The organism is Aeromonas sp. 600527 (assembly GCF_049175415.1).
In the GTDB taxonomy this organism is placed as follows: domain Bacteria; phylum Pseudomonadota; class Gammaproteobacteria; order Enterobacterales; family Aeromonadaceae; genus Aeromonas; species Aeromonas veronii_A.
On the sequence record NZ_JAAKVA010000016.1, the window covers coordinates 57672 to 108723 of the forward strand.

The 51052-nt window shown below is 58.9% G+C and carries 48 protein-coding genes (1 of these 48 running past the window's edge); 14 read left to right on the plus strand and 34 right to left on the minus strand.

The features are described 5' to 3' along the window. The 12 genes from G5154_RS17225 to G5154_RS17280 form a co-directional block, all read right to left on the minus strand. Nucleotides 1–97 carry the 5' portion of a FlgK family flagellar hook-associated protein gene (locus tag G5154_RS17225; protein ID WP_421243989.1) on the minus strand. The gene continues 1907 nt to the left of window position 1, outside the view, so 97 of the gene's 2004 nt are visible here — the first part of the coding sequence; its start codon is at nucleotides 95–97; its stop codon lies beyond the left edge, outside the window. A gap of 2 nt (nucleotides 98–99) precedes the next feature. Continuing rightward, complete coding sequence (flgJ, locus tag G5154_RS17230; RefSeq protein WP_421251223.1) at nucleotides 100–1158, minus strand: flagellar assembly peptidoglycan hydrolase FlgJ; 1059 nt, start codon at nucleotides 1156–1158, stop codon at nucleotides 100–102. Nucleotides 1159–1201: 43 nt separating this feature from the next. Then, entirely contained in the window at nucleotides 1202–2299 is a 1098-nt protein-coding gene (locus G5154_RS17235) for a flagellar basal body P-ring protein FlgI (protein ID WP_005344534.1), read from the minus strand. 8 nt (nucleotides 2300–2307) lie between these two features. Beyond that, complete coding sequence (gene flgH / locus G5154_RS17240) at nucleotides 2308–2979, minus strand: flagellar basal body L-ring protein FlgH (protein WP_236346693.1); 672 nt, start codon at nucleotides 2977–2979, stop codon at nucleotides 2308–2310. A gap of 14 nt (nucleotides 2980–2993) precedes the next feature. Next, on the minus strand, nucleotides 2994–3782 hold the full coding sequence (gene flgG / locus G5154_RS17245; protein ID WP_005344532.1) for a flagellar basal-body rod protein FlgG: 789 nt from the start codon (nucleotides 3780–3782) through the stop codon (nucleotides 2994–2996). 14 nt (nucleotides 3783–3796) lie between these two features. Beyond that, on the minus strand, nucleotides 3797–4543 hold the full coding sequence (flgF, locus tag G5154_RS17250; protein ID WP_005344530.1) for a flagellar basal-body rod protein FlgF: 747 nt from the start codon (nucleotides 4541–4543) through the stop codon (nucleotides 3797–3799). Nucleotides 4544–4681: 138 nt separating this feature from the next. Next, entirely contained in the window at nucleotides 4682–6067 is a 1386-nt protein-coding gene (gene flgE / locus G5154_RS17255; RefSeq protein WP_216979074.1) for a flagellar hook protein FlgE, read from the minus strand. A gap of 10 nt (nucleotides 6068–6077) precedes the next feature. Next, the gene (locus G5154_RS17260) at nucleotides 6078–6818 is read right to left on the minus strand and encodes a flagellar hook assembly protein FlgD (protein WP_005344528.1); all 741 of its coding nucleotides are present in this window, start codon (nucleotides 6816–6818) and stop codon (nucleotides 6078–6080) included. Between the two features lie 15 nt (nucleotides 6819–6833). Continuing rightward, the gene (gene flgC / locus G5154_RS17265; RefSeq protein ID WP_005344527.1) at nucleotides 6834–7253 is read right to left on the minus strand and encodes a flagellar basal body rod protein FlgC; all 420 of its coding nucleotides are present in this window, start codon (nucleotides 7251–7253) and stop codon (nucleotides 6834–6836) included. Next, nucleotides 7253–7651: a flagellar basal body rod protein FlgB gene (gene flgB / locus G5154_RS17270; protein ID WP_005344526.1), complete on the minus strand. Its 399-nt coding sequence runs from the start codon at nucleotides 7649–7651 to the stop codon at nucleotides 7253–7255. The genes flgC and flgB overlap by 1 nt, the downstream gene beginning before the upstream one ends. A 250-nt stretch (nucleotides 7652–7901) precedes the next feature. After that, a complete protein-coding gene (locus G5154_RS17275; RefSeq protein WP_005344525.1) occupies nucleotides 7902–8726 on the minus strand; it encodes a CheR family methyltransferase in 825 nt (274 codons plus the stop codon). Between the two features lie 18 nt (nucleotides 8727–8744). Then, nucleotides 8745–9656, minus strand: coding sequence for a chemotaxis protein CheV (locus G5154_RS17280; RefSeq protein WP_005344523.1), 912 nt, complete (start codon nucleotides 9654–9656; stop codon nucleotides 8745–8747). A 144-nt stretch (nucleotides 9657–9800) separates the two neighbouring features. On the opposite strand from G5154_RS17280, the gene flgA reads away from it, so the two are divergent. From flgA to G5154_RS17295, 3 genes are all read left to right on the plus strand, one after another. Further along, complete coding sequence (flgA, locus tag G5154_RS17285) at nucleotides 9801–10484, plus strand: flagellar basal body P-ring formation chaperone FlgA (RefSeq protein ID WP_216980329.1); 684 nt, start codon at nucleotides 9801–9803, stop codon at nucleotides 10482–10484. A gap of 91 nt (nucleotides 10485–10575) precedes the next feature. Further along, nucleotides 10576–10896, plus strand: a complete 321-nt coding sequence (gene flgM / locus G5154_RS17290) for a flagellar biosynthesis anti-sigma factor FlgM (protein ID WP_005344518.1) — start codon at nucleotides 10576–10578, stop codon at nucleotides 10894–10896. Then, on the plus strand, nucleotides 10893–11309 hold the full coding sequence (locus G5154_RS17295; RefSeq protein WP_421243990.1) for a flagella synthesis protein FlgN: 417 nt from the start codon (nucleotides 10893–10895) through the stop codon (nucleotides 11307–11309). The genes flgM and G5154_RS17295 overlap by 4 nt, the downstream gene beginning before the upstream one ends. 36 nt (nucleotides 11310–11345) lie before the next feature. On the opposite strand, the gene yfcE is transcribed toward G5154_RS17295, so the two are convergent. Beyond that, complete coding sequence (gene yfcE / locus G5154_RS17300) at nucleotides 11346–11888, minus strand: phosphodiesterase (protein WP_421243991.1); 543 nt, start codon at nucleotides 11886–11888, stop codon at nucleotides 11346–11348. Nucleotides 11889–11898: 10 nt separating this feature from the next. After that, nucleotides 11899–13536 carry a peptide ABC transporter substrate-binding protein gene (locus G5154_RS17305; RefSeq protein ID WP_421251224.1) on the minus strand — a complete coding sequence of 546 codons (1638 nt, stop codon included), beginning with the start codon at nucleotides 13534–13536 and terminating at the stop codon, nucleotides 11899–11901. A gap of 156 nt (nucleotides 13537–13692) precedes the next feature. Between G5154_RS17305 and G5154_RS17310 the strand changes: the two genes are divergently transcribed. Then, nucleotides 13693–14592 carry a DMT family transporter gene (locus G5154_RS17310; protein ID WP_421251225.1) on the plus strand — a complete coding sequence of 300 codons (900 nt, stop codon included), beginning with the start codon at nucleotides 13693–13695 and terminating at the stop codon, nucleotides 14590–14592. 17 nt (nucleotides 14593–14609) lie between these two features. On the opposite strand, the gene rsuA is transcribed toward G5154_RS17310, so the two are convergent. Beyond that, on the minus strand, nucleotides 14610–15302 hold the full coding sequence (gene rsuA / locus G5154_RS17315; RefSeq protein WP_421251226.1) for a 16S rRNA pseudouridine(516) synthase RsuA: 693 nt from the start codon (nucleotides 15300–15302) through the stop codon (nucleotides 14610–14612). A 168-nt stretch (nucleotides 15303–15470) separates the two neighbouring features. Between rsuA and G5154_RS17320 the strand changes: the two genes are divergently transcribed. Further along, nucleotides 15471–16670 carry an HD-GYP domain-containing protein gene (locus G5154_RS17320; protein ID WP_005350638.1) on the plus strand — a complete coding sequence of 400 codons (1200 nt, stop codon included), beginning with the start codon at nucleotides 15471–15473 and terminating at the stop codon, nucleotides 16668–16670. 18 nt (nucleotides 16671–16688) lie between these two features. On the opposite strand, the gene G5154_RS17325 is transcribed toward G5154_RS17320, so the two are convergent. Both G5154_RS17325 and fsa read right to left on the minus strand, forming a co-directional pair. Continuing rightward, nucleotides 16689–16868 carry a hypothetical protein gene (locus G5154_RS17325; RefSeq protein ID WP_204379587.1) on the minus strand — a complete coding sequence of 60 codons (180 nt, stop codon included), beginning with the start codon at nucleotides 16866–16868 and terminating at the stop codon, nucleotides 16689–16691. 131 nt (nucleotides 16869–16999) lie between these two features. Further along, the gene (fsa, locus tag G5154_RS17330; protein WP_005334193.1) at nucleotides 17000–17653 is read right to left on the minus strand and encodes a fructose-6-phosphate aldolase; all 654 of its coding nucleotides are present in this window, start codon (nucleotides 17651–17653) and stop codon (nucleotides 17000–17002) included. 128 nt (nucleotides 17654–17781) lie between these two features. Here fsa and G5154_RS17335 point away from each other — a divergent pair, with 128 nt between their 5' ends. From G5154_RS17335 to G5154_RS17355, 5 genes are all read left to right on the plus strand, one after another. Next, nucleotides 17782–18678, plus strand: a complete 897-nt coding sequence (locus tag G5154_RS17335; RefSeq protein ID WP_421251227.1) for a glycyl-radical enzyme activating protein — start codon at nucleotides 17782–17784, stop codon at nucleotides 18676–18678. A gap of 4 nt (nucleotides 18679–18682) precedes the next feature. Further along, entirely contained in the window at nucleotides 18683–21115 is a 2433-nt protein-coding gene (locus G5154_RS17340) for a formate C-acetyltransferase/glycerol dehydratase family glycyl radical enzyme (protein ID WP_421251228.1), read from the plus strand. Between the two features lie 92 nt (nucleotides 21116–21207). Further along, nucleotides 21208–21954: a DNA-binding transcriptional regulator YciT gene (locus G5154_RS17345; protein ID WP_421251229.1), complete on the plus strand. Its 747-nt coding sequence runs from the start codon at nucleotides 21208–21210 to the stop codon at nucleotides 21952–21954. Nucleotides 21955–22080: 126 nt separating this feature from the next. Continuing rightward, the gene (locus G5154_RS17350) at nucleotides 22081–22974 is read left to right on the plus strand and encodes an EamA family transporter (protein ID WP_421251230.1); all 894 of its coding nucleotides are present in this window, start codon (nucleotides 22081–22083) and stop codon (nucleotides 22972–22974) included. A 130-nt stretch (nucleotides 22975–23104) separates the two neighbouring features. Next, nucleotides 23105–24955, plus strand: coding sequence for an extracellular solute-binding protein (locus G5154_RS17355; RefSeq protein ID WP_421251246.1), 1851 nt, complete (start codon nucleotides 23105–23107; stop codon nucleotides 24953–24955). 118 nt (nucleotides 24956–25073) lie between these two features. On the opposite strand, the gene G5154_RS17360 is transcribed toward G5154_RS17355, so the two are convergent. Both G5154_RS17360 and G5154_RS17365 read right to left on the minus strand, forming a co-directional pair. Next, complete coding sequence (locus G5154_RS17360; RefSeq protein ID WP_421251231.1) at nucleotides 25074–25466, minus strand: DUF2750 domain-containing protein; 393 nt, start codon at nucleotides 25464–25466, stop codon at nucleotides 25074–25076. Nucleotides 25467–25622: 156 nt separating this feature from the next. Beyond that, complete coding sequence (locus G5154_RS17365; protein WP_421251232.1) at nucleotides 25623–26177, minus strand: hypothetical protein; 555 nt, start codon at nucleotides 26175–26177, stop codon at nucleotides 25623–25625. 245 nt (nucleotides 26178–26422) lie between these two features. On the opposite strand from G5154_RS17365, the gene G5154_RS17370 reads away from it, so the two are divergent. Continuing rightward, nucleotides 26423–26671, plus strand: a complete 249-nt coding sequence (locus tag G5154_RS17370; protein ID WP_005334209.1) for a TIGR02647 family protein — start codon at nucleotides 26423–26425, stop codon at nucleotides 26669–26671. Here G5154_RS17370 and G5154_RS17375 read toward each other — a convergent pair. From G5154_RS17375 to G5154_RS17425, 11 genes are all read right to left on the minus strand, one after another. Beyond that, nucleotides 26658–26963, minus strand: coding sequence for a hypothetical protein (locus tag G5154_RS17375; RefSeq protein WP_368225628.1), 306 nt, complete (start codon nucleotides 26961–26963; stop codon nucleotides 26658–26660). The genes G5154_RS17370 and G5154_RS17375 overlap by 14 nt on opposite strands. 78 nt (nucleotides 26964–27041) lie before the next feature. Next, nucleotides 27042–27251, minus strand: a complete 210-nt coding sequence (locus G5154_RS17380) for a cold-shock protein (protein ID WP_005302803.1) — start codon at nucleotides 27249–27251, stop codon at nucleotides 27042–27044. Between the two features lie 207 nt (nucleotides 27252–27458). Next, complete coding sequence (locus tag G5154_RS17385; protein ID WP_421251233.1) at nucleotides 27459–28559, minus strand: dihydrolipoamide acetyltransferase family protein; 1101 nt, start codon at nucleotides 28557–28559, stop codon at nucleotides 27459–27461. Further along, complete coding sequence (locus G5154_RS17390) at nucleotides 28556–29542, minus strand: alpha-ketoacid dehydrogenase subunit beta (protein ID WP_021231077.1); 987 nt, start codon at nucleotides 29540–29542, stop codon at nucleotides 28556–28558. The genes G5154_RS17385 and G5154_RS17390 overlap by 4 nt, the downstream gene beginning before the upstream one ends. Beyond that, on the minus strand, nucleotides 29535–30623 hold the full coding sequence (pdhA, locus tag G5154_RS17395) for a pyruvate dehydrogenase (acetyl-transferring) E1 component subunit alpha (protein WP_064338306.1): 1089 nt from the start codon (nucleotides 30621–30623) through the stop codon (nucleotides 29535–29537). The genes G5154_RS17390 and pdhA overlap by 8 nt, the downstream gene beginning before the upstream one ends. Before the next feature lie 268 nt (nucleotides 30624–30891). Continuing rightward, on the minus strand, nucleotides 30892–31761 hold the full coding sequence (locus tag G5154_RS17400; protein WP_421251234.1) for a hypothetical protein: 870 nt from the start codon (nucleotides 31759–31761) through the stop codon (nucleotides 30892–30894). After that, nucleotides 31758–35747, minus strand: a complete 3990-nt coding sequence (locus G5154_RS17405) for an amino acid adenylation domain-containing protein (protein ID WP_421263953.1) — start codon at nucleotides 35745–35747, stop codon at nucleotides 31758–31760. The genes G5154_RS17400 and G5154_RS17405 overlap by 4 nt, the downstream gene beginning before the upstream one ends. A gap of 125 nt (nucleotides 35748–35872) precedes the next feature. Then, nucleotides 35873–36640, minus strand: a complete 768-nt coding sequence (gene dhbA / locus G5154_RS17410; RefSeq protein WP_421251236.1) for a 2,3-dihydro-2,3-dihydroxybenzoate dehydrogenase — start codon at nucleotides 36638–36640, stop codon at nucleotides 35873–35875. Continuing rightward, complete coding sequence (locus G5154_RS17415; protein WP_421251237.1) at nucleotides 36637–37569, minus strand: isochorismatase family protein; 933 nt, start codon at nucleotides 37567–37569, stop codon at nucleotides 36637–36639. The genes dhbA and G5154_RS17415 overlap by 4 nt, the downstream gene beginning before the upstream one ends. Next, entirely contained in the window at nucleotides 37566–39212 is a 1647-nt protein-coding gene (locus G5154_RS17420) for a (2,3-dihydroxybenzoyl)adenylate synthase (protein WP_421251238.1), read from the minus strand. The genes G5154_RS17415 and G5154_RS17420 overlap by 4 nt, the downstream gene beginning before the upstream one ends. After that, nucleotides 39209–40357 (minus strand): isochorismate synthase, encoded by a 1149-nt coding sequence (locus G5154_RS17425; protein ID WP_421251239.1) that lies wholly within the window; start codon nucleotides 40355–40357, stop codon nucleotides 39209–39211. Before G5154_RS17425 ends, G5154_RS17420 begins: the two co-directional genes overlap by 4 nt. 266 nt (nucleotides 40358–40623) lie before the next feature. Here G5154_RS17425 and G5154_RS17430 point away from each other — a divergent pair, with 266 nt between their 5' ends. Then, entirely contained in the window at nucleotides 40624–42576 is a 1953-nt protein-coding gene (locus tag G5154_RS17430) for a TonB-dependent receptor domain-containing protein (RefSeq protein WP_227340861.1), read from the plus strand. 126 nt (nucleotides 42577–42702) lie between these two features. After that, nucleotides 42703–43767, plus strand: coding sequence for a 3-deoxy-7-phosphoheptulonate synthase (locus G5154_RS17435; protein WP_216979093.1), 1065 nt, complete (start codon nucleotides 42703–42705; stop codon nucleotides 43765–43767). 77 nt (nucleotides 43768–43844) lie between these two features. Here the strand turns inward: G5154_RS17435 and G5154_RS17440 are convergent, their stop codons facing one another. From G5154_RS17440 to G5154_RS17450, 3 genes are all read right to left on the minus strand, one after another. Further along, nucleotides 43845–44843, minus strand: a complete 999-nt coding sequence (locus G5154_RS17440; RefSeq protein WP_216979094.1) for a LacI family DNA-binding transcriptional regulator — start codon at nucleotides 44841–44843, stop codon at nucleotides 43845–43847. 177 nt (nucleotides 44844–45020) lie between these two features. Further along, nucleotides 45021–46922: a transglycosylase SLT domain-containing protein gene (locus tag G5154_RS17445; RefSeq protein WP_421251241.1), complete on the minus strand. Its 1902-nt coding sequence runs from the start codon at nucleotides 46920–46922 to the stop codon at nucleotides 45021–45023. Between the two features lie 99 nt (nucleotides 46923–47021). Next, nucleotides 47022–49526 (minus strand): putative bifunctional diguanylate cyclase/phosphodiesterase, encoded by a 2505-nt coding sequence (locus G5154_RS17450; protein WP_421251242.1) that lies wholly within the window; start codon nucleotides 49524–49526, stop codon nucleotides 47022–47024. Nucleotides 49527–49894: 368 nt separating this feature from the next. Here G5154_RS17450 and hpf point away from each other — a divergent pair, with 368 nt between their 5' ends. Further along, nucleotides 49895–50233 carry a ribosome hibernation-promoting factor, HPF/YfiA family gene (gene hpf / locus G5154_RS17455; protein WP_005344457.1) on the plus strand — a complete coding sequence of 113 codons (339 nt, stop codon included), beginning with the start codon at nucleotides 49895–49897 and terminating at the stop codon, nucleotides 50231–50233. Nucleotides 50234–50344: 111 nt separating this feature from the next. Here the strand turns inward: hpf and G5154_RS17460 are convergent, their stop codons facing one another. Beyond that, nucleotides 50345–50854 (minus strand): VC2046/SO_2500 family protein, encoded by a 510-nt coding sequence (locus G5154_RS17460; protein ID WP_337072975.1) that lies wholly within the window; start codon nucleotides 50852–50854, stop codon nucleotides 50345–50347. Nucleotides 50855–51052: the final 198 nt, after the last annotated feature.

Consider the following 51052-nt stretch of genomic DNA (forward strand, 5'->3'; position numbering starts at 1 on the left):
GGCTATTGACGTTCACGATGTTGTTACTGGTGCTCTGCAACAGACGCTGCTGGGCCAGCACGCCCGATGATCCAATTCCAAGCAGATCGCTTGCCATATTTACAGCTCCATCTCGTTGTATCGGGCAATGGCATCACTGCGCAATACCTGTTTCAGTTTTCTGGCGTAGTGCGGATCGGTGGCATAACCTGCCTGTTGCAATGCCTCGAAGTAGCGATCCGGACTGTCCACCTTGGCCAGGGCCCCCTTGTAGCGCGAACCCGAGGTGAGAAAGTCCACATAGTCATTGAAGCTCTCTTCAAACGAGCCATACGAACGAAATGCCGCTTTCTGGCGGGATGCGACGCCCTCTTCATATTCCAGGGTGCTGACGACCGCCCTGGGGCCCTCCCAGCGAGGGTCGGCCTTGATGCCAAACAGGTTATGAGTCATCTGCCCCTCACCATCCTTGATCACCCGCTTGCCCCAACCACTTTCCAATGCCGCCTGAGCCACCAGCACCGCCGGACTCAATCCCAACTTGTCCGCAGCCTTCTTGGCTAACGGCATCAGGTGCTGCACAAACGCTTCCGGACTATCAAACTGTGCACTCCCCTCCCCATGACTACGATGGTGAGCCACAGGCCCCATTGGCGGTACACTACGGTGGGGGCGCGTGGGCATGACTAGCGGGGTTTTCCCCTTTTCCATCTCTTTTTCAGCAAAATCTTTGCCAACTTTTGATGCTGAGATCAAATCTGTGGCTGCCGTCGTGGGTGGTACGTAGGGTTTATAGACTCGTTCCGTCCGCTGCGGCATCTTGAGCACCCGACCATCCTGATGGACAAATGTTTCCGGTGAGAGCTGCCTGGCCACCATGTCAGCCAATCCAAGCCCCCCCTTGCTGGACATGTCTGCCACTCTCTGTTCATCCAGCATCCCTTCATAGAACTGGGTATAGCTACTGTTCATCGGGTTATCCTGAGTCAATACCCCGTTGGCCTGACGCATGCTCTGAAACAACATCTGGGTAAAGATTGACTCGAACTGGCGCGCAGCTCCCTGCAGTGCCTCGGCCTGCCCCTCTTTGCTGTGGCTCATCTGGCGCAGACGGTCCAGGTTCTTGATATCCTGTACCACCCCGAGATTAATGCCGCTTTTGGTGTCAAACTCCGCCATTTTGTTTACCTCATTGCCACCCGTGGCAATCACTTGCCGCCAGTTACAATATGACCAGTTGCCCCTCGATAGCGCCGGCCTGCTGCAGCGCCTCAAGAATAGCCATCAAATCACCGGGGGCGACCCCGACCTGATTGACCGCCCGGACCAGATCGTCCAGGGTCGCACCGGTATCAAACTTGAACATCCGCCCAGGCTCCTGCTGGACATTGATGGTCGAGTTGTTGGTGACCGTGGTCTCGCCCCCCGCCAGCGGGTTGGGTTGAGAGACCTGCTGGTTTTCGGCGATGGTCACCGTCAAACCACCGTGACTGATAGCAGCCGGTTTGAGCTTCACCTGACTGCCGATAACGATGGTGCCTGTACGAGAGTTGACGATGATCTTGGCCGCCTCGTTGGCCGGGTCCACCTCCAGGTTCTCGATAGTCGCCAGATAGGAGACACGCTGGCCCGGATCCCGCGGGGCATAGACCTTGACCGAGGTGGCATCCAGAGCCTGAGCGGTATTGGGCCCCACCAGATCGTTGACTACGTCAGCCAGCCGACGCGCAGTAGTAAAGTCGGGGCGGTTGAGGTTGAAGGTGATCGTATCTCCCTGACTAAATGAGTTGGGCACCTCTCGCTCTACGGTTGCACCATTGGCAATCCGGCCGACGGTCGGAGTATTGACCACTACCTTGGAGCCATCAGCCCCCTCGGCACCCAGCCCGCCTACCACCAGGCTGCCCTGTGCGACTGCATAGACCCGCCCATCCAGCCCTTTCAGGAAACTCTGCAGCAGCGTACCACCGCGCAGGCTCTTGGCCTCACCGATGGCAGAGACAGTGACGTCGATAGTCTGGCCCGGCTTGGCAAACGGCGGCAAATCCGCATGGATCGCCACCGGCGCCACATCCTTGATCTTGGGTTTGATGTTGTCCGGGACCTTGATGCCGAAGTTGTTGAGCATGGTGCGGAAGGTCTGCTCGGTAAAGGCGTTGTTCTTCTCGCCGGTACCTGGCAGGCCCACGACCAGACCGTAACCGATCAACTGGTTGCTACGCACCCCCTCCACCGAGCTGATGTCCTTGATCCGGGCGGCATTCGCCAGCCCCAAGGGCAGCAGACAGCAGAGCAGAGTCACGAGACGGAGTGACTTCATAACATCTCCTAGAGCGGCCACCAGGGACCATTGAAAAAGCTGGTAAGCCATCCCTGTTCCTGGGTATTGGCCAGATCGCCGGTACCACCGTAATAAATGCGGGCATTGGCGACTTTCTGGGATGACACACTGTTATCCGAGGTGACATCCTCCGGTCTAATCAGGCCGGTGATACGGATATACTCATTGCCATTGTTGAGCATGATCCACTTCTCACCTCGTACCAGCAGATTGCCATTGGGTAATACCTTGGCAACACTGACCGAAATATTGCCCTGCAAACTGTTGCTTTGATCTGCTTTTGCCTGCCCCTTGAACGCACTGTTTTGACCGATGGATGCGGAGAGATCATAGGGGCTGGCCGTAACCGGTACGCCCCCCAGCGTCACTGGTTCCAGATTAAACTTGTTGTCCTTGCCACTCTGGGTATTGGCCTTCTTCGATGCAGATGTTGATTCCGACAACTCGATGGTGATGATGTCACCCACCTTGTGCGCCTTGATGTCCGAGTAGATGCCATTAACCTGATCCGGTTGAAAAATAGCACCCGTCGGTCTCACCGAGACCGGTTCCGACTCCCCGTATACGGGGGAAAACTCGGGGTCATCAGGCCTGGGTGTATTGGGAGTACTGCTACACCCCCCCAACACCAGCAACCCCAGCATCCATACGCTTTTCATCATGGCTCTCCCCATTAGGTCCGCTGGATCAGGAAGGACATCATGCCATCCACCGCTGAGAGGACTTTGGAGTTCATCTCGTAGACTCGCTGAGCCTGGATAAGATTCACCAGCTCTTCGGTGACGTTAACGTTGGAGCTCTCCAGCATCCCTTGCTTAATGACTCCCATACCATCCGCCCCCGCAGTCCCCTGAATGGCGGCACCGCTGGACTGGGTTTCCAGAAACATGTTCTCACCCATCGGCTGCAGGCCACTGGCATTAACAAAGTCTGACAGGGTGATCTGTCCGACCACCTGAGAGGCACCATCCCCCTTGAGCTGTACCGAGACCTGACCATCAGTGCCGACAGTGACACTCTGGGCATTTTCCGGAATCTGGATTTCTGGCTGCAGAGGATAGCCGTTACCCGGTGTCACTATGGTGCCTTCACTGTTAAGGGTGAATTGCCCATTACGGGTATAGGCAAGGCTGCCGTCGGGCAATTGGATTTCAAAGTAGCCACGGCCACTGATCATCAGATCCAGCGAATTGTCAGTCGTCTGTACGTTGCCCTGGCTGTGGTTTTTCTGGGTGGCCACGACCTTGGCTCCAGCACCGAGCATCAAGCCGGAGGGGAGCTCGGTATCGGCCGACGAACGGCCACCGGGCTGATTAATGTTCTGATAAAGCAAATCTTCAAAAATGGCCCGCGATTTCTTGAAACCAACGGTGCTGGCGTTCGCCAGGTTGTTCGATGTGACCGAAATATTGGTCTGCTGAGCATCCAACCCGGTCTTGCTGATCCAGAGTGCAGGATTCATAGGTAACTCCTCGATTAGCTGATACGCAGCAACTGGGTTTGGGCCTCGTCATTCTCTTCGGCCGTTTTCATCATCTTGACCTGGGTTTCAAACTGTCGTTGTAACCTGATCAGGTTGGTCATCTCATCCACCACATTGACGTTGCTCCCCTCCAGGGAGCCGGCAATCAGGCCAACATTGGCCGAGGCGGGTTCATTCTGGCCATCCTTGCGCCGGAACAGACCATCTTGCCCCTTCTCTACCGCATCTGCAGCCGGGTTAACCAGCTTGATCCGCTGAAAATCTTCCGACAAGTTCGCAGCTGCCCCTTCAGGACGACCACTGATAGTGCCATCCCGATTGATTTCGAGTTTCTCCATCGGCATTGGCAGCACGATGGGTTGACCACCGTCATCCACGACGTTCAGACCGGTCGAGGTTTGCAGGTTACCAGTCGCATTGACCTGCAGATTTCCCATACGGGTATAGGCCTCCCCCCCCTTGGGATCTTGCACTGCAATCCAGCCGGGACCATCCACCGCCACGTCAAGATCCCGCCCCGTGGTCATCAACATGCCATGCTGCAAGTTCTGGCCGGGACGTTCCGTCATGGCAAATACCCGACTGGGCAGCCCCTCACCAAAAGCCTGCATGCTGCGGGCCTGCTCGAAATCTGATTTAAAGCCGGTGGTATTGGCATTGGCGAGGTTATTACCGCGAACAGCCAGGCTGTTCATGTTCTCTTTGGCCCCGGACATGGCGATATAAAGCAGGTGATCCATGGGATTCTCCGTCAAACAGATGACTCTGACAGCAGAGCTGCAATTTGGATGCCAACAGAAGGGGGAATGCCGCACCATTCGGCAGCAGAGATCTATAAAAAAACGGGGCACCCAAGGTGCCCCGTTGCCGGAGAGGAATTAACGGATCTGCAAGATGGTCTGCTGCAGCGAACTATTTACCTCCAGAGAGCGGGAGTTGGCCTGGAAGTTACGCTGGGCAGTGATCAGGTCAACCAGTTCGGAGGTCAAATCCACGTTGGATTGCTCCAGCGCCGACGATTTGATGGTACCGAAGGTGCCGGAGTTGGGCGTTCCCGGCAATGCATCGCCAGAGAGCAGGGATTGCCGCCAGGAGGTATCTCCTATCTGGGTCAACCCTTGTGAGTTGGCAAACTTTGCCATGGCCACCATGGCCACCTTGATGGTTGTCGCGTTACTGTAAGTCGCGGACACAATGCCATCCGGCGTGATCTCGACTTTGGTCAAACGGCCGACTGTGGAACCATCCTGTGACAACTTGTTGACTTCGAACGGTGAGGCATATTGGGTTATTGTGCCCAACGAAATCTCAAAGGTCTGAGTGGGATCAGCACCATTAGTGATGATGCCTGCGCCGCCTGCCCCCAACGCCACTGTTTGAATTGTTGCAGGGGTAGTTGGGGTGATCATTTTACCATCGGCACCAAAGGTAAAACGAGCAGCTAACGGTACAGGATTCACACCTGTTGCCATCTGGGTTTGAACCCCGCTATCAATATCAATAGGCTTGTCGCCCTCATATAAATACATACGCCATGCTGTAGGATCTGCCGGTTTGGTAGGATCCGCATCGCTTGCTTCTTTGACGAAATACTGGGTGATGGTATGGGGTTCACCTAAAGAGTCGTACACCACAACAGACGTGGAAGACGAGTAAGTTTTCGAGTCTTTTGGATCAAAACTCGACAGACTGCCAACCACAGGAGGCACCGCAAGAGGATCCGGCATTGTTCCCGCCGACAAGGGGGTCGCCTTGGAAGGCAAATTGAAGCTCGCTTCAACCTTGCTGGTCTTTATAGGCTCACCCGCTCGATCCGGTATCTGGATCGGCTTGGTCGCATTGATACTCACAGCTTTCGGCGTACCGTCAGCATTAATTTCATAACCTTGCAGATAATGGCCCTGATTGTTAACCATATAACTGTTTTCATTGAGCTTGAACGCGCCAGCCCGAGTATAGGTGCGATCCAGGTTAGTCAAGCTGTCAGAGGTCACAAAGAAGCCATTCCCCTGAATAGCCAAATCCAGCGCGTTATTGGTAAATTGCAGAGCCCCCTGATGAAACTGCTGAGCCACCGCACCGGTCGCCACACCGTTACCAACCTGGGTCTTGGCATTGACAAAAATGGAGTTGGCGTAGACATCCGCAAACTCGGCACGGGACTCTTTAAAGCCCGTAGTATTAACGTTCGCAATGTTGTTAGCGGTGACGTTCAAGTCTTTTTGTGCCGCGTTAACACCGCTCAAGGCATTGTTAAATGACATATCCAGCTCCTTAGATCGATGCTGTCGACGTGGTTTTTGACGGAGTAACCGTCTGGTTTGCATTGGTTCCTGATATTTGAAGGACGGAACTCAGCAGGGTACTGCCCAATCCCTTCAAGTTGAGCAGTGTGGGGTTTGTTGCATTCCCCAAGGCAACGCTATCGACCTTGCCATAAGCGTATGTAGGGATAGTTTCCGCCTTGCCATCCACACTGCCACTGGCCTTGAGCACATATTTTCCAGGTTTGACCCGGTTACCTGCCTTGTCAGTGCCATCCCAGGCGATTTCCACATTGCCCTTCTGCTCTCCTTCCAGGCTAAATTCCTTGATAACCTGGCCAGCTTCATCTTCCACGGTAATCTTTATTCCCGCATATTTATTGGCAGTGCCAACCTGCACTACGCCTGAGATAGGGCCCTCCTTGTCTAGATAGCCAACATTGCTGGGCAAGAGCACATTCTGGCCAACCAGAGAAGAGGCTTGCAGAGCCTGGCTGGAGATCATTTGCTCATTGAGCTTGCCCATCTGGGTAGACAGACTGTTGATCCCCTCCGAGGTCGACATGGAAGCCATCTGGGAGAGCATCTGGGCATTGTCCACCGGCTTGAAGGGATCCTGATATGACAGTTGCATGGTCAGCAGTTTCATAAACGAAGCCTGATCCAGCTCTTTCTTCGGCGTAGTGGTGGTGCCAGTAGTCTGGGCCGTGGTACGGCCAATGCCGTTCACACTGTTGGTGGTATCGACCATGTTGCATCCCTCCTATCAGGATTTGCCAAGCTGAAGCGTCTGCTGCAGCATCTTCTTGGCCGAATCTGCAACCTGTACGTTGGTCTGGTAGCTGCGCGAGGCATTGATCATGTCAGCCATCTCTTCAACCATGTTGACATTTGGTTTGAAGATAAAGCCATCCTTGTCCGCCATCGGGTGGTTAGGGTTGTACTCCTTGAGCAGTGGAGCCTTGCTTTCGACAATGCCCTTCACCTCAACGCCGACCGACCCCTGTTTATCTGACATGGCTTGATCGAGCTGAGCGGCAAAAATTGGCCGCCTGGCGTGGTAAGTGTTTTCCACGCTGGAGCTGACGCTGTCCGCGTTGGCCATATTGCTGGCAACCGTGTTGAGACGCACAGACTGCGCACTCATGGCCGAGCCGGCAATATCAAAGACCTTGAACAAACTCATCACTGCTCTCCTTTCAGGGCTTTAAGCAAGCCACTGATCTTGCGGTTCATAAATTCCAGGGAGGTTTGGTACTCCAGACTGTTGCGCAAGAACTCGCTCCGCTCCTGCTGCACATCCACCGTGTTGCCATCACCCGTATCGGGCTGCAACGGATTGCGGTATTGGACAGTACCGGGGGCATCCATATTCAAGGCAAAGTGCTTTTCACTGGTTGTTACCAGGCCAAAACCCTGTTTATGCTGGGCATCCTGCAACGCCTGTGCAAAGTTGATATCTCTTGCTTTAAAACCTGGCGTGTCCGCATTGGCGATATTACTGGACAACACCTCGGCACGCTTGGCGCGAACACCCAGCGTGTATTGATGGATACCAAATGCCTTGTCAAATGAAAAAGCCATAGCACACCTCCTGCTTGGTATATTTTTCCTGCAAGAGATGTGCCAGACGATTTACAAGACACTGCTGGCTGTCGAGTCCAGGTATGCTCAACCTTGTGGATGGAATGAAAAGCTCTGCAGTGCGGGTATATGGGAACATGGCACAATGCCATCATGAATGGAGCCGAAAAAAGAGAAGGAGGCGCAGTGCCTCCCCTCTTATAAACAGTGTCAACAATCCCGACACCCTCGAATACCAAGGGCTGCAACGCTATTTGACCTTGTAAACAATTCCGGGATTGCAGCGTATCATCTCGAATCTGTCGGTCAGTCCCGCAAGTGATTCTGAAGCTCCCAGCATCAAGTACCCACCAGGATTGAGGCTGGAGGCAAACTGGTTGAGGATTTTTGACTTCACTTCCGGTGCAAAATAGATAAGCACATTACGGCAAAAAATGATGTCAAATTTACCGAGCAGACTATAGCTTTCCAGCAGATTAAGCGGCCGGAAGGTGGTCAATTTTCTGACTCGCTCTACCACCCGCATTTTGTTATCACCATAGGGCTCAAAAAACATCTTCTTGCGCTCTGGCGACAATCCGCGGGCCAATGCCAGACTGTCATATACCCCTTCCTTACACTGATTCAGCATAGTAGTCGATATGTCTGTCCCGACAATCTGCACCCCACCAGGCAAGGTGCCAGGTTTCTTCATCTGCTGCTCCAGCGCAGTCATGGCGATAGAATAGGGCTCCTGCCCCGAAGACGAAGCGGCAGACCAAATCTTGACAGGACGACCACTTTTACCCAGCTCAGGAAAAATCTTGTCGGTCAACAGCTGGAACGGATAGGTATCGCGAAACCAGAGTGTTTCATTAGTGGTCATCGCATCAACAACCGCCATTTTCAGGTCACGCTCACGCACACTCATTGCACGGGTGACCAGTTCAGACAGACTCTCGATGCCAAACTGCGCCATCAACGGTGAGAGACGGCTCTTCACCAGATACTGTTTGTTATCACCCAGCACGATTCCGCTCTGTACCGCAAGAAAGTTGCTGAACTGTTTGTATAAGTCGTCCGAAAGTGTCTTCATGCAGCTGTTCTTCTTTAATTAGAGTGCGTTTTGTACGGCTTTGGCCAATTCATCAGGCTGGAACTTGGCAATAAAGTTGTTTGCACCAACTTTTTGTACCATTGCCTGGTTAAATACACCACTGAGCGAGGTATGCAGAATAACATGCAAATCTTTGAGATTGGGATTATTCCGGATCTCGGCAGTGAAGGTATAGCCATCCATCTCAGGCATTTCGATATCAGAAATCACCAGCGCAATCTGATCCTTGATAGGGCCATTTTTGGTCATCTCCAGCAACATATTCAATGCCTCGCGGCCATCTTTTGCCAGCACACATTCGACACCGATTGCCTCAAGCGCACGCTGTACCTGTTTGCGTGCAACAGACGAGTCATCAGCAACCAGCACAGGACGCCCCAAGGTCGGATGCTCGACACTGGCTTCCACCAGCTCTTGGCTGACCTCGGTAGAAACAGGAGAGATTTCGTTGAGAATGCGCTCAACGTCGAGGATCTCGACCAACTCACCATCAACCTCGGTAACCGCCGTCATATAGTTGATACGGCCGGCCCCCTTGGGGGGAGGCAGAATAGACTCCCAATTCATATTGATAATGCGTTCCACAGAGTGAACCAAAAAACCCTGAATAGAACGGTTGTACTCGGAGATGATAATGAAGCACTTGCTCAAATCTTCAATTGGACGCTTGCCCATCGCCATGCTGAGGTCGATGACCGAGATAGTCTGGCCTCGAATATGAGCAACCCCGCGAATACAGGAGTTCAACTTGGGCATCACGGTCAACGGGGGACACTGCAACACTTCACGCACTTTGAATACGTTGATGCCAAATCTTTGACGTCCATTAAGACGAAACAACAACAATTCCAGCCGGTTTTGCCCCACTAGCTGGGTACGTTGGTTGACCGAGTCCAGGATACTGGCCATAAACACTCCCTAAAAACGCTTGGCATTAATCATGCATGCGTGATGGATTGCGTCAGACTATCGATGTGACAACAAACAGATTCTGAAGCAATCATAGTTAAATATGGTGATATGCGTGAACAACTTATCGACCGACGAGCGAAAATGATTAACCGACTTTTACTCATCAGCCTCTTTTTTGGCTGCATATCTTCCAGCGATGCCTCGGAGGTCACAACCTATCTGAGGGAGCGGGCAGAAGAGTTCGTTTATAGCCAACTCGATCTGCAGCTGGATGCCAGAGCAGAGGTCACAGCTGCGACCCTTGATGAGAGACTCCCACTGACCCGTTGCGAAGATCTGTTGACCATCAGCTTACCAGCAAAAATGGAAATTCGCCGTAATACAACAGTTTACATTAAGTGTGAAGAAGACAAACCCTGGGATGTCTACTTACCTGTAAGGGTCAGTATTCAAAAACCCTTTGTTACCGTCACGGCTCCGATAGCCAAAGGGGATCTGCTGAGTGAAAGCCAGCTGGTAGTAGCGTTTCAGGATCAAACCCTGATCCGCGGCGACTACCTGACTGACACAGCCCCTCTTATCGGAGTCCGCAGCAAGCGGGAGATCAAACCGGGACAGCCCATCCGTTTGAGCCAAGTTTGCGTGGTATGTAAAGGGGATCAGGTCACCCTGACTGCCGAAAACAGCAATTTCCAGATCAAAACCATGGCCCGAGCCTTGCAAGATGGCAGTTTCGGAGAGATCATCAAACTCGTCAATATTCGCTCCGGCAAAACGGTGGAAGGTAAAGTCACAGCTGTCGGTGCCGCATCGGTCACTTTTTGATATCCGGAGCCTGAACAATTTTTTCTAAAGTTTTGACCTGCCGCACCGATAAACAGGTAAGCAAACCTTAAAGCAGACGAAGGTAACTAAAATGGCCATCAACAATATCAACAACTTGGCGAATAATCGGTTGCAAAATACCGCTAATAGCCAGGGGACAGGCAGCAAGTCAGTCACCTCATCGCCCGAAAACAAAGCGACCACTGTCAAGCTGGACTCAGTCTCCTTGACCAGTGAGGCGCAACAATTGCAAAAAATGCAACAGAACCTCAATACCGCCTCAACCGGCAACGAGAGCAAGGTTGAACGACTGAAGAAAGCCGTCGCGAGTGGCGAATATCAGGTTAACAGCGACGCTGTGGCCAAGAAGATGTTCAGTTTCGAGGCCAATCTGGACAAAGTTCTGGGATGATAGATTTACCTTCGTTACTGCACACCCAAGATAATTACCTCAGCCAGATGCAATGCATTCTGGAAGAGGAATTCAGCTTGCTCGAACAGCATCAGGCACTGGCCCTGCCTGCACTGACCGAGCGCAAACAGCAGCTGCTTGCTGCGATAGAAACGCTGGACAAGACCCTCGCAGAGATGCCGGAACTGGCACTACAGCTGGCAGCCTATCCAGACGAGATGGCGCAGCTTCGTGCAAAACTGGATGCCTGCCAGGCACAAAATGATATCAACGGTCGATTGCTTGAATTGAGCATCGTCTCAAACCGTCGTCTGGCAACCTTTCTGAGTCAACTGCGCGATCGCAACAGCCTGACCTATGACGCCAAGGGTAATACTCGCTCTGGCACCCGCTCCTACGGTATCAAGGCCTGACATCTCCTATCAGGCCTTGCATTTTTGCTCGCAGTTTTAAAGCACCAGTCGCAACAACTCTCGCCCATCCTCACACGCATTGACGCGCAGTACCCCGTCCTCATAGCACCCGTAACTGGCAGGCAACTCGCCGCGCGGGAAACAGATCGACCCCGGGTTCATCAATACCCGCTCCCCCTGCAACTCCAGCACCGGCACATGGGTGTGACCGCTCAGGAACAGACTGCCCTCCGGCAGTTGTACCTCATCCGGGCGATAAAGATGACCGTGGCTGACAAACCAGCGCCGCTCATCGATCAGCAACTGGTTGTAGGGGGCTGTGATGGGAAAGCGCAACAGCATCTGATCCACTTCGGAATCGCAATTTCCCCGCACCGCGATGATTTGCGGTGCCAACTCGTTGAGTCGATCGGCCACGGCAGCCGGGTTATACCCTTCCGGCAGAGGATTGCGCGGGCCATGGTTGAGTAGATCGCCGAGCAGCAGATAGTGATCCGGCTGCCAAGATTCAAGCTGGGTCAGCACCCGCTCCAGCGCAGTAATGCTGCCGTGAATGTCGGAAATAATCGCAAGTTTCATAAGATGCTCCTCACTGCGGGCTGAAATAGAGATCCTTGGTGGCAATCGTTCCTTTCAAATTCTGGCTGGGCAGTCCCCGCAGGGTGGGATCCACCAGTCTCATCTGATTGTAATGATACACGGGGAGGATCGGCGCCTCTTCAAGCAGCAACTGTTCGGCATGCCGGTACAATTCAACCCGACTCGCACTGTCCAGCGTATTGGCAGCCTGCTCCAGCAGCAGATCAAAATCGGGATTGCAGTAGCCGCTCTCGTTGCGCAGATCCTGACAACGGAAGCTGCCCAATATGGCTGACGGCTCCACGTAATCGCCAAACAGGAAACTTCTGGCCACCTGGAAATCACCGCTATCCTTGGCCACCTGATAGGCGCCCCACTCCAGACTGTTGAGGGTGACCTGTACCCCCAGCTTCTGCCACATGGCAGCAATGGCCATTGCCATCTGCTTGTGGGTTTCTGCGCTGTTGTAGGTAATGCTCAGCTTGAGTGGATTGGCACTGTTATACCCGGCAACTGACAACAACGCTGCCGCTTTGGCCTGGCGGGTTGGCATATCTTCAAGCGCCACAGGCAATATCACCCGGGGGTAACCCGGCATCTCCGGCAACAGCGACCATGCTGCCTGTTCATCCTGCCCGCTCACCGATCCAATGAGCAACTGTCGATCAACCGCCATGGAGAGCGCCTGACGCACCCGCACATCCTGCAGTTCGGGGCGCTTCAAATTGAACGCATAGAGATAGGTACCAAACAGCGGCAAGCCCCAGAGCCGCTCCGGAGATTCGCGCTTCATCTTCTGGTAATAGCCGAGGGAGACCTTGTTGGTGAGCTGGATTTCACCAGCCTCATAGCGCAGCCGTTCGGCATGTTGCGAAGTGATCGGCAGATAGGTGACCCGTCCGATACGGGTGTGAAGGTCATCCCAGTAGTGGATATTGCGCTCGGCTTCTATCCGCTCGTTTGGCGTCCAACTTGTCAGCCGGTAAGCACCATTGCTCACCAGCTTGCCGGGCTCGGTCCACTGTTTGCCAAATTTAGCTATCGCCTTTTGATTGACCGGCACAAAGGGGCGCTGACTGATGAGCTGCAGGAAATAGGGAGCCGGCCGCTCCAGGGTGATTTTCAAAATCTGATCACTTTGCGCTTCAATGCCCAGATTGCCGAGCTCCAGCGCACCGGCATAGATGGATTGCGCATTGTTGATCCCCGTCGCCAGCAGCAATCCGGCAGAAGGGGAGTTGATGGCCGGATCGAGCAGACGGCGCCAGGCATAGACGAAATCAGCGGCCACCAGCGGCTCGCCATTGGACCATTTCAGTTGAGGGCGCAGGAAGAATCGCCACTCCAGCCCATCGTCACTCACCTCCCAGCGCTGGGCCTGAGCAGGAACGATATTCCCCTGCCCATCATCACTGACCAGCCCTTCAAACAGATCGACCAGCACGGCCTCCCCCGGGAAACCGGAGCGCACCAGCGCCGGATCCAGCGACTCCGGCTCGGCACCGTTGCCCTTTACCAGGGTTTGCCGATCGGCAAGCAGAGGCTGCTGCTCAACGGTGGTGGCATGGGCCAGGGGCCCAGCCAGCAAGGCAAGCAATAGCGGGGAGAGCCAGCGTTGCGCCAGCTTGGGGAAGAAACCATACCTCATGACAAAACCTCGAATAAAACCACTGCAGGAGGGGAAGGCCGACGGCGCGCCTGATGAATGCCTGATACCGCTCTTGTTATCCCCGAAAACGCCCCGTATTGTATCGGGCTTGCCCGGGAGATGGAGTCTTTCGGGTTAATTTTTTCAGGAGTTTTTATGGGTTATGAGTGGCTGGCCCTCGCGTCGGCCAGTTTATGGGCAGTTGCAGCGCTAATTTCGGTCAAACCGGCCCGTCATCTCGGCGCATTTGCCTACAGCCGCTGGCGCATGTTTCTGGTCAGCCTGATGCTCGGCACCATGAGTCTGCTCACCGGTGGCTGGCAAACCCTCACCGCAAGCGCCTTGCCACTGCTCGCCATCTCGGGGCTGGTCGGCATCTTCGTGGGCGATACAGCGCTGTTTGCCTGCATGAACCGGCTGGGGCCAAGGCGCAGCGCCCTGCTCTTCTCCTGCCATGCGCTGTTTTCCGCCCTGCTTGGGCTCTGGCTCTTTAATGAACAGCTGACAGGCTGGCGACTGCTGGGGGCCATGCTGGTCTTTGCCGGCGTGATGCTGGCGATCCTGTTTGGCAGACGCAGTAGCAGCAACGAGTGGGAGCAGATCCGTGGCAATCTGGCGCTGGGAATTGGCCTTGGCCTGACGGCGGCATTGTGTCAAAGCGTGGGAGCCATCATCGCCAAGCCGGTGATGATGAGTGGTGAGGTGGATGCGGTGAGTGCATCGGGTATCCGGATGGGCAGTGCCCTGCTGGCCCACTGCGTCCTTCGGCTGGGGCGTTTGCCACTGGCCATGCCGCTCAAACCGGTCAATCGCCATATCCTCGCCATGATTGCCACCAACGGTTTTCTGGCGATGGGGCTGGGCATGACGCTGATCCTGATGGCGCTGCAGCAGGGCGAGGTGGGCATGGTGGCCATTCTCTCCTCCACCACGCCGGTACTGCTGCTGCCGCTGTTGTGGTGGCACTCGGGGGAGCGGCCATCCATTGCCGCCTGGGCGGGTGCACTGATTGCCACCCTGGGCACAGCACTGGTGCTGGGTTTCAGCACTCACTGACACCCGGCCCCCCCTGATCAGAACAGGGCAATCTCCTCAGCGGTCAGCTCGCGGTATTCACCGGGTGCCAGATCTTCATCCAGCGTCAAACCGCCCACCCGCTCGCGATGCAAGCCAACGACCTTGTTGCCGATGGAGGCAAACATCCGCTTGACCTGATGGTACTTGCCTTCGTGGATGGTCAGACGGGCCTCGCACTTGCCGAGAATTTCCAGCTGGGCAGGACGGGTTTTATCGGTCTCGTTACGCAGGTAGACCCCTTCGGCGAACAGCTCGATGGCATCCGGGCTCACCGGATCGGCCAGCCAGACGTGATAGGTCTTGGCACACTCGTGGCGCGGCGAGGTGATGCGGTGGGACCACTGACCGTCGTCGGTCACCAGCACCAGACCCGTGGTATCGAGGTCGAGGCGACCCACTACGTGCAGCTTGCCCATCGCCGGTTCATCCATCAGGAAGAAGACGGTCGGGTGATCCGGATCCTCGTTGGAACAGACATACCCTTCCGGCTTGTGCAGCATGAAATAGCGGTTGCGCTGCTCCAGTGTCAGCAGCACGCCGTCAAACTCGATCTGGCTCTGCTCATTGATATGAAAGGCGGGCTGCTTGACCACAATGCCATCCACCATGACCTCGCCCTGACGGATCAGTTTGCCTGCCAGCGAGCGGGTCAAATCGGAACAATCGCACAGAAATTTATCAAGCCGCATTCACAACCTCGGAGTCCAACAAGTAAAGGGGCGTCATTATATCGGGCGGGGGCGACAACGCCACTGTTAAGGGGTTGCCAATTATGACGAACTGTTCATCCGATGTTACACTTCTCCGGTGTGACCCATCCGAACGATACTCATAATAATAAGAGTCAGGAAGCCCTCATGAAGTCTCAAGCATCCTATCCCGTCATTCCCGTCAACCAGCTGAAACCCGGCATGTACGTCATTGCTATCGCCAGCCAGACAGGTGGGATGGAGATCGCCCAGATGGGCTTGGTGACCAGCGTTGCGCAAATTGCCAATCTGGTACGTCAGGGGGTGCTCACGGTACGCATCGATCTGGCCCGCAGCAAGCTGGGCAGTGCCGAGAGTGACGCCGTTACCTCCCCCGATCTCAATGCCAACAGCGCCCAGGTAGGGCGCCGTGCCAGTGCCAACGGCGAAGGACGGGAGCTTAAAATCCGCCGCCTCTATCAGGAAGCGCGCGAGCTGCAAGGCAAGTTCATTCGCCACCTCAAAGCGGGTGAACCCATCGACATCACCCCGCTGGCCGAAGTCGCCGAAGAGATGGTGGACACCATGTTCACCCACGGCGATGCCATGCTCTGTCTGGCCCGTATTCGCGCCAAGGATGCCTACCTGATGGAGCACTCCATGAACGTGGCCATTCTGCTGGCCAACTTCGGCCGCTATCTGGGGCTGGAACGCAGCGTGCTCAAGGAGCTGACCCTGGGTGGTCTGCTGCACGACGTGGGCAAGATCATGACCCCGGACGAGGTGCTCCACAAACCGGGCAAGCTGACCGACGAGGAGTTCGCCATCATGCGTCAGCATGTGGTGCACAGTTACGAGATCCTCAGCAATACCCCAGGCATTACCCCCACCATGCTGGAGGTGGCCGCCAACCACCACGAGCGGCTCGATGGCTCCGGCTACCCGCAGCGACTCAAGGGGGAGCAGCTCTCTCTCTATACCCGGATGAGCGGCATCGTCGATGTCTATGATGCCATCACTGCAGATCGGGTCTACAAAGCAGGTATGCAGCCGACCCAGGCCTTCCGCATTCTGCTCAAGGGGATCAATCAGCACTTTGATGCCGAACTGGTTACCAAGTTCATCAAGTGCATGGGGGTCTATCCGGTGGGAACCTTGGTACAGCTCTCAAACCAGCGCCTTGCTATCGTGATGCAGCGCAACGAGCAGCAGCCGCTCAAGCCGGTGGTCAAGGTGATCTATCACGCCACCCAGCGTCACTACCTCGACGTACAGTGGCTGGATCTGGCCAAGTCAGGGGTGCAGGAGAGCATCGAGAATACAGTCGACCCCAAAGAGTTTGGCATCAACCTCGCCAACTTCTTCTAAATCTATCACCTCAGATATTCATGATTGGCGCTGGCTGTCGAGCCAGTGCCGGATCAGAAACTCCTCATCCAGCGGCGAGAGATCAAAACGCAGGCTGACCTCTTCAATGGCAGAGATATCGTGCTGGTGGTGCTCGCTGAGCCAACGCACCGCACGACGCAAATCTTCACCATGGGGGAGCAGCAGATGGTCGCTCATGGGATACCTCCGGTAGACTGCAGGGCGGCCCGCGAATGTAGCCACCTCTTTCCAGTCTAGTCGGTCAATCCCCATCACCCGCGCTTCTTCACCCTCCCCCCTCAATCACGGCAATCAGCTTGCCACCGGGATCAGCGACCGAAAGCGCGCTGCCAATCCTGATCGAACTTCACCAGCGCCGCATCCACCGCAGGCACATTCAGCAACTGCTCGGCCACATCAAGCGGCAAGGTGATCGATTGGCAACCGGCCAGCAGGCAGTCGAGCGCCTGACGGGGAGTGCGGAATGACGCTGCCAGCACCTTGCTGTTCGGCGCGTGCAGCGCAAGCAGCTGTTGCAACTCCTGCACGGTAGCAATGCCATCGCCACCCTGGGCATCCAGCCGGTTAACGTAGGGCGCGACATATTCCGCCCCCGCCACCGCCGCCAGCCAACCCTGCAGCGGGGTATAGACAGCGGTGCCCAGAGTCGGCACACCGTTAGCGGTCAGGCTCTTGATGGCCGCCAGCCCCTCTGCGCATACCGGGATTTTGATCACCAGATCCGGGTCCAGCTCACGCAGGGCAAATGCCTCGCGCACCATCTCGGTTTCGGTTTTGGCCATCACCTGGGCAAACAGGCGCGCCTTGGGCCCCAGCACGTCGCGCAGGGCGGGCAGCAGCTCACAGAGCGGCAATCCCCCGGCGGCGGTAATGGAAGGATTGGTGGTGACACCGGCCAACGGCAGGATCCGTGACCAGCGACGCACTGCCGCCACATCGGCGGTATCGAGATACAGCTCCATCTCTAACTCCTTAACGGGATGTTCAATATGTCGCCATTCTAGCGATAAAACATCTGCAAATAGCTTGATCGAAATCAAATCAACTTTCGAATGAAAGCAAATAGAATGCAAATACAAAAGGAGGCGGTATGATTTTCGACCTGCAACGATATTCAACTCACGATGGCCCCGGCATTCGCACCCTGGTGTTTCTCAAGGGGTGCTCGCTGGCCTGTCGCTGGTGTCAAAACCCGGAAAGCCGCTCTCCCAAGCCGGACATACTACTCGACCGGCGCCAGTGCATCGAGGGATGCCAGCTCTGCAGCGATGCCTGTCCGGCAATCTTGCGTGACAGCAAGGGCATCCAGCTCAGCCGTTCTGCACTCAAGGCCGATGATATGGAACGGCTGCGTGGCCTCTGTCCGAGCGAAGCGCTGCAGGTGTGCGGCCGCGATGAAACGCTGGACACCCTGATGGACACCATCTTGCGGGATCGCCCCTTCTTCGAGCGCAGCGGCGGTGGCATCACCCTCTCCGGTGGCGAGCCGTTTATGCAGCCCGACTTTGCCGCGTCCCTGCTCGCCCGCTGCAAGGCCGAAGGGCTGCACACGGCGGTCGAGAGCTGCCTGCATGTGCCCTGGCACCAGATTGAGCCAAGCCTCCCCTCACTGGACCTGGTGCTGGCGGATCTCAAACACGTGGATAAAGAACGTTTCTTCCACTGGACCCGCGGCAAGGTGGAGCTGCCCATCGCGAACCTCAAACGCCTCGCCGAGCACGGCGTGCCGATGCAGATCCGGGTGCCGCTCATTCCCGGCTTCAATGCCGACCGCGCATCGATCGAAGCCATCACCGACACCGCAGCCAGCCTCGGCACCGTGCAGGAGATCCACTTCCTCCCCTACCACACCCTGGGGATGGGCAAATATGCCCTGCTGGATCTGCCCTATCAGGCGCCGGAGACACCGCTCGATGACCCCGATTTACTTAGCTTTGCCCATGCATACGCCCAACGTCAGGGGCTGACCCCTGTGACCAGAGGATAAGATCATGACCCAGCTCGACCTCAATACCCTCAGCCCGCGGATCCGCGCCCACAAAGAGAGCCTGATCCACATCGTTCAGCCGCCGGTCTGCACCGAGCGTGCCCGCCACTACACCGAGGCCTATCAGGCTCACCTCGCCCGGCCGCTGCCGGTGCGCCGCGCTCTTGCGCTGGCCCATCACCTCAAGGAGCGCACCATCTGGATCAGGCACGACGAGCTGATCGTCGGCAATCAGGCCAGTCAGGTGCGGGCGGCGCCACTGTTTCCCGAATATACGGTGAGCTGGATTGAGAAGGAGATCGACGAGCTGGCAGACCGTCCCGGCGCCGGTTTTGCAGTCAGCGAAACCGACAAAGAGATCATCCACGCCCTCACTCCCTTCTGGCGAGGCCAGACGGTGCAGGATCGCTGCTTCGGCCTCTTTACCGACGAGCAGAAAGCGCTGCTGGAGAGCGGCATCATCAAGGCCGAGGGCAACATGACCTCGGGGGATGCCCACCTCGCGGTCAACTATGAGGAGCTGCTCACGCTGGGGCTCGATGGCTTCAAGGCCAAGGTGGCCGAGCGCCGCAGTCGGCTGGATTTGGCGGATTGGGCCGATCTGCAACGCGAGCAGTTCCTGCACGCCGTCGCCATCACTCTGGATGCGGTCAGCGCTCACATCATGCGCTACGCCGCACTTGCCCATGATATGGCAGCACAAGAATCTCGCCCCGAGCGCCGAAACGAGCTTGAGACCATAGCGCTCAACTGCGCCCACATCGCCCACCAGCCCCCCGAGACCTTTTGGCAGGCACTGCAGCTCTGCTACTTTATCCAGCTCATCCTGCAGATCGAATCCAATGGCCACTCGGTGTCGTTCGGCCGGATGGATCAATATCTCTACCCCTGGTATCGCCGCGAGGTGGAATTGTCGGAATCCCTGCCTCGGACACGCGCCATCGAGCTGCTGCAAGGGTGTTGGCTGAAATTGCTGGAAGTGAACAAGATCCGCTCCGGCACCCACTCCAAGGCCTCCGCCGGCAGCCCGCTCTATCAGAACGTCACCATCGGCGGCCAGAACTGGCAGGATGGCAGTGCCCATGACGCGGTCAACGGCCTCTCCTACGCGATTCTGGAGTCCTGCGGCCAGCTGAGATCCACCCAGCCCAACCTCTCGGTGCGCTACCATGCCGGGATGAGCGAGGATTTCCTCGACGCCTGCATTCAGGTGATCCGCTGCGGCTTTGGCATGCCCGCCTTCAACAACGACGAGGTGGTGATCCCCGAGTTCATCAAGCTCGGGGTGAGCGTGGAGGATGCCCACCACTACGCCGCCATCGGTTGCATCGAGACCGCCGTGCCCGGCAAGTGGGGCTACCGCTGCACCGGCATGAGCTTTATCAACTTCGCCCGCATCCTGCTGGCGGCACTGGATGGCGGCCGCGATGCCACCACCGGCAAGGTATTCCTGCCCCAGCCCCAGTCGCTACGAGACGGGAGCTTTGGCAACTTTGACGAGGTGATGGCCCGCTGGGATGAGCAGGTGCGCTACTTCACCCGCAAATCCATCGAGATCGACTGCGTGGTCGACAGCGTGCTGGAGGCTCAAGCCCATGACATCCTCTGCAGCACCCTGGTGGATGACTGCATCGAGCGCGGCAAAACCATCAAGGAGGGAGGCGCCGTCTATGACTGGGTCTCCGGTCTGCAGGTGGGAATTGCCAACCTCGGCAACAGTCTGGCGGCCCTAAAGAAACTGGTGTTCGAGCAGGGGGTCGTAGACCAGAGTGAGCTGGCCGAAGCACTCGAGCAAGATTTTTCAGGACTGGCGGGGGAGCAGCTGCGCCAGCGCCTCACCAATGCCGCCCCCAAATATGGCAACGATCTGGACGAGGTTGACCTGCTGCTGGTGCAGGCCTACCAGAGCTACATCGACGAGCTCAAGGGACTGCACAACACCCGCTTCGGCCGCGGCCCCATCGGCGGTACCTACTATGCCGGCACCTCCTCCATCTCCGCCAACGTGCCCTTCGGTGCCGCCACCATGGCCACCCCGGATGGCCGCCACGCCCGCACGCCGCTGGCGGAAGGGGCCAGCCCCTCCTCGGGTTCGGATCGTCTCGGCCCCACGGCGGTGTTCAACTCCATCGGCAAGCTGCCCACGGCGGCCATCCTCGGCGGGGTGCTGCTCAACCAGAAGCTGAGTCCGGCGAGCCTTGAGAACGAGCGGGACAAGGCCAAACTGATGAGCCTGCTGCGCACCTTCTTCGAGGTGCACAAGGGGTGGCACGTGCAGTACAACATCGTCTCACGGGAGACCCTGCTGGCGGCCAAAGCCAATCCGGATCAATACCGGGATCTGGTGGTACGGGTGGCGGGCTATTCGGCCTTCTTCACCGCCTTATCCCCCGATGCGCAAGATGATATCATCGCCCGAACCGAGCACAGTCTCTGACGGGCCCATCAGGGGCAGCTGTGCCCCTTATATGACCGGCAAGCCACCCGTGCGGTGGCTTGCCGCTATCCACTGTCAACCAGCGAGGTCCCATGAACCCACGCCACCAATTGATCCTCACTCTGGTCCATCAGGCCCGCAAGATGAGCGTGAGCGAGCTATCCCAACGTACCGGGGTCTCGGAGGTGACGGTGCGCAACGACCTGACCGCTCTCGAAAAGCAGGGGCTGCTCAAGCGGGTGCACGGCTCGGCCATGGCGCTGGAGAGCGACGACCCCGATGCCCGGATGAACATCAATTACCTGCTCAAGGAGCGCCTCGCCGAGCGGGCCGCCCAGCTGGTGGAGGATGGCGAAACGGTCTTTATCGAGGGGGGCAGCGCCAACGCCCTGCTGGCCCGCCATCTGGCCCTGCACAAGCGGGTCACCATCATCACAATCAGCAGTTATATCGCCCACCTGCTGCGCGACACCCAGGCTCAGGTAGTGCTGCTCGGCGGCCTGTTCCAGCATCAGAGCGAGAGCGTGGTGGGGCCGCTCACGCGCCTCTGCATCGAGCAGGTGCACTTCTCCAAGGCCTTCATCGGGGTAGACGGCTTTCATCCCGAGATGGGCTTCACCGGCCGCGACATGATGCGCGCCGACGTGGTCAACAGCGTGCTGGCCAAGGGGGTGACCAATGTGGTCATCACCGACAGCAGCAAGTTTGGCGCCATCCACCCGAGCCCGCTCGGTACGCCGGGCCAGATCAAGGTGCTGGTCACCGACGATGCCCTGCCCGCCCCCATGCGGGCCACCCTGGCCACACGCGGCATCACAGTGCACTGCGTCTCTGCCTGAATCGCACCTTGCCCCCGTTGCCGGGTTGCTCCCCCGCCGGTCGGCTTGACGGCGCCCACCCTGGCGGGGGTATGCTCGTCCTCTTTTGGCCTCTCATGCCAGAGGCCACAGACCGAAGGACACCGCATGCACACCAAAGACAAGTTTCTGGCCGCTCTGGTCATCCTCTGCTGGGGACTCAACTTCGTGGCCATCAAGTGGGGGCTGGAGGGGATCCCCCCCCTGCTGCTGGGTGCGCTGCGCTTTATCGGTGTGGTCTTTCCCGCCATCTTGCTGGTGCCCAAGCCCGCCATGCCCTGGCGCTGGCTGCTGGCCTATGGCGGCGCCATCAGCCTCGGTCAATTCGCATTTTTGTTCAGTGCCATGAAGTTCGGTATGCCGGCAGGCATGGCCTCACTGGTGCTGCAATCCCAGGTGGTGTTCACCCTGCTGTTCGCCATGATCTGGCTGGGGGAGCGCTGGCAACCCCACCACTGGGTGGCGCTTCCCTTGGCGGGATTCGGCCTCTATCTCATCGCCACTCACGGTGAAGGCAACCTGACCTTGCTCGGGTTTATCCTGACGCTGTGCGCCGCCGCCTGTTGGGGCCTTGGCAACGTCATCAATCGCCAGATCGGGCTGCGCTACCAGACCACGCTGCCGAGCCTGATCGCCTGGGGCGGTCTGGTGCCCATACTGCCGTTTTTTGCCCTCTCCTGGCTGTTCGAGGGGCCGGAGCTGATGGCCAGCAGCCTGCTCAACTTCAGCTGGCAGGGATTATTGTGCGTGCTCTATCTCTCGTATGTCGCGACCTGGCTGGGTTACGGCCTGTGGGGACGACTGCTGATGCGCTATCCGGTGGCGCAGGTGGCGCCGCTCTCCCTGCTGATCCCCTGTGTCGGCATGGTGGCGGCCGCCCTGCTGCTCGATGAACATCCGACCGCCTTGCAGTGGCTAGGCTCAGCTCTGGTGCTGCTCGGCTTTGTGGTCCATCTGCTGGGTAGCCGACTGCGCTGGTTCAAACCACAGAGAGCGACATGATGAGCTGTTGCCAATTTGCGCTATTTCATTGACCTGACAGGATAAAATTTCCATGATGAGCCAGTCCCCATCGGGACTGACATCACCGAAGCGTGAGCTGCAGGAAGCAGACTTTCAGGAGAGCAAGGACATGCCATCGACCATCACCGCCGGGGAACGCCGACTCTCCCCTATCATTCGCGCCACCGCCATCACCCTGGCCCTGTGCTGGAGCCCGTTTGGCTGGAGTGCCACGCTGCCCACCGACTTGAAGTGGGAGAGCAACAACCAGGATCCTCTCTATGCCGATCCGGCCGCTAAGCGCGGCGGCACCTTTCGCACCTTTATGACCAGCTTCCCCCTTACCTTGCGCAAATATGGCCCCGACTCCAACGGCGGCTTTGCCGGTTACGTGCGGGAAACCAACCTGCCACTGCTGAGCACTCATCCCGTCACCGGCAACCCCATGCCGATGCTGGCAAACGAGTGGGCCTTCGGCGCCGACAACAAGACCCTCTATTTTCGCATCAATCCCAAAGCGCGCTGGTCAGACGGCCAACCGGTCACCGCCGATGACTGGCTCTTTACCCTCAAGATGATGCGCAGCAAAGAGATCAACGACCCCTGGTACAACAACTACTACAGCACCCAGATAGCAGACATAACCAAGTTTGATGATCACACTCTGGCCATCACCAGCGGCACCGAAAAGAGCCGCCAAGATCTGCTCGAGTCACTGCCCATCAGCCCGGAGCCGAGCCACGCCATCAAGCTCACTGCCAACTGGGTCAAGGAGTACAACTGGAAGGTGTTGCCGGTCACCGGCCCCTATCAGATCGATCATGTGAAAAAGGGCAAATCGGTCACCTTCAAACGGATTGAAAACTGGTGGGGGGATAACGAGCGCTACTTCCAGCATCGCTTCAATCCTGCACGGATCGAGATCAAGGTGCTCAGAGATCTGAACATCGCCTGGCAGCACTTCCTGCGCGGCGATCTCGACACCTTCCCGCTGGTGATGCCCAACTGGTGGCACGACAAGACCAAAACCGCGGAGTTCGAGAAGGGATATATCGGGCGTATCTGGTTCTACAACCAGACCCCGCAATCGCCGATGGGGCTCTATCTCAACACCGCCGATCCGCTGCTGAGCAATCTCGATGTGCGGCTCGGCATCCAGCATGCCCTCAATCTCGACAAGATGCTCACCACCCTGCTGCGGGGGGATTACCAGCGACTCAACAGTTATGGTGCCGGTCAGGGGGAGTTTACCAACAGCGAGATCAAGGCCCGTCCGTTCGATCCCAAACTGGCACGGGAATACTTTGCCAAAGCAGGTTTCAACAAGGTTGGGCCACAGGGGATTTTGCAAAACGACAAGGCACAGTCACTGACCCTGGCCATCACCTACACCACGGCGGAGCACGCCCAGCGGCTCACGCTGCTGCGGGAAGAGGCCAAGAAGGCGGGACTTAATCTGGAGCTCAACCTGATGGATGCCTCGGCCGGGTTCAAATCGATGCTGGAGAAAAAGCACCAGAGTGCCTGGATGGCCTGGGCGGGCAGCCGCTATCCCGCCTATTGGGAGTTCTTCCACAAGGTCAACGCCAACAAGCCCCAGACCAACAACATTATGAACATCGATGACGATGCCATCACGGCGCTGGTGGAGCAGTATGACAAGGAGTTCGACTTTGCCAAAAAGGCTGCTCTGTCACGGCAGATCCAGCAGCGGCTCTATGAGCTGGCGAGCTTCGTCCCCGCCTATCAGGTGCCCTACACCCGGGAAAGCGCCTGGCGCTGGATAAAACTGCCAAAAGTACCTGCAACACCCAAGAGCGAGCAGCTCTACTGGCCTCTCGGGGGCGACAACAGCGGTTACAGCTATGGCGGCCTGCTGTGGATTGATGAAGAGCTAAAATCCGAGACCAGGGCAGCCATCAAGAGCGGCAAGATCTTCCCGGCCATACTCCTGACTGACACCACTTACCGGCAACAGTAGTTCTGGCCAACCTCCTCTGTTCCTGCAAACGCAGGATGTCCATCCCCAAAAACGACAGACCCCGCACAGTGGCGGGGTCTTGTTTTGCAACCGGGTTGCTTGCAAGCAAAAGAGGCAATTAGCCGCGCTTGACCTGCTTCTGGGCGATGGCGTCGGCCACATCTGCCGGCTCCAGCACAATGCCTTCCTGATCCGGGGTCGGGAACACGGCCACACACAGTTCATCCTGCTCCATGCCGTCAATCCACCGCTCCAGCCACACCTTGAGGGTTATGGACTGTGGTTTGCAATCTGCCCACTCACCTTCGGCCCACGCCTTGGCGTACTCCGGGTGCGGCCATACCGGGATGCAATCTTCATCGTCGGTGGTCAGCATCATGACGCCATGCTCGTCGGTCAGAACGAAAAGCTCTTCATGCTCGACCAGCTTGCTGATGAAGTGATCGTAACGGTAGTCAGCGTTGAGTTGCAGCGCGGCATTGCGCTCGGTGTCGCTCAGTTCATAGCTCATTGGCCAAGTCTCTCTCTCAATAAAGGGCGCCATGTTCACATCTTGTGGTCAGCTTGTCCAGCTTGCCGCCTCCTGACTCCCGTCGGGGAAACAGCAACGCTCATAAGGATAGAGCAGGGCGCCGAATAAAACGTCTCACCAACCTTCCAGACCTGATTAAAAGGTCGGGGTGATCAGCTCTACATCAGGTTGTTCGCTCAACTTCTGTCGCAGCCAGTAGGCAGACTCTACTTCGACGAAGCAGAGTTGATCCCGACCGTCAGCCGCACTTTTCATCAACTGCTCAAATCGCTGCTGTTGTTGTTGCTCCCAGAGAGCGGCAAGCTTTTCGCCATGGGCCTCATCCACCACTTCGCGACGAAGTTCGAACAAATTATCTGTGATCGGGCTGTTGATCTTGGCTGCGCTGTGCCAGTACATCTGCAAGTTGTCCATCATTTCGGTGTCGTAGTTGGCCAGCGCATCCAGCTCCGCAGTCGCCCCTTCCTGACCAGATATAAAATCGCACCAACCGGCATCGAGATTTGCTAGCTCGCGGGCGTGAGCCCCTTTAGCATGTTTGCGAAGCTGGGTAATGTCGCCCCCCTTGCGGGCAGGTAGCCACACCTCTCCCTCATGGCCCTCTAACAAGGAGGTCAGCAAGGAGACTGGGTAAACAGGGAAAGTGGTGGTGTGTGAATGCAGCAGAGATACCAGCGTGATCTTGACCATGAGCAATACCTTGGACTGGGCGAACAGCCGCCAATGGACCGTCCGATATATAGAATGCCCCTATCCTACCACGTTTGGCCCGGTTCGACCCTTGACGAAGCTGTCAGCCAACCATCTGATTACGCCGAAAAAAACAGCATTTGAAACGCAGCATCCAGCCAAAGATCAATAATTTGAGCCAGCGCCCACTAAAGTGGATCCGGGGATGCTAGTTTGCATACATCTTTAGCGTAAGGAGTAAATCCATGATTGGGATCGACCAGGTTTCTAACGAATTCGTGAACGATTTGAAAATACTGGCATGCTTTGATCCGGCCAACATGAGCCTGGGGATTAAATTACGCAGCGATATGTCTGAAGAGTTGTGCCAAGCGGCAGCCCGCCTGCACCAACAGGGGCTCATCAGCGCAGAAGATGGCGGCTATCTCACCCCGTTTGGCATGACCATGGTTGAACACCTGCAACATCTACTGGTCGCACTCAAACCGCTTTGACAGGCTGTGGTGCCCAGAGGGAAAAGTTGAGTAGCTCCCAGCGCTTTCCTTGGTGAAGATGGCAGGCAAACAGCAAAGGACCTTCGGGTCCTTTTACTTTGCCATCCACCAGCCACTCCCCCTCCCTTTCAGGCACCAGTCGCGCATTCACCTCATCGGGTTGCTGTGCAGTGCCCATCCGGACCTGGACAAATTGCTGGCAGATCACCTGCGCCTCCATCGCGGATTGAACCGGTACCGGCACATCAGAAGTCGCAGTCAGGGTGGCAGCAAGCATGAGCGATAGCAGCATGATTTAGCACATCATAAGCCAGACAAACAAAAAGCCGTGGCACCAGAGGTACCACGGCTTTCTTAAATTCTGTAAGGATTACAGAGCAGTTACGTTCTCAGCCTGCGGGCCTTTCTGACCTTGGGTCACAGAGAACTGTACGCGCTGACCTTCAGCCAGGGTACGGAAACCGTTACCTTGAATGGCGCTGAAGTGAACGAAAACGTCCGGGCCGTTTTCTTGCTGGATGAAGCCAAAACCTTTGGTTTCGTTGAAAAACTTAACGGTACCGGTGATCATGTTAGACATATCTTTAAACCTGTATTCAAAATAATTACTTATGCTTTTCAGCGGATAAAGCTCAAAAAACGGGATTAACTTATGAACAACAGGACAAGATGTAAAACATCGTATTCATTGACATAACTATCGCCCTTTCAAGCTGATTTGGATTATACGTGGCTTTATAGATTACGCAAACAAATTTATGCCCCGCCAATGACAGGGCACAAACCGCTATAAGGTGGCAGCTTCCAACGCTTCCACCAGCGCTCTGAGAAAACGAGCCGCCTCCCCGCCAGTACAGGCTCTGTGGTCAAATGTCATCGACAGCGGCAATGCCCTGACGGGACGCGCTTCACCATGGATGAACACCACTTTCTCGAACAACTTGCCCGCCCCTATGATGGCCACCTGCGGCGGCGTCACGATAGGGCTGGCATAACGGCCTGCGATGGCGCCGAAGTTGGTGAGCGTAATAGTCGCCCCCTGCAACATCTCGCGGGGCACAGCACGCGCCTTCACATCGGCGATCATCCGATCCAGCCCCTGCCGGATATCTGCCCCCTCCCGCTCGGCTACGTTCTCCATCACCGGCACATAGAGGCCATGCTTTGAATCCACCGCGATGGCTACATTGACCTCTTTGAACAGCCGCCGTGACAGGGTATCGCCATCGAACCAGGCATTCATCGAGGGCTCGGCGCGGCAAGCCACGCCAATGGCCTTGATAAGGCGCACTGTCACATCCTCATCAGGGCGCCAGTAACGCAAATCCACCTCGTCGGTGATGCTGACCGGCACTACTGTCCGATGAGAGAGCTCCATCGCCTTGGCCATGGCCCGCCGTGACCCTTTGAGGAATTCGTTGCCACTGCTCTGCTGGGCATCGAATGCCTTCTGCACATCCAGTTCGGTCACCATGCCGCCGCTGCCACTTCCCTTGATCCGGTCGATATCCAGACCCAGTTTTTGTGCCAGCTGGCGCACGGCTGGCATGGCTTGCACCAACGCACCACCCGGGGCAATGGCTCCTACCACGAAGTGATCCTCGATATGTTGCTGATGGGCGCTCACCTTGCCCACCACTGTGCCATCATCTTCGCCCCCCTCGAACTCCACCAGCGGCGCACCGATATGGAGGATATCCCCCTCGGCGCCGCAGAGACGGGCAATCACCCCGGCTACCGGAGAGGGTACATCCACCAGCGCCTTGGCCGTTTCCACCGACAACAGCACCTGATCGACCGCGACGGTATCACCGGCACTCACCTTCCATTCGACGATCTCGGCTTCGGCCAACCCTTCACCCAGATCCGGTAATTTGAAAAATTTCATAGCCACTGGTTCTCCATCAGCTGGTGAGCGGCATCGGCGATATCCTGCTCGGTGATGAGGTAATACGCCTCGTTACGATAGTAGGGGACGGCGGCATCCACCCCGGTCAACCGTTTTGGTGGCGCCTTGAGGCTGGGAAGTGCCTGCTCGGTCACCCGCGCCACAATTTCGGCCCCGACCCCGAAGCTGCCACACGCCTCGTGTACCACCAGTAAACGGCCGGTCTTGCGTACCGAGGTGAGGATGGTCTCCATATCCAGCGGCTTGATGGTGGCCAGATCCAGCACCTCGCACTGGATATCCTGCTCGGCCAACAGGTTCGCCGCCCGCATCACCTCCTGAATGCAGGCCCCCCAGGCCACTACCGTGATATCCCGGCCCGGTCGCAGGGTGAAACAGACATCCAGCGGCAAGCCGACACCGTCATCCACCACCTCGGATTTCATCGAGCGATAGATGCGGTCAGGTTCGAAAAACATCACGGGATCCGGATCACGGATGGCCGAGAGCAGCAAACCATAAGCGCGCCTCGGGCTGGAGGGGATCACCACCCGCAACCCCGGAATATGGGCAAACAGCGCCTCGACACTCTCGCTGTGGTGTTCGGGCGAGTGAATGCCAGCACCATACGGGGAGCGATAGACAAGGGGACAGGAGAGGCGGCCACGGGTGCGGTTTCGCATCCGCGCCGCCTGACAGATGATCTGCTCCATCCCGGGGAAGATGAAACCCTGAAACTGGAACTCAGCCACCGGCTTGAGCCCCTGGGTCGCCATGCCGACCGCCACCCCGGCGATCAATCCCTCGGCCAGCGGCGTGTCGATCACCCGCTTGAAACCGAACTTGTCACGCAGGCCAACCGTGGCGCGAAACACCCCGCCGTTGACCCCCACATCCTCGCCGAGTACCACCACATCAGGGTCGTGCTCCATCTCGTAGTGAAGGGCCATGTTGACCGCTTCCAGCAAACTGATCTCACTCATGGCCAACCTCCTGCTTCATCCCCTTGGCAATTACTCGCTCGCGCTGGGGCAAGAGTTCGGCGGGCAGGCTGGCGTAGTGATAATCGAGCATCGCCTCCGGTGGCTGGGGTGCCATCGCCTCATAGCGGGCGACCGCTTGCTCCACCTCTCGGGTGGCTTCCGCCAGCAGGCTCTGCTCCTGCTCTTCATCCCACCACCCTTTGCTATGCATAAACTGGCGCAGCCGCTTGACCGGCTCTTTCGCCCAGGCGGCCTCGACCTCGGCTCCATCGCGATAGCGAGTGGCATCGTCGGCCGTGGTGTGATCGCCGAGGCGATAACTGACCGCCTCGATCAGGGTCGGCCCCTTGCCGCTGCGGGCCCGTTCGACGGCACTGCGGGCGGCATCGTAGACCGCCACCACATCGTTGCCATCCACCTGCAGGCTGCGCACCCCGGCGCCAATCCCCTTCTGGGCCAGCGTAGGAGCGCTCGATTGCAGTTTGCGTGGCACCGAGATGGCCCACTGGTTGTTGTTGACGATGATGACCATCGGCAGGTGCCAGACACCGGCGCAGTTGAGCCCCTCCAGAAAATCCCCCTTGGAGGTGCCGCCATCGCCGATGGTGACCACGGCGACACGCGGTTGATTACGCAGTTTGAAGGCCGAGGCAATACCGCATGCGTGGGTGATCTGGGTAGCGATGGGGACGCAGATGGGGAGATCTTCAGAGGGGGTTCCATCGGGTTTGAGAAAATAACTGCCCCGCTCGTCACCGCCCCAATATTGAAGGTTTTTCTCCATCGGTACGCCCCGCACATAGAGGGTGGGCATGTCCCGATAGTAGGGAACGTAGACATCCTGCGGCTGCATGGCGAGACCAATGCCAATCCCCACGGCTTCTGCGCCGAGATGGGAGGGAAAAGTACCGAGTTTGCCGGTTCGCTGCAGCGCGATCGCTTTTTTGTCATAACTGCGCACCATCACCATATTGCGGTAAAAGGTGTGCAGTATCGCCTTGTCCAGCCAGGTCGGTAAGGTGGCGACCGGGCACCCTTCCGCATCGAGGTAACGAAGGAAAGGGATGTCGACATGGGTCATAACTGGCTCCTTGCCGTTGTGAGCGTCACCGATGCTGGTGACACCTAGATGTAAATACCTTGTTAAACAAAAAGCAAAGGGATTTACTCAGGTAAGACCAGTAGAAACTTCTTTAAAGTAGCGAAGGAGCTGAATTTTCGGCGATGAGTGGCAAGGTATGCCGTAAATGGTGCAACTTTGCAGCGCTGAATGCAGGATGCAAAATGTGAAAAAGGGGAGCCTTGCCCCCCCTTCTGTTACTCAAGTCAGCGGTTACACCAACCAGCAGTTACGCCAGCCAGTGTTGCAGCTGGCGGGCCATGCCAACTGGCAGCAGGTGAGCGCGACTCAGCAAGCGGCTGCGCCAGGGCTCGGCCAGCAAGGTGGGGCAAATTCGCATCTCCCGTCCCCGGTCAGCCACGCGCACCAACCGATCGATGAGGGTCTCCAGCGGCGGATGCACCGGCCAGTGAGGATAGAGGTCGGCAGTCGCGATCCCGGCCAGCTCGCACACCCGCACCTCCTCCTCATCTCCCTTCCCAGCAACCATTGGCCAGGGGTGAAGCACCTGTAGCCAGCCCGGCCGTGCTGCCTCCAGCAACTGGCCCAGCGTCGGCTGAGCAAAGTGGGGATCCCCTGCGGCTTTGAGCAGATGGCGCGCCCCCGCCAGCACCACCACGCCACGCGGGGGAAGTGCAAGAAGATAGTCGGCCAGCGCCAGATCCCGCCCCCTGTTGTGCTGCTGCCACTGTTCCGGGCTCATCTCCTGCCACTCGAATAAGGGCTCGCAGAGATGCACCCGCAGCCGCATATGTTCAGGGCGCGCCAGATTGCTCTGGCGCAGGGCGGCGAAGAGGGCCGGAAACTCGGGGGCCATCCAGGCGGGGAAGGCGCAGGAGTCGAGCCAGACCGGATAGAGCCGTGCCAGCGTGAGCGGCTCCCCCTGCCAGCTCTCCTGCCCCGTCAGCCAGGCATCGAGCAAGCCCTGATGACGGTGGTTGCCGCACTCCAGCACCAGATCAGTCATGACTCCCCAGAGCGCCGGATCGCAGAGCCAGGCGTGCTGGCACCGGATAAAATCCGGGTGCCAGTGCGGCTCCCCCAGCCCCACCAACTTGCCCGCCAGCAAGGCTTCCCGGATGGCGGCAACCGGGGTCATGCGTCCCCCTTCTGCCGGATGTGCGGTTGCTGCCCGACCCCATCGACCCGCTCACAAATAAGGGCGCCGATCTTTGCCAGCCAGTCGGGATGCACCATCTCCTGATGCAGACAGGGGAAGCGCTCATAGCGGATCTCCCCTTTTGTCAGCGACTCCCAGCCGCGCCCATCCAGCCAGGGCTGGCGAGAGGCTGACGCCTCGATAAAGATCACCTCCCCGTGGTAGCAGTAGTCGACCGGCTCACGGATGAGCCGGTTGTTGTGGCCCACCAGCTCAATCATGGCGCTCACCACCTGCTCGTCGAGCATGGCCAGCGCACTCCCCTCTGCCCCCAGCCGGGCCACCACCTCGTCGCGAGTGAGAGAGTCGAGCGCCTCATCCGCAACCGCAATCCCCCCCATTCGCAGCAGCGCATCAAGCATCCGCTGCTCGTCGGGCAGCGGCTGGGTCTGCCACTGCAGGCAGGGGTAGGCGTCGAGCAGCAGCACCATGGCCACCTCTTGTCCCTGTTCTTGCAGCATGGCGGCCATCCGGTGCACCAGCATGCCCCCGAGCGACCAGCCGAGCAGCCAGTAGGGCCCCTCGCTCTGTTGACGACGCAGCTCGGTCACATAATCGAGCGCCAACTCGTCGAAGCTGGCGGGCAGCGGCGCATCCGGCTGACAGAGCGCCCGCGCCTGCAGGGCATAGACCGCCATGTCGGTCGGCAGATGGGGCACCAGCGGCGCATAACACCAGCCGAGCCCGCCGGCGGGATGGACGCAAAAGAGGGTGGGGCCTGATACGCCGGACTGCGCACCGGGCGCCCGCAGGGGCAACAGCATGGGCATTGCCTCCCGTTCGCCGCCAAGACGGCGCGCCAGCTGGGCAGGGCTCGGCGCTTCGAACAGGCTGGCCAGAGTGAGCGCCTGTCCGGTCGACTCTTCAATGCGCACCACCAGCTGCGCCGCCAGCAGGGAGTGACCACCGAGGGCAAAGAAGTTATCGTCGGCGCCGACCCGCGCCAGCCCCAGTATCTCGGCGAAGAGGCGACAGAGCCGCTCCTCCAGCAGGGTTTTCGGCAGCGCCTGACCCACCGCCAACGCCATATCGGGCAGCGGCAACCCCTTGCGATCCAGCTTGCCATTGGGGGTAAGCGGCAGCTCGGCCAGGTTTACCAGGAGCCCCGGCACCATGTAGTCAGGCAAGGAAGCGCCAAGGGCGGGTGCCAGCTCGGCCAGCGTCAGATCTCTGCTATCTGCGGCTACCACATAGGCCACCAGACGGCGATCGCCGGGGGCAAATTCGGGGGCCAGCACCACCGCCTGCACCACCCGGGGGTGGCGCAGCAGCACCTGCTCGATCTCCTCCAGCTCGATGCGCTGGCCACGGATCTTCACCTGAAAATCGAGGCGCCCCAGATACTCGATGGCGCCATCCTCGCGCCAGGCAGCCAGATCGCCGCTGCGATAGAGCCGTCCCGTCCCGAAGGGATTGGCAATAAAGCGCTCGGCAGTGAGCTCGGGCTGACCAAAGTAGCCATCCGCCACCTGTACGCCGCCAATCCAGAGCTCCCCCGCTACACCGGGCGGCACCGGCTGCAACCAGGGGTCGAGAATGTGGATGCAGGTATTCCAGACCGGATAGCCGATGGGCACGCTGGTCACCGCCTCGTCTGCCCGGCAGGGATACCAGGTGACATCCACCGCCGCCTCGGTCGGGCCATAGAGGTTGTGCAGGGGGGCTGAGAATGTCCCATACCAGCGCGGCACCAGATCCGCGGGCAGCGCCTCGCCGGAGCAGAATACCTGGCGCAGGGCGCGGCAACGCGCAGGCTCGGCCTGAGTGACAAAGATCTGCAGCATGGAGGGGACAAAGTGCAAGGTGGTGATCCCAGCCTGCTCAATCAGCTCGGCAAGGTAGGCGGGATCCTTGTGGCCACCCGGTTTGGCGAGCACAAGCCGCGCACCTGTCATAAAGGGCCAGAAGAACTCCCAGATGGAGACATCGAAACCGGCCGGGGTCTTTTGCAGCACCCGATCCGCCGGGCCGATGGGATACATGTGCTGCATCCAGAGCAGCCGGTTGACGATGGCACCATGGCTCACCACTACCCCTTTGGGCCGACCGGTCGAACCGGAGGTGTAGATGATATAGGCCGCATCTTCCGGTTTGGGGGCTGGCAGCTCACAAGGTGCTGTCATTGCCAACTCTCCCGCCGCCAGCTGCTCTGCCACACCGGGGGCATCGAGGCAGACAAGTGGCGCCGCCACATCGAGCAGCATCTGAAGCGTACGACTGGTCAGCACCAGCGCAGGCTCGCTGCTGGCGAGAATGTAGCCGATCCGCTCCGCCGGATAGTCCGGATCAACGGGCACATAGACGGCACCCACCGCCATGATGGCCTGCTGGGCGAGGATAAGCTCGGGAGAGCGCGGGATCACTACCGCCACCCGACAACCGGGGCCCACGCCCCTCCCCGCCAGATAGCATGCCAGCTGGCGGGTACGCTGGCGCAGCTCGGCCACACGCCAGCGCTCGGCGCCACACTCCAGCGCGATGGCGCTCTGATCCGCCGCCGCCAGCCCCTCGGCCAGCAGTGCGCTCAGGGTAGTGGTCGGCAACGGATAGTCGGTTTGGTTCCAGCGCGCCAGCTCAGCCTGCTCGCAGGGCAGCAACAGCGGCAAACGCACCGCCAGGGCCTCGTCACCCGCCTCACTCCAGGCCGCCAGATAGGCGACCAGCCGGGCCAGATGACGTTCACTCTCCTGTTGGCTGAAGCACCCCTGATGTGCTTCGAGGGTCAGGGTCATCGCGCCTGCCTCCTCGGCAAAGTAGAAGGCGCACTCCTCCACCGGCCCTGCCGCCAGCACCTGCACCTCGCCACGAATCTGGTTGTGCCCTTCACCAAAGCTGAGTGTACGGGCAAAGGGCATCATATTGACCTGAGGGCCAAACAGCTGCTGGCCCGGCTGACGCTGTTGCAACCACTCCTGACGGCAGCCCTGATGGCGGCGCAGGGCGGCAAATTGCCGCTCGACCTGTGCCAGCAACTCTCCTACCCGGCTGGTGCCGCTCAGCTCTATGCGCAGAGGCACCACATTGACCTTCATGCAGGGAGTATCGGCCGCCGCTGAGCCCAGCCGCCCCATCAGCGGAATACCGAGCACCACCTCGCCAGCGCCGCTCATCCGCTGCACATAGCTGGCCACCGCCGCCAGCAGCAGGCTGTAGGGGTGACAGGCCGAACGACTCGCCCGCGCCACCAATGCCTGCCACTGGCGGCCAGCAAGCCGTTGTTCAAGACGATATGTGGGGCCCGGCCCTTGCGCCGGACGGCGGGAGAGCGACGCCGGGTTCTCCACCCCGGCCAGCTGCTGCACGAAGAAATCGCGATCCCGCGCGGCACGCGGCGAATCCAGATAGGCCGCCTCCTCGGCCAACAACTCCTGCTGGGTCGCATAACGACAGGGAGCAAGCTGCTCGCCGATGCAGAGCGCCTCATACCAGCTCGCCACCCGCTGGCAGAGCAAACTCAGGCCAAAGCCGTCGATGGCGATATGGTGCACGGCAATAAACCAGGCCCACCGCCCCTCGCCAAGGCGATAGAGGGTGGTGGCAAACAGCGGCCCCCCGGCCAGATTGAAGGGGACTGCCAGCAGTGCACGCATCTCGGCCTGCGCGGCTGCAAGCGGGTTAGCTTCGCTGCGCAGATCCCGCTCGGTCAGCTGCCAGCAGGCGGGGTTGGCCACCATCTGCGGGCCATCGGCAGTAGCCACAAAGGCGCAGTGCAGACCGGGGATCTCGTCGATGGTCTGGCGCACCGCGCGGGTGAAGTGATGGGGAGCCAGCGCCCCCTCCAGCAGCCAGTATTCGCCGGTATTGCAGGCGGGACTCTGCGGGTATTTTTGCTGGGCAAACCAGATACCCGCCTGAGCGGTGGTTAGCGGCCAGCGCGGCTGCTCACCACGCTGGTGAGTGGCGCGCATCGCCATTGTCTGTTCCATGGGAATGTCCTTGCGCAAACATCGAGCGGGCAGCGGCTTGCCCCTGCCCGCATGGCTGAAAAGCGAGGAGGCAAGGCCTCCTCCATAAAGAGAGTGTCACGCCTGCCAGATCGGCAGTGCGCTGGCTAAACCCCCAGGGTGGCACCGCCATCGACCACCAGATCCTGCAGTGTGATATGGCTAGCGGCATCGGAGGCGAGAAACAGCACGCAGGCAGCCACCTCGTCGGGGGTCCCGAGCTTGCCAAGGGGGATACCCAGCTTGAACTGCCCGGGCAGGCCCGCGATGGTACGCAGCTCTCCTTCCTGCTGCGCCGCCTCCCCCTCCTGCCACATGCCGTACAGCATCGGGGTTCGGGTCGAGCCCGGCGACACCAGATTGCAGCGCACGCCGTAGGGGGCAAATTCCAGCCCTGCCGTTTGAGTGAGGCTGGTCAGCGCCGCCTTGGAGGCGCCATAGATGCCCATCCCCACTCGCGGCACCCGACCGGCATTGGAGGAGACATTGACGATGGCGCCCCTGCGCCGCCCCTGAAACCAGGGGGTCAGGGCCCGCATCAGGTAGAAAGGGGCGAAGGTGTTGATGGCGAAGGTGCGCTGCAAGAGGGCGTCATCCACCTCATCGATCCTGCCGGTCGCCAGTACGCCAGCGACATTGACCAGCACATCGGGCCCCAGCCCCTCGTCGAGCAGCTGTTCGCAGCAGCGGGTCACGGCCTCGCTGTCGCTGACATCGATCACCACCCTCTTCACGTTGCCGGGCAGCGCCTCGGCCAGTTGCAGATCGAACGCCACCACGCTGGCCCCCGCCTCGGCAAAGGTGCGCGCCACTGCATGGCCAATTCCCTGCGCCGCGCCGGTCACCCAGATGGTTCTGCCTTGCCACTCGCTCATGGGGTGCACTCCGGTTCGCTGACGTGCTCTTCGTTGACCTGATAAGCCGTGGCCTGACTGACATGAAGCTGACGGGAGAGGAGCCCCCACCAGTGAGCCAGGGTCGGCGTGCGGGCCAGCTCGGCCAGCTCCACCACCAGCCCCTGCTGACGCCACTCTTCCACCAGCCCCATCACAGCCAGCGAGTCGAGACCGTAGTCGAGCAGGTTGTCATTCTCGGCAGGCTGCTCCTGCTGCATCTCGGCGGGCAGCCGTGCCAACACCTGAGCACGTAGTGACTCGCGAGTCAGAGGGCGTTTGCTGGCCGCCATCACCTCGGCCACGGTAATCACCCGACCTGCATTGCGGCTGACGTAGGAGAGCGCCAGCAGGTGATCCTCGCGGGAGAAGTCGGCGATGGCATCTGCCACCAGGAAGGGACGGATATCGCGCATAAAGGCATCGACCGCCGTCTGCATCACCCCGATATGGCCGTAGATGCCGCAGATCACCAGCTGATCCCGCCCCCATTCGGCCATCAGCTCGGCTAGCGGTGAGCGGCAAAAAGCACTGTAGCGCCACTTGGTCAGCACCGTATCCTGCGGCTCGGGGGCCAGCGCCGAAACAATCGGCTGACGCTCCGGCGCTCGGGTCAGCCCCGGCCCCCACATGTCGTTGAGCAGCGCCCGATCGGCCTGGCTCTGCTCGGCGGGCTGGGCGGTATAGACCACCGGCATGCCGAGAGCACGCGCCTGACGGATCAGGGTGGCGATATGGTCGATGACCTGATTGATCAGCGGATTGTCCGGCCCGTAGAAGTCGACGAAATAGTGCTGCATATCGTGGACCAGCAAGGCGGCGCGGCCCGGTTCGAAAGGCCAGTTCACCCGCCCGCTGGGCAGCTCCTCAGCGGTGGGCAGCGGATAGGCGGCGAGGGATTGAATGGTCATGCACACTCCTTGGCGAGCTGCTCGCGCAGCGTCTGTTTGTCTATCTTGCCGACCGGGGTGTGGGGCAGTTGCTCCACCAGCACCAGGCGATCGGGCAGTTTGTAATCGGCCACCCCCTGCTCGCGCAGGAAACGGCGCAAGCGGGGCAGATTGAGGGGCTCGCGGCACATCAGAAAGGCGCAACTGCGCTCCCCGAGCATGGGATCGGGCATGGCGACCAGCGCCGCCTGCCGCACATCTGGATGGGTAATCAGCAACTCTTCAATCTCGAGGGCGTCGATCTTCTCCCCGCCCCGGTTGATCTGATCCTTGTTGCGCCCCACCACCATCAGGTGGCCGCTGGGCAAGCGGCAGACCAGATCGCCGGTGCAGTAGAAACCGTCCCGATCAAAAGCCCGCTGATTGTGGGCATCAGCCTTGAAATAGCCGCGAAAGGTGTAGGGGCCACGCGTCCAGAGTTCGCCACACTTACCATCAGGCAAGGGGTGCCCGTCGCTGTCTCGCACCTCCACCTCGTCGCCCGAGCTCATCGGGCGGCCCTGGGTATTGACGATGTGCCACTGGTCATCCTCGGTGCGGGTGTAGTTAACCAGCCCCTCGGCCATGCCGAACACCTGCTGCAAGCGGCAACCAAGGCGGCTCGCTACCGCCTCGGCGTGAACCGGGCTGAGGCGCGCGCCGCCCACCTGCACACACTCCAGAGAGGTCTGCGGATAGTGGCTGGCCGTCTCCAGCCAGAGCGCCAGAGCCGGTGGCACCAGTGCCGCCCAGTTGATCTGATGGCGCTGCACCAGCGGCAGACAGGTTGCAGCGGAAGGATCCTTTGCCAGCACCACACAGCCACCGGCATAAAACACTCCGAGTGCCCCGGGGGAGCTCAGGGGAAAGTTGTGGGGCGCCGGCAGGGCACAGAGATAGATCACCCGCTCATCCCAGCCGCACACTGCTACGCTCTGGCGCACGCTGTAGCCATAGTCATCGTGGGTACGGGGGATCAGTTTGGGGGTGCCGGTGCTGCCGCCGGAGAGCTGGAAAAAAGCGACTTGATCGGCCGGGGTAGGGGTTTGCGCGATAGCCGTCAGCGGCGAACCATCAGCACGGGCTATCAGGTCAGGCTGACGCCATGCAAATCCTGACTGAAGATCGGAGCCTTCAGCCGGCTCGAACAGCAATGTCTGACAGGAGGGATATACCAGCTCATCAAGGGCCACAAGGCTTCCCGCTTCACCGGCAAAGCCGGGGTGAGAGGGGCTGAGAACCAGCAAGGCGGGCTCAATCTGGCGGGCAAAGGCCACCAGCTCGCGCCGCTGATGGCTGTAGAGGGCATGCACCGCCACTACGCCGCAGCGGATCAGGGCAAACCAGCAGATATAGAACTCGGCGCAGTTGGGCAACTGAACCAGCGCGGTATCGCCATGACCCAACCCGCGCACAGTCAGCCGCGCCGCCAGCGCATCGACCTCACGCTTTAACTGGCCATAACTGAGGGTTCGCTCGCCGCAGATCAGGGCCGTGCGCTCGGGATAACGTGCGGCGGAGTCATCGAGCAGGGCGGTGAGCGGTTGTCCGCGCCACCAACCTTGTGCCCGGTAGTGGGCAGCCAGCTCGGCGGGCCAGGGGGTAAAGGGTACCAGCGGCTTCATGCAGTTACCTCCGGCTCCCGGCTTTCGAGGCCGAAGGCACGCAACATGGTGCCGAGCTTGGCGGCGGTCTCCTGCCACTCCGCTTCCGGCGAAGAGCCCACCACTACCCCGGCGCCGGCATAGAGCCGCAGCTGCTTGCCGGCCAGCACGCCACAGCGAATGGTGACCACCCACTCGCCATTGCCATCGGCATCCATCCAGCCGACAGCGCCACAGTAGAAACGGCGATCGTACCCCTCAAGCCGGGCGATGGCCTGACGCGCTGCCGAGAGCGGCGTGCCGCATACCGCCGGTGTCGGGTGCAGCGCCAGCGCCAGAGCCAGCACGGGAGAGGGTTCATGGAGCCGCCCAGCAATGCGGGTCGAGAGGTGCCACATGGTAGGAGTGGCGATCACCTGCGGCTCAATGGGGACGTCCAGCTCGCGGCAGAAGGGAGCGAGGGCCTCAGCGACCGCATCGGCCACCAGCGCATGTTCATAGCGATCCTTCTGGGCACCCAGCAGTTCGGCACTGGCCGCCGGTTGATCAGGAAAAGCGTGGCGCGGACGGGAACCCGCCAGCGGATTGCTCACCACCGCCATCTCGCTGCGCGATATCAGCAGCTCGGGGCTGGCGCCAAGCAGGGTCTCCCCCTCCGGCAGCGGGATCTGGAACACATAGGCGCCCGGATTCTGGGCCAACAGAGAGCCATAGGCGTGTGCGGGGGAGGTCTGCTCTGCGCTCTTCACATCAATGGCGCGCGACAGTACCACCTTCTCGAGTTGCCCCTCGCTGAACTGCTGCAACGCTGCCCGTACCGCCCCCTGATAGTGGGCAGAGCCGGTCACTTCGCTCACCTCGCCATGGAGCTGGCAACAGCGGGCGGGTAACAACGCATCCCGTTTGACCCACTGTGATTGCGCCGGGATCACCAGATGCCAGGGGGATTGGGTATCAAACGGGATGGCGCCGATGGCGATGGGATTGGCCATCCCCTGCTGGCGCAACTGACGCAGATGGGCGAGCAGCTTCTCCGGTGGGATGCCGGTAAAACTATCGTGGATACCGGAAGCGACCAGCACCCTGTCACCGCTGGCAAAACAGCACACTTTATCCAGCCCGGCAGTTGCTGCGGGCCACTCTCCTTCCAGTGCATGGTCACACATGACGGTGCTACTCCTTGGAATGAATCACTGCCTGACACGACTTAAGGTGAGTCATTTGAATCACCAAATGTCAGGGTGAACGGCATCCTAACAAGGAGCGAAAAAACGATCAATACAAATGAGAATCAATTACATTAACTTCTTTTTAGTCAAAAGCGGGTGACGAACGAAACTGAACTTCGCCGATAAAAAAGAGTTGCGATCGGAGCAAATTCAATTTGATAATGATAACGCTTATCATTTGTGTATTATGGAAGATGTAAATAATGAAATCCTCAACCTCCCGTTTTATTGCTCCCAGCCTGCTGGCCACCACCATTGTCACCCTGCTGACCCAGCAAGCGATCGCCGCCAGCAACGCCCCTCAAGCCGATGAAGTGATCACCGTCACCACCACGGCGCACAATACCCGCTCGGCACCGGCCTCTATCTCTGTCATCACCGCCGAACAGATCGCCGCCGCGCCAGTTAATGACCTTGCCGACCTGCTGCGCCACGAAGTAGGCATTCAGGCCGAGACCGACACCAATGGCCGCAGCGATATCGGTATTCGCGGCATGTCCGGCAAGTACACGCTAGTGCTGGTGGATGGCAAACGCCTCTCCTCCTCCAATGCCCTGTGGCGCGGCGGCAACTTCGACAACACCCCGGTCCCCCTTGGCATGATCCAGCGGGTCGAGGTGATCCGTGGCCCCATGTCGGCACTTTACGGCTCCGATGCCATCGGTGGTGTCATCAACATCATCACCAAGCAGCCGGGCAAAACCTGGCAAGGGGCGGCCGATGCCGACTTCAAGGCCATCGAGGGCAAGGATGGCGGCGATCAGCACAGAACCAACCTGGGCTTTACCGGCCCGCTGAGCGATAACCTGCTGATCCGGATGAATGGCGAAGTGTACGACCGTCAGGCCTGGACTCCGCCCGAAGCAGCCGATGGCATCCCCCTTATCGAAGCCAAACAGACCCGTAACTTCGCCTCCACCCTCAGCTGGCTGGTGGATGAGCAGCAGCGCTTCGAGCTGGATTACCTCTACAACCAGGATGAGCGGCCTCTCGATATCTTCCGCAAAACCGGCAACAAGGTGCACAGCCGCCAGCAGCAGAACGATCGCAACCTGTTTGGTCTGACCCACAAGGGGAACTGGAGCTGGGGTGACACCACCGTCATGGCCAACTACGAGACCTCCCAGATCGACGACTTCAACACCAGCTACTCTGCCCCGCAGCAACGGGAGCTGGAAGAGAACACCTTGACCCTCAAGGGCTATACCAACCTGGCGCTGGCCAACCACTACCTGACCCTGGGTGGTGAATATCTGGATCGGGAGCTGGTGGATGCGGTGAGCTACAAGGATATCGGCGGCAAAGAAAGTCACTCCCAGGAGGCGCTGTTCGCTCAGGACGAAATTGGCCTGACCGACAGCCTGACCTTCACACTGGGCGGCCGTTACGATCACCACGAGATCTACGGCAGCCACTTCACCCCACGCGGCTATCTGGTCTATGAGATGAACGATGTGGTGACAGTGAAAGGCGGTGTCAGCCAGGCCTTCAAGGCACCGGCACCACACCAGTACTCCAACGGTTACAGCATCGAGAGCTGCGGCGGCAGCTGCCGCATCTATGGCAGCGACAAGGTCAAGCCGGAAACCAGCACCAACTACGAGCTGGGAGTCATCGCAGGGCAAGGGATCTGGGAAACCAGCGCCACCCTCTTCTACTCCGACATCGACGACATGCTCACCTTCAAGCAGTTGCCGAACTCCACTGACCGCACCTGGTACAACCTGGAGAAAGCCACCTCCAAGGGGCTGGAGCTGACCGGCAAACTCGATCTGACCGACGATATCAACCTTGGCGCCAACTACACCTACCTCAAGGCTGAAGGCGATCAGGGTCAGGCACTGCCCGAGCGGCCGGAGCACAAGGCCAATGCCAAGATCACCTGGCAGGCCACCGAGCGGGTAAATGCCTTTGTCGGCACCACCTACACCGGCACCCAGTTTGCCGAGCAGACCGTCAACAAGGTTGTCGTACTGCACAAGCTGCCCAGCTATCAGACCTTCGATCTCGGCACCGGCTTCAAGGTCACCGAGAACTTTGACCTGCGACTGGGGATCAACAACCTGACCGACGTGCGCCTGCAAGAGAAAGACACCGTCTTCCAGAACGTCGAACCGGGTCGCAGCTACTACGTCAGCGGCTCAGCCCGCTTCTAAGGTAGCCAAGGTCGATATAACAGAGCGCGGGCCCATGCCCGCGCTCTGTTAACCAAGAGAATAAGGGGAAGATCCCCACTGGACAGCAAAGAGCATGCAGATTTCCATTTGTCATCAGGATCGCTCATGTTCACCTCACTTCTGAATGCTTCACCCCTTGCCACCCTGCCCACCCCTGACGAGATGTTAAAGGCCAGACCCTGTCCGGCACGGCTCGCTCGCCAGATCGCACGCAGCCGCCAGCAAGCCCGCCATATTCTGCAGGGAGAGGATGATCGCCTGCTGCTGGTGATCGGCCCCTGCTCCATTCACGATCCGGCAGCCGCCCGCGACTATGGTGGCCGGCTCGCTGAACTACAGGGCCAATACGGGGAGCAGCTGCAACTGGTGATGCGTACCTATTTCGAAAAGCCGCGCACGACGCTCGGCTGGAAAGGATTTATCTTCGATCCCGACCTCGATGGCAGCGATCGGCTGGAAAAGGGCCTATCGCTGGCCCGGGAGTTACTTCTGGCCCTTGGACAGGAAGGGCTCGCCTGTGCCACCGAATTTCTCGATCTCACCAGCATGCTCTATCTGGGGGATCTCATCAGCTGGGGTGCCATCGGTGCCCGCACCACTGAATCCCAGCTCCACCGTCAGCTGGCCTCGGCCCTTCCCTGCCCCATCGGTTTTAAAAACGGTACCGACGGCAATATCCGGATCGCGGTAGAGGCGATCCTCGCCAGCCGAGCGGCCCACCTCTATACCCAGCCTTCCGGTGATGGCCAGCTGGCACTGGTGCGCAGCCATGGCAACCCCGACTGCCACCTGATCCTGCGCGGTGGCCGCCAACCCAACTATCAGAGCAATCATGTTACAGAGGCTGGCGACTTGCTGCGCCAACATCATCTGTCACCCCGGCTGATGATCGATTGCAGCCACGGCAACAGCCAGAAGCAGCATGCCCGCCAGCTGCTGGTTGCCCGTGACATTGCCGACCAGCTGGGGGCAGGTAGCCATGCCATCGCCGCCATCATGGTGGAAAGTTTTATCTGCGAAGGGCATCAGGAGATTGGCAGCAAACCGCTGCGCTACGGCCAGTCGATCACCGATAGCTGCATCGGCTGGGAACAGACAAGGCAGCTGCTCGATATGGTGGCAGAAGGGGTAGAGGTGCGCCGCCAGCAGCGGATCGCCCTGGCGGGATAAATAGCGGATTATTCATATAACGCAGAAAAGAGTGTGGCCCCGATGGGGCCACCTTGTTGTTCACTATCTGACACTCGTCAGGCGACTGACTCACGCTCAACCAGCTGGGCTTCAAATTTGAGCGCCAGGCCGTCCACCGGCTTGTGATCGAGCAGACGCAGCGCCAGCTCGGCAGCGCGGCTGCCCATCTCCTCGATGGGGTAGCGCACCGTGGTGAGCTTGGGATAGATGTAGCGGGCGTAGGGGATATCGTCGAACCCCACCACCGACACCTGCTGCGGGATCTTGTAACCCCGCTCCAGCAGACAAGAGATCGCCCCCGCCACCATACCGTCGTTGAAACCGAGCACGGCAGTGAACTCGACACCACGGGCCAGCAGTTCACTCATCGCCACATAGCCGCCATTTTCGTCGGCAAAGGCGCGGCTGACGAGAGCGGGATCAAAGGCGATCCCGGCTCTGGCCAGGGTCTGGGTGTAACCGGCCATCCGCTGCTGACCATCGACAAACTCTTCATCATCGGAGGTGATAAAGGCGATGTTGCGATGACCGGCATCCAGTAAATGCTGGCACGCAGTGGTGATCCCCGCCTTGTTGTCGAGCCAGACGCAGCGATCCTCAAAGCCCGGCACCTGACGGTTGATGAAAACGATGGGGGTAGAGCCAGCCGCCAGCTCACTCAGCTCCTTGTCCGGGAGCGCCTTGCTGTGGAGGATCAGCGCATCGCACTGGCGCTGCAGCAGCGCCTGAATGGCGTGACGCTCGCGGGCGATATCATGGTTGCCAGACATGACGATGGTGAACTTGTTGGCCTGATCGACCATGGTTTCGATGCCACGCATCATCTGGGCAAAGAAGGGGCCGCCGCAGAGGTCACCAACCAGCACGCCAATGCAGTTGGAACGCTTGCTGACCAGAGCCTGGGCAAAACTGTTGGGTCGAAAATTCAGTTCCTTCATGGCCGCCAGTACGGCCTCACGCTTTTCCGGTGCTACCTGTGCCGTGTTGTTGATAACCCGCGACACGGTGGAGATAGACACATTTGCCAGCTGAGAAACGTCTTTAATCGTTGCCACTATCCATTCCTTTATTGTGGGGGAACCTGTCGGTGCCGACGCCTGAGTATACCCTGCGGCCTGATGCAATTCCCGGAGCCAGGTCACCGGGCATGTTTCCTTTGGTAACAAAACCTTACCCGATGATACCCGTCGGCAGGGCAATTTGAAAACAGGGGCCGGCTGGCGGCCCCCGACTCAATAGGCGTGATTGAGCTCCCGCTCTGACATAAAGCGCAGCGGCTGCTGCAACTTGTGCTGATAGATGAGATCGAACGACAACACGTTTTGCACGTAGTTACGGGTCTCCTTGTAGGGGATGCTCTCGACCCACACGTCCATCGGTTTGTTGTCACTCTGCTCTCGCCAGCGTTTTACCCGTCCCGGCCCAGCATTGTAGGCGGCCGCCGCCAGGATCCGGTTGCCGTCATAGAGATCCAGCAAGCGCTTGAGATAGGCGCTCCCCAGACGAATATTCATGGTCGGATCAAACAGTTGCTGCTCGTTGCGATAGGGCACCCCCAGCTTGCCGGCGGTCTCTTTGGCAGTAGCGGGCATCAGCTGCATCAGACCGCGCGCCCCCACCGGCGACTGGGCCAGCGGATAGAGGGCACTCTCCTGACGGGAGATGGCATAGAGCAAACTGGTGTTCATGGTGCGCTCTTGCGCCATCTGGGAGAAGGTGCGTTTGAGCGGCAGCGGGAAGCGCAGGTCGAGAGCATCCCACGCTTCGGCGCGAATGCTGGCGAGAATGGCCAGCTCATGCCATCCCTGATTGAGGGCGATATGACCAAACTCGATGCGCTGGACCACCGGATTGCGATCCATGTTGTGGATCCACTCCGAACGGGCCGCCGCAATCTCGTTCATCGACAATAGCTCGCGCACCCGCAACAGGAAGGGCCAGCGCTGGCTGGCCGTCCGCCAGTCCGGTACATGCTTGACGCTCTGGTTCTTGATGCGATAGGGCACACCGGTGCGCTGGGCCGCCATGAAACCGTAGAAACCACGCAGGTTGGCAGTCTCCAGATAGAGATCCCGCGCCGGTTTTTGCTGCCCCTGCACCTCAAGGGAGCGCGCCATCCAGTAGCGCCAGCGATCCTCTTTCTGACGGGCCATCGGCATCATCTTCACCCAGCCGGAGAGGCCACGCCAATCCTGCTCCCAGATGGCCAGTCGCGCCCGCAGCTCGGTAATGTCGGGATCCGCCAGCTTTTTCACCGTGCTGTCGACCCAGCTGCGCTGGGCAATGGAGCGATCCAGCAGCAGGCGGCGGGCAATGGCACGCTCTACCGGTTTCACCTCGGCCTGGGTCAGGCCGAAACGGCTGCGAAACAGCGCAAGCTGGCGCAGCACCGACTCCGGCTCATGATTGGCGTAGCGAGTCAAACCGAGGGAGAGCAGCTTGCGAGAATAGGGGTTATTGCTGAAATAGGCCGGGTTCATCGCCTTTGCGGGCTGTTCGAACAGGGTCACCATCTGATCGCCATAGCTTTGCAAGCCGCTACCCAGGGTCGCGCCAAGGTGGCGGATCAGGTTGGGGTTTTCCGCCTCGAACGCCAGCGTCATCCGCTGCCAGATCTTCTCCTGGGTACGCTGACCGGATGCCTGCCACAGCTGGAACAGCGGGGAGCAGGCATCGGGGCGCGATTGACCGCTCATCCAGATCTTGCCCGCCCCCTGCAACGCCTCTTTCGGCTTGCCGGTATAATAGAGCGCCTGATAGTGCATGCAGAGCAGGTCGGTGGAGCTCGGCTTGGCCGGATAGAAGCGCAGGAACTGCGACCACTGCTGGCTCTGGGCCAGATAGGTCAGATAACTGCGCTCCAGCCGGTTGGACTGGGGGGTATCCCCATGCTGGCGGATAAAGCGGGTCACATCGTTGTAATCGGCCGCCCCCGGACGAAAGGCGAGCTGATAGTAATCGAGGTAAGGGAGCAGGGGGTAGTGGGTCAAACGGGCACGAATTTGCTGGAAACGGGCCTGATCATTGGCCCGTACGGCATCATACGCCTGACGGTAGAGCGTCTGGTCGGCAGTCTGTGCCATCAGCGTCGGCACGAACAGCGCCGACAAAACAATTCCCCATACAGCTTTCACTGAGCATCTCCATTGAGGGCAATACACCGCCTGATGGCGGCGGGTCTACTGCCACTCATTCTACCCGTTGCCGGGCAGTGCTACAGCGGGGAGAAGGGACTATTTTTCTGCATCGCTCATCTGCATTTCGCGTAGCTGTTCCGGTCTGGTCAGACGCTGTACATATTTCTCCAGATAGGGCACCGGCAGCGGTTTGGAGGCGAGATAGCCCTGATAGAAGCTGCACCCCTGCGCCTTGAGAAACTCCAGTTGCTGACGGGACTCCACCCCTTCCGCCGTGACGTTGAACCCCATATGTCGCGCCATGGCGATCACCGCCTCAACGATGGCCATGTTGTCACCATCTTTCGGGATGTCCTGAATGAAGGAGCGGTCGATCTTGAGCTCATCGGCAGGCAGCCGCTTGAGGTAGCTCAGGGAGGAGTAGCCGGCACCAAAATCGTCGATGGCAAAGCTGATGCCGAGTCCCTTGAGCTCGGTCATCTTGCTGATGGTGTCCTCGGCATGACCCAGTACCACGGATTCGGTGATCTCCAGATTGAGGCAGGCCGGATCCATGCCGGTTTGCGCCAGCACATCATGGATCCGCTCGACAAAATCGGTGGCGTGGAACTGCTTGGCGCTCACGTTGACCGAGATCTGCGGAATGTGGATACCATTCTCTTCCCACAGCACATACTGGGCGCAGGCCTCATAAAGCACCCAGTTGCCGATGTCGACAATCAGGTCCGTCTCCTCGGCGATGGGAATAAACTCGGCTGGCGAGACCAGCGAGCGACCGGCAGGTTGCCAGCGGATCAGCGCCTCGACACCAATGATGTCACCGCCGTCCACCATGTGCTGCGGCTGATAGTAAAGGGTCAGCTCCTGCTGACTGAGGGCGTTGCGCAATTCGTTGTGAATAAGCAGACGGCGATCCGCCTGTTGCTGCATCGAGGCATCGAAGAAGCGACGGGTCTTGCGACCAGCGGACTTGGCCTGATACATGGCAGTATCTGCCTGCTTGAGCAGATCATCGACCCCCTGCTCCCGATCCGGAAACAGGGTGATACCGACGCTGGCGCCGATGTGCAGCACCTGACCTGCATAGGTATAAGGAGCGGCAATCTCGGTGATGAGACGCTCGGCAATGATATCGGCCTGCATCTCTGCCTGGGGCGGGCTGGCAGAGAGCGATGGCAGCAGCAGTACAAACTCGTCACCGCCGAGACGCGCCAGGCAATCCCCTTGCCGCACCAGCCGTTTGAGACGGGCGGCGACCTCTTTGAGCAGCCAGTCACCGGTGGCGTGGCCAAGGGAGTCGTTGATGGTCTTGAAGTGATCGAGATCGATAAAGAGCAGCGCGCCAATCAGGCCGTTTCGGATCGCCTCATTGAACGTCTGTACCAGGGTTTCATGCAATTGACGACGATTGGGCAACCCGGTCAGCTCGTCGTAATAAGCGAGATCCTGAATGCGTCGCTCGGCCGCCTTGCGCTCGGAGATATCCTCGAAGCAGATGACAAAGTGGCTGATCACCCCTTTTTCATCCTGCACCGGCGTCACTATCTCCCACTGGGGGTAGGTGTGACCATCGGCATGACGACGCAGAGTTTCTCCCTGCCAGCGGTTGAGAGGGTTGAGCTCGTAGCCCAGCCCTCCAAGATTGGGCCAGAGATCCTCTTCCAGCTGCAGACCCAGTACGGAGTGGCTGTCAAAACCGGTGATCTGGCTGAAGGCGTTGTTGACCCGCAGGATCTTGAACCCCGGATCCGTGATGATGATCCCTTCGTGGGTCTCGAATGCAACGGCAGAGAGGCGCATCTGGGCATCGGATTGCAGTCGCTCCAGCTCGGCTACCATCCGTACCGAGAAGGTATTGAGCACCGAGGTGAGGTTGCTGGTATCTGCCGGGGCCGAATAGAGCAGCGCCAGATGGCCCAGAAGTTGGCTTCTAGCATCAAATAGCGGCTGACCATAATAAGTCTGCCCGGCCGCCAGCCAGGGTTGATACTCCTGCGACTCGTCAATCACCTCGAAACAGATGGCCCCTTGCTTGTAGAGCTCCTGACAGGGGGAGCCCGCCAGCGGGTAGTCTTTAAGCGTCAGCCCGTCGGCAGCCAGCACTTTGACCCGGTCGGCACCGCACAACTCCCCCACCCAGACCGCATCCACCTTGAGGATATGGGCCAGCTGACTGACCAGGGTATTGAAGAAATCGAGCCCGGTGCGGGCAGAGAGCGCCTGCGCCAACTGGGTTAGCAGGGTGGTTTGCAGCAACGGCAAAGAGAGGTTGAGAGAGGAGACCGCACTGTTGGCGGTATCAAGAGGGGCCAGCCAGCCACAGCAGATCTGCTGGGTGGGCACAAACTGCCCGCTCCAGAGCACATGGTTGAGCTGCCCCCGATCATCCTTCAGATGACCGATGAACTGTTCAGGCAGATGTGATTCATGAAGCCGGACAAGAAAATCGGCAAAGCCTTCCTCATCTTCCGGTAACAGGCGAGCGGCCCAGGGATGATTGCCCTCCCCTTGCCACTGCTGGTAGGCCCCCTGATCAGAGAGACTCCACTGATCATGTTGCCGATCGAAAAACCACATGACTTGCGTGGCTTGCTGCTTCATTTACCACTCCAACACAACAACCAACCACGTTTGATGTCCAATCAGGCATAGCAACGCCCCCTGCATCCGCTCATCAGATCAGGGGTTGCGAGGGAAGAGTACAAACATGCGATATCAAGCAGTGAAAACCGGACATGAGGTCGACACGAAGTGCTGCCAAGAAGGGACAGAAACGATCCTATTCCCGTCATACTGCCTGCCAGTTTCATGGAGCTCAAGCTGTTTTTGGCACGAAACCGGAAAAGATCACAATTTATAAGTTGCTGAATAGCCAAGGGAAGTTTATGTGACACAGATCACATTTCAATCTTTGCCAATGAGTAATCTGAAGGTGAAGACACAAGCAAGACGACCCGAAGGGGGCCAATATGAAAATCGAAATTACCAGCAAAATCATCGACATCACCCCGGCTATCCGCGAGCGCATCGAATCCCGTTTTGAAAAGCTCGAACGTCTTCAGGTGCCTCTCATCACACCCCATGTGATTGTTTCCAAAGAGCGTCTGATGTTCATTGTCGAAGCCAGTGCTGGCATCCCCAACGGCAAACTGTTTGCCCAGGCAGAACATGAGGATCTCTACGCCGCCATCAACGAACTGGGGCAAAAACTGGAGCGCCAACTTAATCGTCACACCGAGAAGCCGATTGCCCGTCGTGCCAACGCAGCGCTCAAAGAGCAGCCACAACCGGATGAAGCTGACGCTTGATAGCATGCCGCAAGGCTAAAAATTCTAAAGAGCATAAAGGCGGGGTCACCCGCCTTTTTGTTGCCTGTGATTTACCGACAAGCACAGCACTACGCCAGTGAATAGGCGCCATCAACTGAGCCAGTGCAACCGGGCATCCACCCCCTCTTGCAAACGATCGAGGAGCGGCAACAATACCAGCGGATCCTCCTGGCGTGGCATATCGGCCAGCTTTCCTTGTAACCGCTCCCGCGCCAGCGGCGACAGGTTGTCGTAGACAGCATCATCCAGCAGCGGCTGTTTGACCGCCAGCGGCGGTGTTTGCAGCGCCAACCAGAGTCGTACATCCACCATACTCCCCCCTTGCTGCAACCGCTCATTGATGGCACTGCAGTCACTCCCCGCCCCTTCAGCCACCAGCACCTCTGCCGGTCTCAGCTCAAAGTGCAGACGCCAGTCACGACTCTGGGGTGTGGCCGCCGGTTTGGCATCAAACCAGGGCTGCTCCTCCACCGCATCAGTCAGCAAGGCCAGATGCAACCGGAAATCCGCCCGATCACCATGCTGCAGGTCATGGTTGAGGCGCTGCCCCAACTGGCCCTCATCAACGAGCAGGTGATTACGGATTGAACTGGGCAGCATGAGATAACTCTAGAAAATGGCGATTTCATTGGTTATCGGCCACAAATCCAATTCTTTTAATGGAAAAATCCTGCTTGGGGGTTTCCAAAATCAGAAGATCTGTTAGTATGCGCCTCGCACTTGTGGAGGGGTTCCCGAGCGGCCAAAGGGATCAGACTGTAAATCTGACGGCTCTGCCTTCGAAGGTTCGAATCCTTC

Coding starts and splice junctions, on each gene's coding strand:
- flgC (WP_005344527.1), bottom strand. CDS start 7,253: ATGAGTTTGTTCAAGGTCTTTGATATTGCCGGCTCGGCCATGAGTGCG.
- flgA (WP_216980329.1), top strand. CDS start 9,801: ATGATTAACCGACTTTTACTCATCAGCCTCTTTTTTGGCTGCATATCT.
- G5154_RS17425 (WP_421251239.1), bottom strand. CDS start 40,357: ATGTGTGACCATGCACTGGAAGGAGAGTGGCCCGCAGCAACTGCCGGG.
- G5154_RS17450 (WP_421251242.1), bottom strand. CDS start 49,526: ATGAAGCAGCAAGCCACGCAAGTCATGTGGTTTTTCGATCGGCAACAT.
- G5154_RS17420 (WP_421251238.1), bottom strand. CDS start 39,212: ATGAAGCCGCTGGTACCCTTTACCCCCTGGCCCGCCGAGCTGGCTGCC.
- G5154_RS17295 (WP_421243990.1), top strand. CDS start 10,893: ATGATAGATTTACCTTCGTTACTGCACACCCAAGATAATTACCTCAGC.
- G5154_RS17400 (WP_421251234.1), bottom strand. CDS start 31,761: ATGACCCCGGTTGCCGCCATCCGGGAAGCCTTGCTGGCGGGCAAGTTG.
- G5154_RS17430 (WP_227340861.1), top strand. CDS start 40,624: ATGAAATCCTCAACCTCCCGTTTTATTGCTCCCAGCCTGCTGGCCACC.
- yfcE (WP_421243991.1), bottom strand. CDS start 11,888: ATGAAACTTGCGATTATTTCCGACATTCACGGCAGCATTACTGCGCTG.
- G5154_RS17335 (WP_421251227.1), top strand. CDS start 17,782: ATGATTTTCGACCTGCAACGATATTCAACTCACGATGGCCCCGGCATT.
- G5154_RS17380 (WP_005302803.1), bottom strand. CDS start 27,251: ATGTCTAACATGATCACCGGTACCGTTAAGTTTTTCAACGAAACCAAA.
- flgE (WP_216979074.1), bottom strand. CDS start 6,067: ATGTCATTTAACAATGCCTTGAGCGGTGTTAACGCGGCACAAAAAGAC.
- G5154_RS17235 (WP_005344534.1), bottom strand. CDS start 2,299: ATGAAGTCACTCCGTCTCGTGACTCTGCTCTGCTGTCTGCTGCCCTTG.
- G5154_RS17370 (WP_005334209.1), top strand. CDS start 26,423: ATGATTGGGATCGACCAGGTTTCTAACGAATTCGTGAACGATTTGAAA.
- G5154_RS17275 (WP_005344525.1), bottom strand. CDS start 8,726: ATGAAGACACTTTCGGACGACTTATACAAACAGTTCAGCAACTTTCTT.
- G5154_RS17350 (WP_421251230.1), top strand. CDS start 22,081: ATGCACACCAAAGACAAGTTTCTGGCCGCTCTGGTCATCCTCTGCTGG.
- G5154_RS17360 (WP_421251231.1), bottom strand. CDS start 25,466: ATGAGCTATGAACTGAGCGACACCGAGCGCAATGCCGCGCTGCAACTC.
- flgJ (WP_421251223.1), bottom strand. CDS start 1,158: ATGGCGGAGTTTGACACCAAAAGCGGCATTAATCTCGGGGTGGTACAG.
- G5154_RS17385 (WP_421251233.1), bottom strand. CDS start 28,559: ATGAAATTTTTCAAATTACCGGATCTGGGTGAAGGGTTGGCCGAAGCC.
- G5154_RS17365 (WP_421251232.1), bottom strand. CDS start 26,177: ATGGTCAAGATCACGCTGGTATCTCTGCTGCATTCACACACCACCACT.
- fsa (WP_005334193.1), bottom strand. CDS start 17,653: ATGGAGCTGTATCTCGATACCGCCGATGTGGCGGCAGTGCGTCGCTGG.
- G5154_RS17325 (WP_204379587.1), bottom strand. CDS start 16,868: ATGAGCGACCATCTGCTGCTCCCCCATGGTGAAGATTTGCGTCGTGCG.
- G5154_RS17390 (WP_021231077.1), bottom strand. CDS start 29,542: ATGAGTGAGATCAGTTTGCTGGAAGCGGTCAACATGGCCCTTCACTAC.
- flgG (WP_005344532.1), bottom strand. CDS start 3,782: ATGAATCCTGCACTCTGGATCAGCAAGACCGGGTTGGATGCTCAGCAG.
- flgB (WP_005344526.1), bottom strand. CDS start 7,651: ATGGCTTTTTCATTTGACAAGGCATTTGGTATCCATCAATACACGCTG.
- flgH (WP_236346693.1), bottom strand. CDS start 2,979: ATGAAAAGCGTATGGATGCTGGGGTTGCTGGTGTTGGGGGGGTGTAGC.
- rsuA (WP_421251226.1), bottom strand. CDS start 15,302: ATGCGGCTTGATAAATTTCTGTGCGATTGTTCCGATTTGACCCGCTCG.
- G5154_RS17375 (WP_368225628.1), bottom strand. CDS start 26,963: ATGCTGCTATCGCTCATGCTTGCTGCCACCCTGACTGCGACTTCTGAT.
- flgM (WP_005344518.1), top strand. CDS start 10,576: ATGGCCATCAACAATATCAACAACTTGGCGAATAATCGGTTGCAAAAT.
- G5154_RS17355 (WP_421251246.1), top strand. CDS start 23,105: ATGCCATCGACCATCACCGCCGGGGAACGCCGACTCTCCCCTATCATT.
- flgF (WP_005344530.1), bottom strand. CDS start 4,543: ATGGATCACCTGCTTTATATCGCCATGTCCGGGGCCAAAGAGAACATG.
- G5154_RS17280 (WP_005344523.1), bottom strand. CDS start 9,656: ATGGCCAGTATCCTGGACTCGGTCAACCAACGTACCCAGCTAGTGGGG.
- G5154_RS17435 (WP_216979093.1), top strand. CDS start 42,703: ATGTTCACCTCACTTCTGAATGCTTCACCCCTTGCCACCCTGCCCACC.
- pdhA (WP_064338306.1), bottom strand. CDS start 30,623: ATGACCCATGTCGACATCCCTTTCCTTCGTTACCTCGATGCGGAAGGG.
- hpf (WP_005344457.1), top strand. CDS start 49,895: ATGAAAATCGAAATTACCAGCAAAATCATCGACATCACCCCGGCTATC.
- G5154_RS17310 (WP_421251225.1), top strand. CDS start 13,693: ATGGGTTATGAGTGGCTGGCCCTCGCGTCGGCCAGTTTATGGGCAGTT.
- dhbA (WP_421251236.1), bottom strand. CDS start 36,640: ATGAGCGAGTGGCAAGGCAGAACCATCTGGGTGACCGGCGCGGCGCAG.
- G5154_RS17405 (WP_421263953.1), bottom strand. CDS start 35,747: ATGGAACAGACAATGGCGATGCGCGCCACTCACCAGCGTGGTGAGCAG.
- G5154_RS17320 (WP_005350638.1), top strand. CDS start 15,471: ATGAAGTCTCAAGCATCCTATCCCGTCATTCCCGTCAACCAGCTGAAA.
- G5154_RS17340 (WP_421251228.1), top strand. CDS start 18,683: ATGACCCAGCTCGACCTCAATACCCTCAGCCCGCGGATCCGCGCCCAC.
- G5154_RS17260 (WP_005344528.1), bottom strand. CDS start 6,818: ATGGTCGATACCACCAACAGTGTGAACGGCATTGGCCGTACCACGGCC.
- G5154_RS17305 (WP_421251224.1), bottom strand. CDS start 13,536: ATGAGGTATGGTTTCTTCCCCAAGCTGGCGCAACGCTGGCTCTCCCCG.
- G5154_RS17415 (WP_421251237.1), bottom strand. CDS start 37,569: ATGACCATTCAATCCCTCGCCGCCTATCCGCTGCCCACCGCTGAGGAG.
- G5154_RS17345 (WP_421251229.1), top strand. CDS start 21,208: ATGAACCCACGCCACCAATTGATCCTCACTCTGGTCCATCAGGCCCGC.
- G5154_RS17460 (WP_337072975.1), bottom strand. CDS start 50,854: ATGCTGCCCAGTTCAATCCGTAATCACCTGCTCGTTGATGAGGGCCAG.